The organism is Mycobacterium sp. NPDC049093 (genome assembly GCF_040704635.1).
GTDB lineage: Bacteria > Actinomycetota > Actinomycetes > Mycobacteriales > Mycobacteriaceae > Mycobacterium.
In genome coordinates this window covers 1-57671 of the sequence record NZ_JBEZJS010000006.1, presented here as the reverse complement: position 1 = coordinate 57671, position 57671 = coordinate 1, and the positions used below count along the sequence as shown (strand labels likewise).

Annotated in this window: 52 protein-coding genes, 1 tRNA gene and 1 pseudogene (1 of these 54 running past the window's edge); 35 read left to right on the top strand and 19 right to left on the bottom strand. The window is 67.5% G+C overall.

What is annotated here, in order from left to right; all coding sequences use genetic code 11:
• From AB0876_RS23470 to AB0876_RS23455, 4 genes are all read left to right on the top strand, one after another.
• Window positions 1–1163, top strand: the 3' portion of a protein-coding gene (locus AB0876_RS23470) for an MFS transporter (RefSeq protein WP_526043075.1). It extends 241 nt beyond the left edge of the window; the window shows 1163 of its 1404 coding nt (coding positions 242–1404); the start codon falls outside the window, past its left edge; its stop codon occupies window positions 1161–1163.
• 100 nt (window positions 1164–1263) lie between these two features.
• Window positions 1264–2028: a DUF899 domain-containing protein gene (locus tag AB0876_RS23465; RefSeq protein ID WP_526043074.1), complete on the top strand. Its 765-nt coding sequence runs from the start codon at window positions 1264–1266 to the stop codon at window positions 2026–2028.
• Between the two features lie 65 nt (window positions 2029–2093).
• A tRNA-Cys gene (locus tag AB0876_RS23460) sits at window positions 2094–2164 on the top strand.
• A gap of 60 nt (window positions 2165–2224) precedes the next feature.
• Window positions 2225–3070, top strand: a complete 846-nt coding sequence (locus tag AB0876_RS23455) for an acyl-CoA thioesterase (RefSeq protein ID WP_491840772.1) — start codon at window positions 2225–2227, stop codon at window positions 3068–3070.
• Window position 3071: 1 nt separating this feature from the next.
• Here the strand turns inward: AB0876_RS23455 and AB0876_RS23450 are convergent, their stop codons facing one another.
• Entirely contained in the window at window positions 3072–4610 is a 1539-nt protein-coding gene (locus AB0876_RS23450; protein WP_526043073.1) for a glycosyltransferase family 39 protein, read from the bottom strand.
• Window positions 4611–4957: 347 nt separating this feature from the next.
• Here AB0876_RS23450 and AB0876_RS23445 point away from each other — a divergent pair, with 347 nt between their 5' ends.
• On the top strand, window positions 4958–5401 hold the full coding sequence (locus AB0876_RS23445) for a universal stress protein (RefSeq protein WP_055114775.1): 444 nt from the start codon (window positions 4958–4960) through the stop codon (window positions 5399–5401).
• A 13-nt stretch (window positions 5402–5414) separates the two neighbouring features.
• Here AB0876_RS23445 and AB0876_RS23440 read toward each other — a convergent pair whose 3' ends face one another.
• Window positions 5415–6098, bottom strand: a complete 684-nt coding sequence (locus AB0876_RS23440) for an MBL fold metallo-hydrolase (protein ID WP_064881002.1) — start codon at window positions 6096–6098, stop codon at window positions 5415–5417.
• Window positions 6099–6171: 73 nt separating this feature from the next.
• Between AB0876_RS23440 and uvrA the strand changes: the two genes are divergently transcribed.
• On the top strand, window positions 6172–9066 hold the full coding sequence (gene uvrA / locus AB0876_RS23435; RefSeq protein WP_491840718.1) for an excinuclease ABC subunit UvrA: 2895 nt from the start codon (window positions 6172–6174) through the stop codon (window positions 9064–9066).
• A 3-nt stretch (window positions 9067–9069) separates the two neighbouring features.
• Here the strand turns inward: uvrA and AB0876_RS23430 are convergent, their stop codons facing one another.
• From AB0876_RS23430 to AB0876_RS23420, 3 genes are read right to left on the bottom strand one after another with little or no spacing between them, the layout of a single operon-like run.
• Window positions 9070–9645: a hypothetical protein gene (locus AB0876_RS23430; protein WP_526043072.1), complete on the bottom strand. Its 576-nt coding sequence runs from the start codon at window positions 9643–9645 to the stop codon at window positions 9070–9072.
• Window positions 9642–10805: a DNA glycosylase AlkZ-like family protein gene (locus AB0876_RS23425; RefSeq protein WP_526043071.1), complete on the bottom strand. Its 1164-nt coding sequence runs from the start codon at window positions 10803–10805 to the stop codon at window positions 9642–9644. Before AB0876_RS23425 ends, AB0876_RS23430 begins: the two co-directional genes overlap by 4 nt.
• A 3-nt stretch (window positions 10806–10808) precedes the next feature.
• Window positions 10809–11180, bottom strand: coding sequence for a hypothetical protein (locus tag AB0876_RS23420; RefSeq protein WP_491840721.1), 372 nt, complete (start codon window positions 11178–11180; stop codon window positions 10809–10811).
• A 93-nt stretch (window positions 11181–11273) separates the two neighbouring features.
• On the opposite strand from AB0876_RS23420, the gene AB0876_RS23415 reads away from it, so the two are divergent.
• From AB0876_RS23415 to AB0876_RS23405, 3 genes are all read left to right on the top strand, one after another.
• Window positions 11274–11780 (top strand): lipoprotein LpqH, encoded by a 507-nt coding sequence (locus tag AB0876_RS23415; RefSeq protein ID WP_526043271.1) that lies wholly within the window; start codon window positions 11274–11276, stop codon window positions 11778–11780.
• Between the two features lie 71 nt (window positions 11781–11851).
• Window positions 11852–13597 (top strand): tetratricopeptide repeat protein, encoded by a 1746-nt coding sequence (locus tag AB0876_RS23410; protein WP_526043070.1) that lies wholly within the window; start codon window positions 11852–11854, stop codon window positions 13595–13597.
• Window positions 13594–14790: a CHAT domain-containing protein gene (locus AB0876_RS23405; RefSeq protein WP_526043069.1), complete on the top strand. Its 1197-nt coding sequence runs from the start codon at window positions 13594–13596 to the stop codon at window positions 14788–14790. The genes AB0876_RS23410 and AB0876_RS23405 overlap by 4 nt, the downstream gene beginning before the upstream one ends.
• Window position 14791: 1 nt before the next feature.
• Here the strand turns inward: AB0876_RS23405 and AB0876_RS23400 are convergent, their stop codons facing one another.
• Window positions 14792–15235, bottom strand: coding sequence for a hypothetical protein (locus AB0876_RS23400; RefSeq protein ID WP_491840725.1), 444 nt, complete (start codon window positions 15233–15235; stop codon window positions 14792–14794).
• 63 nt (window positions 15236–15298) lie between these two features.
• Here AB0876_RS23400 and AB0876_RS23395 point away from each other — a divergent pair, with 63 nt between their 5' ends.
• Together AB0876_RS23395 and AB0876_RS23390 are read left to right on the top strand one after the other, a co-directional pair.
• Complete coding sequence (locus tag AB0876_RS23395) at window positions 15299–16639, top strand: hypothetical protein (protein WP_526043068.1); 1341 nt, start codon at window positions 15299–15301, stop codon at window positions 16637–16639.
• The gene (locus AB0876_RS23390; RefSeq protein WP_526043067.1) at window positions 16636–17727 is read left to right on the top strand and encodes a hypothetical protein; all 1092 of its coding nucleotides are present in this window, start codon (window positions 16636–16638) and stop codon (window positions 17725–17727) included. The genes AB0876_RS23395 and AB0876_RS23390 overlap by 4 nt, the downstream gene beginning before the upstream one ends.
• Window positions 17728–17730: 3 nt before the next feature.
• Here the strand turns inward: AB0876_RS23390 and AB0876_RS23385 are convergent, their stop codons facing one another.
• The 3 genes from AB0876_RS23385 to AB0876_RS23375 all read right to left on the bottom strand — a co-directional run bounded on the left by AB0876_RS23385 (window position 17731) and on the right by AB0876_RS23375 (window position 22896).
• A complete protein-coding gene (locus tag AB0876_RS23385) occupies window positions 17731–19092 on the bottom strand; it encodes an alpha/beta hydrolase (protein ID WP_526043066.1) in 1362 nt (453 codons plus the stop codon).
• Window positions 19093–19139: 47 nt separating this feature from the next.
• Window positions 19140–22469: a bifunctional lysylphosphatidylglycerol synthetase/lysine--tRNA ligase LysX gene (gene lysX / locus AB0876_RS23380; RefSeq protein WP_526043065.1), complete on the bottom strand. Its 3330-nt coding sequence runs from the start codon at window positions 22467–22469 to the stop codon at window positions 19140–19142.
• Between the two features lie 67 nt (window positions 22470–22536).
• Window positions 22537–22896 carry a DUF1844 domain-containing protein gene (locus AB0876_RS23375; RefSeq protein ID WP_491840730.1) on the bottom strand — a complete coding sequence of 120 codons (360 nt, stop codon included), beginning with the start codon at window positions 22894–22896 and terminating at the stop codon, window positions 22537–22539.
• 263 nt (window positions 22897–23159) lie between these two features.
• Between AB0876_RS23375 and infC the strand changes: the two genes are divergently transcribed.
• The 5 genes from infC (at window position 23160) to AB0876_RS23350 (ending at window position 25744) form a co-directional block, all read left to right on the top strand.
• Window positions 23160–23765: a translation initiation factor IF-3 gene (gene infC, locus AB0876_RS23370; protein WP_526043270.1), complete on the top strand. Its 606-nt coding sequence runs from the start codon at window positions 23160–23162 to the stop codon at window positions 23763–23765.
• A 23-nt stretch (window positions 23766–23788) separates the two neighbouring features.
• On the top strand, window positions 23789–23983 hold the full coding sequence (rpmI, locus tag AB0876_RS23365; RefSeq protein ID WP_036449598.1) for a 50S ribosomal protein L35: 195 nt from the start codon (window positions 23789–23791) through the stop codon (window positions 23981–23983).
• 40 nt (window positions 23984–24023) lie between these two features.
• A complete protein-coding gene (gene rplT / locus AB0876_RS23360) occupies window positions 24024–24413 on the top strand; it encodes a 50S ribosomal protein L20 (RefSeq protein ID WP_003885175.1) in 390 nt (129 codons plus the stop codon).
• A 23-nt stretch (window positions 24414–24436) separates the two neighbouring features.
• Window positions 24437–25180, top strand: coding sequence for a TrmH family RNA methyltransferase (locus tag AB0876_RS23355; protein ID WP_526043064.1), 744 nt, complete (start codon window positions 24437–24439; stop codon window positions 25178–25180).
• A gap of 123 nt (window positions 25181–25303) precedes the next feature.
• A complete protein-coding gene (locus AB0876_RS23350; protein WP_526043063.1) occupies window positions 25304–25744 on the top strand; it encodes a hemerythrin domain-containing protein in 441 nt (146 codons plus the stop codon).
• A 45-nt stretch (window positions 25745–25789) separates the two neighbouring features.
• On the opposite strand, the gene AB0876_RS23345 is transcribed toward AB0876_RS23350, so the two are convergent.
• Together AB0876_RS23345 and AB0876_RS23340 are read right to left on the bottom strand one after the other, a co-directional pair.
• On the bottom strand, window positions 25790–26419 hold the full coding sequence (locus AB0876_RS23345; RefSeq protein ID WP_526043062.1) for a bifunctional 4-hydroxy-2-oxoglutarate aldolase/2-dehydro-3-deoxy-phosphogluconate aldolase: 630 nt from the start codon (window positions 26417–26419) through the stop codon (window positions 25790–25792).
• A 98-nt stretch (window positions 26420–26517) separates the two neighbouring features.
• Window positions 26518–27823 (bottom strand): annotated as a pseudogene (locus AB0876_RS23340) (amino acid deaminase).
• A gap of 162 nt (window positions 27824–27985) precedes the next feature.
• On the opposite strand from AB0876_RS23340, the gene AB0876_RS23335 reads away from it, so the two are divergent.
• Genes AB0876_RS23335 through AB0876_RS23325 form a run of 3 tightly spaced genes read left to right on the top strand, consistent with a single transcriptional unit; the run spans window position 27986 to window position 30209 of the window.
• Window positions 27986–29017, top strand: a complete 1032-nt coding sequence (locus tag AB0876_RS23335; protein ID WP_526043061.1) for a sugar kinase — start codon at window positions 27986–27988, stop codon at window positions 29015–29017.
• Complete coding sequence (locus AB0876_RS23330) at window positions 29014–29763, top strand: IclR family transcriptional regulator (RefSeq protein WP_526043060.1); 750 nt, start codon at window positions 29014–29016, stop codon at window positions 29761–29763. Before AB0876_RS23335 ends, AB0876_RS23330 begins: the two co-directional genes overlap by 4 nt.
• 41 nt (window positions 29764–29804) lie before the next feature.
• Window positions 29805–30209, top strand: coding sequence for a RidA family protein (locus tag AB0876_RS23325; RefSeq protein WP_526043059.1), 405 nt, complete (start codon window positions 29805–29807; stop codon window positions 30207–30209).
• 9 nt (window positions 30210–30218) lie between these two features.
• Here the strand turns inward: AB0876_RS23325 and AB0876_RS23320 are convergent, their stop codons facing one another.
• Both AB0876_RS23320 and AB0876_RS23315 read right to left on the bottom strand, forming a co-directional pair.
• Window positions 30219–31457 (bottom strand): acyl-CoA dehydrogenase family protein, encoded by a 1239-nt coding sequence (locus tag AB0876_RS23320; RefSeq protein WP_064881034.1) that lies wholly within the window; start codon window positions 31455–31457, stop codon window positions 30219–30221.
• A gap of 27 nt (window positions 31458–31484) precedes the next feature.
• Entirely contained in the window at window positions 31485–32504 is a 1020-nt protein-coding gene (locus AB0876_RS23315) for an oxygenase MpaB family protein (protein WP_055114740.1), read from the bottom strand.
• A 227-nt stretch (window positions 32505–32731) separates the two neighbouring features.
• Here AB0876_RS23315 and AB0876_RS23310 point away from each other — a divergent pair, with 227 nt between their 5' ends.
• Window positions 32732–33619, top strand: a complete 888-nt coding sequence (locus tag AB0876_RS23310; protein WP_491840739.1) for an adenylate/guanylate cyclase domain-containing protein — start codon at window positions 32732–32734, stop codon at window positions 33617–33619.
• Window positions 33620–33631: 12 nt separating this feature from the next.
• On the opposite strand, the gene AB0876_RS23305 is transcribed toward AB0876_RS23310, so the two are convergent.
• Window positions 33632–35209, bottom strand: coding sequence for an FMN-binding glutamate synthase family protein (locus AB0876_RS23305; protein ID WP_491840773.1), 1578 nt, complete (start codon window positions 35207–35209; stop codon window positions 33632–33634).
• Between the two features lie 68 nt (window positions 35210–35277).
• Here AB0876_RS23305 and pheS point away from each other — a divergent pair, with 68 nt between their 5' ends.
• The 10 genes from pheS to argH all read left to right on the top strand — a co-directional run bounded on the left by pheS (window position 35278) and on the right by argH (window position 47353).
• A complete protein-coding gene (gene pheS / locus AB0876_RS23300; RefSeq protein WP_491840740.1) occupies window positions 35278–36321 on the top strand; it encodes a phenylalanine--tRNA ligase subunit alpha in 1044 nt (347 codons plus the stop codon).
• Window positions 36321–38813, top strand: a complete 2493-nt coding sequence (gene pheT / locus AB0876_RS23295) for a phenylalanine--tRNA ligase subunit beta (protein WP_491840741.1) — start codon at window positions 36321–36323, stop codon at window positions 38811–38813. The genes pheS and pheT overlap by 1 nt, the downstream gene beginning before the upstream one ends.
• 190 nt (window positions 38814–39003) lie before the next feature.
• Complete coding sequence (argC, locus tag AB0876_RS23290) at window positions 39004–40038, top strand: N-acetyl-gamma-glutamyl-phosphate reductase (protein WP_491840742.1); 1035 nt, start codon at window positions 39004–39006, stop codon at window positions 40036–40038.
• Complete coding sequence (gene argJ, locus AB0876_RS23285) at window positions 40035–41249, top strand: bifunctional glutamate N-acetyltransferase/amino-acid acetyltransferase ArgJ (protein WP_491840743.1); 1215 nt, start codon at window positions 40035–40037, stop codon at window positions 41247–41249. Before argC ends, argJ begins: the two co-directional genes overlap by 4 nt.
• On the top strand, window positions 41246–42124 hold the full coding sequence (gene argB / locus AB0876_RS23280) for an acetylglutamate kinase (protein WP_491840744.1): 879 nt from the start codon (window positions 41246–41248) through the stop codon (window positions 42122–42124). Before argJ ends, argB begins: the two co-directional genes overlap by 4 nt.
• Before the next feature lie 26 nt (window positions 42125–42150).
• Window positions 42151–43296 carry an acetylornithine transaminase gene (locus AB0876_RS23275; protein ID WP_526043269.1) on the top strand — a complete coding sequence of 382 codons (1146 nt, stop codon included), beginning with the start codon at window positions 42151–42153 and terminating at the stop codon, window positions 43294–43296.
• A complete protein-coding gene (gene argF, locus AB0876_RS23270) occupies window positions 43293–44219 on the top strand; it encodes an ornithine carbamoyltransferase (protein ID WP_055114710.1) in 927 nt (308 codons plus the stop codon). Before AB0876_RS23275 ends, argF begins: the two co-directional genes overlap by 4 nt.
• Window positions 44176–44697 carry an arginine repressor gene (locus AB0876_RS23265; protein WP_526043058.1) on the top strand — a complete coding sequence of 174 codons (522 nt, stop codon included), beginning with the start codon at window positions 44176–44178 and terminating at the stop codon, window positions 44695–44697. The genes argF and AB0876_RS23265 overlap by 44 nt, the downstream gene beginning before the upstream one ends.
• A 23-nt stretch (window positions 44698–44720) precedes the next feature.
• Entirely contained in the window at window positions 44721–45920 is a 1200-nt protein-coding gene (locus AB0876_RS23260) for an argininosuccinate synthase (protein ID WP_491840747.1), read from the top strand.
• Between the two features lie 5 nt (window positions 45921–45925).
• A complete protein-coding gene (gene argH / locus AB0876_RS23255) occupies window positions 45926–47353 on the top strand; it encodes an argininosuccinate lyase (RefSeq protein ID WP_491840748.1) in 1428 nt (475 codons plus the stop codon).
• On the opposite strand, the gene AB0876_RS23250 is transcribed toward argH, so the two are convergent.
• On the bottom strand, window positions 47350–49143 hold the full coding sequence (locus tag AB0876_RS23250; RefSeq protein ID WP_491840749.1) for an ABC-F family ATP-binding cassette domain-containing protein: 1794 nt from the start codon (window positions 49141–49143) through the stop codon (window positions 47350–47352). The genes argH and AB0876_RS23250 overlap by 4 nt on opposite strands.
• Before the next feature lie 153 nt (window positions 49144–49296).
• Between AB0876_RS23250 and AB0876_RS23245 the strand changes: the two genes are divergently transcribed.
• The 3 genes from AB0876_RS23245 (at window position 49297) to AB0876_RS23235 (ending at window position 53131) form a co-directional block, all read left to right on the top strand.
• Window positions 49297–52293 carry an acyl-CoA synthetase gene (locus AB0876_RS23245; protein WP_491840750.1) on the top strand — a complete coding sequence of 999 codons (2997 nt, stop codon included), beginning with the start codon at window positions 49297–49299 and terminating at the stop codon, window positions 52291–52293.
• 76 nt (window positions 52294–52369) lie between these two features.
• The gene (locus AB0876_RS23240; protein WP_491840751.1) at window positions 52370–52903 is read left to right on the top strand and encodes a hypothetical protein; all 534 of its coding nucleotides are present in this window, start codon (window positions 52370–52372) and stop codon (window positions 52901–52903) included.
• A gap of 9 nt (window positions 52904–52912) precedes the next feature.
• Complete coding sequence (locus tag AB0876_RS23235) at window positions 52913–53131, top strand: Trm112 family protein (protein WP_055120282.1); 219 nt, start codon at window positions 52913–52915, stop codon at window positions 53129–53131.
• Here the strand turns inward: AB0876_RS23235 and AB0876_RS23230 are convergent.
• Genes AB0876_RS23230 through AB0876_RS23220 form a run of 3 tightly spaced genes read right to left on the bottom strand, consistent with a single transcriptional unit; the run spans window position 53114 to window position 55284 of the window.
• Window positions 53114–53740 (bottom strand): TetR/AcrR family transcriptional regulator, encoded by a 627-nt coding sequence (locus AB0876_RS23230; RefSeq protein WP_055114699.1) that lies wholly within the window; start codon window positions 53738–53740, stop codon window positions 53114–53116. The two genes, AB0876_RS23235 and AB0876_RS23230, sit on opposite strands and share 18 nt — an antisense overlap.
• Window positions 53741–53746: 6 nt before the next feature.
• A complete protein-coding gene (locus AB0876_RS23225; protein WP_082939847.1) occupies window positions 53747–54574 on the bottom strand; it encodes an ABC transporter permease in 828 nt (275 codons plus the stop codon).
• Window positions 54499–55284: an ABC transporter ATP-binding protein gene (locus tag AB0876_RS23220; protein ID WP_491840752.1), complete on the bottom strand. Its 786-nt coding sequence runs from the start codon at window positions 55282–55284 to the stop codon at window positions 54499–54501. The genes AB0876_RS23225 and AB0876_RS23220 overlap by 76 nt, the downstream gene beginning before the upstream one ends.
• An 80-nt stretch (window positions 55285–55364) precedes the next feature.
• On the opposite strand from AB0876_RS23220, the gene AB0876_RS23215 reads away from it, so the two are divergent.
• Together AB0876_RS23215 and tyrS are read left to right on the top strand one after the other, a co-directional pair.
• A complete protein-coding gene (locus AB0876_RS23215) occupies window positions 55365–55976 on the top strand; it encodes a DNA-3-methyladenine glycosylase (protein ID WP_491840774.1) in 612 nt (203 codons plus the stop codon).
• Window positions 55977–56003: 27 nt separating this feature from the next.
• Window positions 56004–57290 carry a tyrosine--tRNA ligase gene (gene tyrS, locus AB0876_RS23210; protein WP_491840753.1) on the top strand — a complete coding sequence of 429 codons (1287 nt, stop codon included), beginning with the start codon at window positions 56004–56006 and terminating at the stop codon, window positions 57288–57290.
• Window positions 57291–57469: 179 nt separating this feature from the next.
• Here tyrS and AB0876_RS23205 read toward each other — a convergent pair.
• The coding region (locus AB0876_RS23205) for a hypothetical protein (RefSeq protein ID WP_526043057.1) at window positions 57470–57671 on the bottom strand (202 nt) is incomplete at its 5' end.

Here is a 57671-nt window from a genome sequence, read left to right as displayed (position 1 = left end):
TGCGGTTGGGCCCCCGACACGCATACCTGTTGGGGCTCACAGTGTTCGGTGCCGGAAGCCTGGGCTGTGCCCTGGCCCCCAGCATGGAGATCCTGCTTCTCGGTCGCACCGTGCAAGGCTTCGCCGGTGGACTGCTGGCCGGCCTGGGTTACGCGGTGATCAACACGGCGCTGCCGAATACGTTGTGGACCAAGGCATCCGCGTTGGTGTCGGCGATGTGGGGCGTCGGCACACTGATCGGTCCGGCGGCGGGCGGACTGTTCGCGCAGTTCGGGCACTGGCGGTGGGCGTTCGGTGTGCTGGTGATCCTGACGGTCGCGATGGCCGTCCTGGTGCCGGTCGCCCTGCCCGCCCGGGGGACGGCATCGGCTCCGGCGCCCGGTATCCCGGTGTGGTCGCTGGCCCTGTTGGGTGCCGCGGCGATGTCGGTCAGCATGGCGGGTATCCCGCACGACTGGAGGGGGACCGCAGCACTGCTCGGTGTCGGGCTAGCGCTGGTGGCCGGGTTCCTGTTCGTCGACCGCCGCGGCCGGGCATCGGTGTTGCCGCCCAGCACATTCCGGCCCGGTCCGCTCAAGTGGATCTACCTGAGCCTCGGGGTGCTGATGGCCGCCACCATGGTGGACATGTATGTGCCGCTGTTCGGTCAACGTCTGGGGCACCTGACTCCGGTGATGGCGGGATTCTTCGGCGCAGTGCTGTCGGTCGGCTGGACCACGGGGGAGATCGTCAGCGCGTCGCTGCAGAACCGGCGCGCGATCGGGCGGACGGTAGCGGTCGCGCCCCTGGTGATGGCGGCCGGTCTGGCCTTCGGTGCGCTGTTGATCCGGGACGGCATGACGCCGTGGTTGGTCGGGGCGTGGGCGGTGGCGTTGGTGGTCACCGGTGCCGGGATCGGTATCGCCTGGCCTCACCTGTCCGCCTGGGCCATGGGCAGCGTCGACGACCCCGCCGAGGGGCCGGCCGCGGCGGCGGCGATCAACACCGTGCAACTGATCTGCGGGGCGTTCGGCGCGGGTCTGGCTGGAGTCGTCGTCAACCTCAGCGCTACCGCGGACGCGGCCGCAGCGCGCTGGCTGTTCGCCGCATTTGCGGTGCTCGCCACCGTCGGTGCCCTCGCCTCGTTCCGTTCTGCACGGCGAGCGTGCGTGTCTGCTCCCTGACACGCCGCGAAACGTCGACACTTTGCGCGCCCTCGTGCGCGATGAGTTTCGGCGGCGCCGCGAGTCTCACTCGTATAGGACCAACACGAGGAGTGATTCGATGCCGCTGACACTCAATGCCTATCCAGATGCCGTCACCAGGGACGAGTGGCTCGAGGCGCGCAAGAAGCTGCTGGCCCGCGAACGTGAGTCGACGCACCTGCGCGACGCGGTCAACGCCGAACGCCGTCGGCTGCCCATGGTGAAGGTGGAGAAGGACTACACGTTCGAGGGCCCCGACGGGGAAGTGACGCTCCTTGGCATGTTCGAGGGCCGCAGCCAGCTCTACATCCACCACTTCATGTGGATCGACGCGATCGACGCCGGATGTCCCAGTTGCACGGCCGCTGCCGACCTCACCTTCACCGAAGAGGATCGAGAGCTGTTGCACTGCAAGGACGTCACCTTCGCCTGTGTGTCCCGCGCGCCGTACGCCAGCATCGCGGCCTACCGCGACAGCCACGGCTGGACGTTCCCCTGGTACTCGTCGCGCGACGGTGACTTCACGTACGACTACCACGTGACGCTCGACCCGGCCCGTGCCCCAATCGAATACAACTACAAGTCCGCCGACGAGTTGCGCGCCGACGGTTTCAGTGACGACGACCTGCGCGGTGATTGGCCCGGGGCCAGTGTCTTCCTGCGCCGCGGCGACGAGGTGTTCCATACCTACTCGGCGTTCGCCCGCGGCCTCGACCACAGCGCCGTGGGATACCCCTTCCTCGACCTCACCCCGTACGGACGGCAGGAAGCGTGGGAGGACTCGCCGGCCGGGTGGCCGCAAGGCGGACCAGCGGTCGGCAGGCCGGTGGGGGACTCCGACTAATTAGTGATCATTGAGATCGAAACTATGGGCCCGCGTTGAAGCGGCTGGCACAGTAGCCAGTCGATGCGGGTGTGTCTGAGTGGCTAGGAACCGGCCTGCAAAGCCGTTTACACGGGTTCGAATCCCGTCACTCGCTCGGATGAGAGCCCCCGCCCGCTAACGGGCGGGGGCTGCATCGAATAATGCTGCCGTGCCCATGTTGCCCCTTGCCGACGTCCTGTCCACGCTCGACCTCGTGGAGTCGGGTGATGGGATCTTCGTCGCCGAACAGCGGGACAACCCGAGCCATCACATCGTGGGTGGCCACATCTCCGCCCAGGCGCTGATGGCAGCCAGTCGGACCGTTCCCGGCCGATTGCCGCACAGCCTGCACGTCTACCTGCTGCGGGCCGGTGATGCCCGGTATCCGGTGCAGATGGAGGTGAGCACCCTGCGTGACGGCGGATCGCTGTCCACCCGCCGCGTCATCGGCCGCCAAGATGGCGAGGTGTTGCTGGAAGCTCTGGTCTCGTTCAGCGTCGACATGGATGCCGCCGACTACCAGCAACCCCGGCCCGAAGTACCCGATCCCGAGACCCTGCCCCCGGTGGAGGAGCAGTTGCAGGCGTTCGCCGATGAGGCCGGCGGGTACTGGGTGCGCCCGCAGTGGATCGAGCGGCGCTACATCGACCCGCCGCCGCGGCTGGCGATCGATCTGCCGGAACCTCCGGAGCGCACCCGGATGTGGTGGCGCCCGGCCGAACCCGTGACCGACGATCCGATCGTGAACAGCTGTCTGCTGACGTACTTTTCGGGCACGGCGGTGCTCGATACGACGGTGACGATGCGGCGCGCCACCCAGGTCAGTGTCTTCTCTGCGTTGATCGACCTGGCGATCTGGTTCCATCGCCCGGCCGATCTGACGGATTGGGTGTTGTCCGACCAGGTTTCGCCCAGCGGAATCAACGGCCGGGGCCTGGCCAGTGCCACTCTGTACAACCGCGCCGGGAACCTGGTGTGCTCGACGGCGCAGGAGATGTACTTCGGCCGTCGTCGCGACTGACTCACCGGGTGGACTTGACCACCTGGGCGAAGTTGAACTGCCAGCGTTCGACGATGTGGAAACCCATGCTTTCGGGCACCTGATAGGCCGGGGCCCGGTCCAGTCGGGGCCCGGGCTTCAAGGCGGCTCCGCTCTGTCGGCTCGGTACCGACGGGTCGCGTTCGGACACCGTCCACAAGACGGTGCAACGGCGCACCTCGTCGGCGACGCCCCAGATCCCGAGATGCGCATCCCACAACCGATTTCGTTTCCAGGCCGGGGCGCCGCGGCCGGGGTCGACAAGGTCGGCGTACGCGGCTGGCCGGGCGGCGGTTAGCGGGCGGATCGGGCCCGGCTTCCATGAGGTGGTGTTGTCGAAGATGAGGCAGTCGCCGGGGGAGGAGTGTGCCGAGATGACGTCGGCGACCTGGCTGAAGTCCATGCCCTCCTTGGCGTACGGGCCGCGCTGCACCATCAGATAGTTGGGTGTTGCCGCGACGGCGAACACCGCCAGTACGGCCGTGATCCACTCCCTGCTCCGAGCCACGGCTACCACGCACACGGCGAGCAGCAGCGCCATCGCCGGCGTGGTGAAACTGAGGTAGCGAGGGTAGTAAAGCGGTTGGGCAACAGCCGAATACACCAGTAACACCGTTGTCGGGGCGACAACCCACACCGTCGCCACGAGCACCAGCCGTCGGGTGCCGTCATCGGTGGGCCGCAGCCTCCTGACCACCAGCGGTGTGCCCAGCACGGCGGCTGCCAGTACCGCGAACGCCACACTGTGGTCGAAATATTGCCTGACCAGGACTTCGACGACGGTATGCAGACCCAAATGTGAGATCCACCCGACCTGGAAGCTCTGCGAGCGACACCACAGGACGAACGGAACCAGGACGAGGATGGCTGCGGTTGTCACCGAGGCCCACCTGATGCGGGTGCGACTTCGGCTACAGAGGATCGCGACGGCCACACCGTGTGGAATCACCATCAGTACCACGAAGATGTTCAGCACGGCCGAAACCACCAGCAGCGCACCGTATGACAGCCACAGCGCACGGCGGTCACGCCGGATGGCGCAGATGAGCAGAACGGTCAGCCACACCGCGGCCAGCGTCGACCACGAGTAGGAGCGGGCCTCGATACCTGCCCACGTGATCCTGGGCAGCATCGCGAAAAGAATTCCCGCACAGACCGATAGCGTGCGGGAGCCGAACTGTCGGCCGAGCACCACGACCCCGCCGGCGGCGCCGCCGATGGCCAGGCAGCTGGAGAACCTGGACCAGAACTCCGTCGCCGGAAAGATGCTGAACCAGCCGTGCATGCCGAGGTAATACAGCCCGTGCACCGCGTCGATGTGGCCGAGCAGGTCCCACAGCTGCGGCACCGATCGGGTAGCAGCCGAGATGGTGGCCGCCTCGTCGAACCACAGCGAAGGACGGGCGGCTCCCGCCGCGCACAGCACGACGGCAAATACCGCCACCGCCAGGGCGTCGAATCGGGTGTCTCGACCGACGCGCCGGTCCGCGCCGTCGGCGCGCTCATTCAGCGATAGATCCACGTCAGCGACGGTGTCACCCCCTCAAGTGATGGCAAACAATAACCTGAGGGGAGCCGACTCGCTTTATCCGACAGTGCTGTTGCCAGGCGGTCCCGACAGATGAGCTGGATCACTCCCGCGGTGAATCGTCCTGGCGACAACCTGGATTCGGCCGACGTCGACTACGTCACGGTCGGCACCGAATTTGCGCCTCTGCGAGTTAATATCAGGGCCGGTTCGCCGGACCGGGATGCCAATAGTGGGTCCAGTTGTCGGCTGTCCGTGCGGGTGTCGTGATTTGCGCCCCTGGTCAGCGGCGACGGGTTACTGTCTCGGGTGGCGTTGCAACTGACAGTGGGAGGGTATTGATGAGCGCGTATCGAACCGTGGTGGTCGGCACGGACGGATCTGATTCGTCGTTGCGTGCAGTCGACCGCGCCGGTCAGATTGCCGCAGGCTCGAATGCCAAACTGATCGTGGCAACCGCGTACTTCCCCCAGAGCGAAGATCAGCGTGCCGCCGATGTGCTCAAGGAAGAGGGATACAAGATGGCGGGTAACGCCCCCATCTACGCCATCCTCCGCGAGGCGACCGACCGCGCGAAGGCCGCCGGCGCCACGGAAATCGAGGAGCGGCCGGTTGTGGGCGCTCCGGTCGATGCGCTCGTCGAGCTGGCCGAGGACGTCCAGGCGGATCTGCTGGTGGTCGGTAACGTCGGCCTGAGCACGATTGCCGGCCGTCTGCTGGGTTCGGTGCCCGCGAACGTGGCACGCCGGTCCAAGACCGACGTGCTCATCGTCCACACCAGCTGAGCCGCTGCCTGACTTACCAACCGCGCTCGCGCCACTCCCCGAGATGGGGACGTTCGGCGCCGAGCGTGGTGTCGTCTCCATGGCCGGGGTACACGACTGTGCGGTCGTCGTAGACGTCGAACACCTTGGTGCTCACATCGCCCAGTAACCGCTCGAAGTCACCGGGCTGCCAGGTCTTGCCGACCCCGCCGGGAAACAGGCAGTCGCCGGTGAACAGGTGGGTCACGCCGTCGGGTGATTTCAGGGCCAGGGCGACCGAGCCCTCGGTGTGACCCTGGAGATGGATCACGTCGAACGTCAGGTCGCCGATCGTGATCGTGTCGCCGTCGGCCAGGATCCGGTCGGGCGTCACGGGCAGTGGTTCGGCGTCCAGGGAGTGGGCGGCCGTCGGCGCCCCGGTGACCTCTGCCACAGCTTCCAGCGCCTGCCAGTGGTCGAAGTGCTGATGGCTGGTGACGATCAGCGACAGCTTCGGCGTCTGCTGCTTGATCACGTCCAGCAACACCTCGGCGTCGTTGGCGGCGTCGATGAGCAGCGTTTCTCCGGTGGAATTGCAGGTCACCAGGTAGGCGTTGTTGTCCATGGGGCCCACCGACACCTTGATGATCGAGGCGTTCGGCAGGGTGCGCCTGGCCGCGGTCTGCGGCTCCTGGTGGCCGGTGTAGGTGTCGTCAACCGCGATGTGGGGGCTGGTCATAGCGCCACCGTATCCGGCTTGTCGGTGGGCGCACATAGCATGGGCGTGAAGTCTGTCGTGGGAAAGGAAACGCGTGGCTGACCGCCTGATCGTGAAGGGTGCGCGCGAGCACAATCTGCGGGGAGTCGACCTCGATCTACCGCGTGATGCGCTGATCGTGTTCACCGGCCTGTCCGGGTCCGGCAAGTCCTCGCTGGCCTTCGACACCATCTTCGCCGAGGGCCAGCGCCGCTATGTCGAGTCGCTGTCGGCCTACGCCCGGCAGTTCCTCGGCCAGATGGACAAGCCCGATGTCGACTTCATCGAGGGCCTCTCGCCTGCGGTATCCATCGATCAGAAGTCGACCAACCGCAACCCCCGGTCGACCGTGGGCACCATCACCGAGGTCTACGACTACCTGCGTCTGCTGTACGCCCGCGCGGGCACCCCGCACTGCCCGGTGTGTGGTGAGCGCATCGCCCGCCAGACCCCGCAGCAGATCGTGGACCAGGTCCTCGCCATGGATGAGGGCCTGCGCTTCCAGGTGCTGGCTCCGGTGGTCCGCACCCGTAAGGGTGAGTTCGTCGATCTGTTCGAGAAGCTCAACAGCCAGGGCTACAGCCGCGTGCGGGTAGACGGCGTGGTGCACCCGCTGACCGATCCGCCGAAGCTCAAGAAGCAGGAAAAGCACGACATCGAGGTGGTCGTCGACCGTCTGACGGTCAAGGCCAGCTCCAAGCAGCGGCTCACCGATTCGGTGGAGACGGCGCTGAATCTGGCCGACGGCATCGTGGTGCTGGAGTTCGTGGACCGCGAGGATGACCATCCGCACCGGGAGCAGCGTTTCTCCGAGAAGCTGGCCTGCCCCAACGGCCACCCGTTGGCCGTGGATGATCTTGAACCCCGGTCGTTCTCGTTCAACTCGCCGTACGGCGCCTGCCCGGAGTGCACGGGTCTGGGCATCCGCAAGGAGGTCGACCCCGAACTGGTGGTGCCGGACCCTGAGCTGACCCTGGCCGGCGGCGCGATCGCGCCGTGGGCGGTGGGCCAGAGTGCCGAGTACTTCACCCGGATGCTGTCCGGGTTGGGTGATCAGCTCGGTTTCGACATCGACACCCCGTGGAAGAAGCTGCCCGCCAAGGCACGTAAGGCGATTCTGGAGGGCTCGGATCACCAGGTCCACGTCCGGTACAAGAACCGCTACGGCCGCACGCGGTCCTACTACGCCGATTTCGAAGGCGTGATGGCGTTCCTGCAGCGCCGCATGGAGCAGACCGACTCGGAGCAGATGAAGGAACGCTACGAGGGCTTCATGCGCGACATCCCGTGCCCGGAGTGCAACGGCACGCGGCTCAAGCCCGAGATTCTCGCGGTGACGATGACCGCCGGCGATCACGGCGCGAAGTCCATCGCCGAAGTAGCCGAGCTGTCGATCGCAGACTGTGCTGATTTCCTGAACGATCTGACGCTGGGCACACGTGAGCAGGCCATCGCCGGGCAGGTGCTCAAGGAGATCCAGTCGCGGCTCGGGTTCCTGCTCGACGTCGGGCTGGACTACCTGTCGCTGTCGCGGGCTGCCGCGACGCTGTCCGGCGGTGAGGCGCAGCGCATCCGGTTGGCCACGCAGATCGGCTCCGGTCTGGTCGGCGTGCTCTACGTGCTCGACGAGCCATCCATCGGCCTGCACCAGCGGGACAACCGAAGGCTGATCGACACCCTGGTCCGCTTGCGGGATCTGGGCAACACCCTGATCGTCGTCGAACACGACCTGGACACCATCGCCCACGCGGACTGGGTCGTCGACATCGGCCCGGCGGCCGGTGAGCACGGCGGCCGGATCGTGCACAGCGGCACCTATCAGGATCTGCTGACCAATCCCGAATCCATCACGGGCGCTTACCTTTCCGGCAAGGAGAGCATCGAGGTCCCGGCGATCCGCCGGCCCACCGACAAGCGTCGTCAGGTCACCGTCGTCGGGGCTCGGGAGAACAACCTCAAGGAGATCGACGTCGCGTTCCCGCTCGGCGTGCTCACCTCGGTCACCGGGGTGTCCGGCTCGGGCAAGTCGACGCTGGTCAACGACATCCTGGCCTCGGTGATGGCCAACAAACTCAACGGTGCGCGGCAGGTGCCCGGCCGGCACACCCGGGTGAACGGGCTCGATCAGCTCGACAAGCTGGTCCGGGTCGACCAGTCACCGATCGGCCGCACGCCGCGGTCCAACCCGGCCACCTACACCGGGGTGTTCGACAAGATCCGGTCCCTGTTCGCCGCCACCACCGAGGCGAAGGTCCGCGGTTACCAGCCGGGCCGGTTCTCGTTCAACGTCAAGGGCGGCCGGTGTGAGGCCTGCTCGGGTGACGGCACCATCAAGATCGAGATGAACTTCCTGCCCGACGTCTATGTGCCGTGCGAGGTGTGCCAGGGCGCCCGGTACAACCGGGAAACCCTTGAGGTGCACTACAAGGGCAAGACCATCGCCGAGGTGCTGGACATGTCGATCGAGGAGGCCGCCGAGTTCTTCGAGCCGATCAGCTCGATCCACCGTTACCTCAAGACCCTCGTCGACGTCGGTCTGGGCTACGTGCGGTTGGGCCAGCCCGCCCCGACCCTGTCCGGCGGTGAGGCGCAACGCGTCAAGCTCGCCGCCGAATTGCAGAAGCGGTCCACTGGGCGCACGGTCTACATCCTCGACGAGCCGACCACCGGCCTGCACTTCGAGGACATCCGCAAGCTGCTCAAGGTGATCAACGGTCTTGTCGACAAGGGCAATACGGTGATCGTCATCGAGCACAACCTCGACGTGATCAAGACTTCGGACTGGATAGTCGACATGGGTCCCGAGGGCGGGGCCGGGGGCGGCACGGTCGTGGCGCAGGGCACGCCCGAGGACGTGGCGGCCAACCCGGACAGCTACACCGGTCAGTTCCTCGCCGAGCTCATCGATGTGCCGGCACCGAAACCCAAGCGGCGCAAGGTCAGCGCCTGACGCTCAGTTCATGGTGTGGTAGCTCTGGAACGCGAACCAGTGCGGACCAAGGCGTTTCGTCCACCCTATGACGTAGTCGCCCGATGACTTGTGTTCGGTCTGAGGTGGGCCGCCGTCCGCGCTGAAGGCGAAGCCGTTCCACTCGTTCTGGTCGTCGCGGTAGGTGAAGTCGACGAAGTTGTCGGCTCGGCGCGCGACGTACTCGATGGGGTAGCCGGAGATGTGGCCGGAGTGTTTGCCGAAGGTGGCATTCCGATCGAACGCCTGCAGAGCCCGCTCGAACGCCGGTTGTGCTGTGTACCAACGAATCTGAATCGGCACACCGGCGTGGATCAGCAGAAAGGCCACGAGGGTCAGGATGGGCGGCATCACCGCGGCAATCCACTGTCGCGGTCGTCTGCCGGAGCTACTCAGCAGACGGACCACGGCCACCAGCCAGCCGAACGCCAGCGCGAAAAGCAGCAGTGCCGAGATGTAGAAGAGGATCAACGGTTCACCCGGGGCGGAGGCCCCGATCATCATGCCGATCAACACGAAGCCGACCACGATCGGCAGCCCCCAACCGGCGTACCGCGTCATGAGCGCTTTGACAGTGGCGACGGGAAGCGGGGATTGGCACGAGCCCCGGCCAGCCAGTCCGTGAGCGCATCGGCGCGCTGCCGCAGCGCGCGGGTGCCGTCGCGGCCGATCTCCTCCAGCAGGTGCAGTTGGACGCGGCCGTCGGCGTCCTGGCCCCAGCCGCCCACGATCCGGCCGTTCCACCAGGCGGTCGGCCCGCCGTTGCCGTTGGTGTCGAACACCTCTGGGCGATGGTCGCCGAGGTACCAGTCGCGGTCGAACCACCCCATGGTGGTGACGTCCAGGCCAGGGAGCAGAGCCGCCCACGGCTCAGCCTCGGGTTCGACGTCGAGGTCGTCGGGCAGCACGTAGCCCGTGGTGCCGTCCAGATCGACCTCGACCGCGCCGATATCACGCAGGGCGTGGCGGGCCCAGGTCAGGGTGTTGCCGAACCACCACTTGATGTCGGTGACCGTGGCGGGGCCGAACGTACGCAACCAGGTGCGCACCAACTCGGCGCGGGCATGGTCGGGCTCGGCTGTCGGCACCGTCGTCCCGAGCCAGTCGGAGGTGACCGCCCATCGTGGCCGTGAGTTTGTCCAGCCGCTGTCGTTGGGGCCACGGACGATCTCGCCGCGCACCCCGAGCACCGTCAAAACTCTTGGGGAAAGCGGAGTCTCACCGCCCCAGCGCTTTCCCGGTGCCGGGTCGAAACTTCCGGCGAGTTCGGGTAGTGCGATGCGCAGCTGGGATGCGGGGGTCGGCCCGTGCTCACGTAGATGGGCCAGGACCGCCTGGCCCGCGGTGTGCAGCCATTGGGTGCCGTCGGCGGCCACCCCGGCCTTCTCCACATCGCCGACGAGCTTGCGCTGCTCGTTGCCGGCTACCCGGTCACTGGCCCCGGCCTGCACCAGCGGTAGGTCCTCGGTGCGCACGATCCACAGCGTGCGGCGCATCGCGAGGTGTTTGAGCAGCGTGCGCTGCTGGTACAGCTCGCCGTCGAGATCGTCGACGGCGAAGCCGGGCAGCCGCGCAAACAGGGACAGGTAAGGGGTCGAGGGATCAGTCGCGTGGAGGCCGACGAAAGCGCGCGCAGTGTCGTCGACGGAGGACGCTGGTTGGCTCAGGAAATGGCGCCGGGCCAGCCGGGCCCGCCGCTCGGCAAGGGTGAATGTGCGCACGGATCAGGTGTCGTCCTTGTGCATGGACTCACGGATCTGCTGCAGGCGCTCGGCCGCCGCCTGCTGGCGCTTCTCGTACTGCTCCTCGACGGAGCGGCCCTCCGGAGTCTCGGCCGCCAGCTCCGCCGACCCGATCGCGGTGCCGTACCGGGTCTCGATCTTCTCCCGGACCGCGTCGAACGTCGGCACCCCGGCGGCGGTGTAGCCGGTGTCGGGCACCTCGACCGGTGCGGCCGGACCCGTGGCCGGGGCTGGCTCCGGGGCCGCGGGAACGATCTCACCCTCCACCGCGGCGGGCTCCTCGGCTTCTTCGGGCTGATCCGGCTGCTCTGGGTCCTTCGTCACGAAACCCACGTTACCTGCGGCAACCGACATTTCTTGGGATCGGTAGCACTTGGGCCCGCCTTCACTTGAGCACAGGACGGAGCCATCGGGGCAACGTGAGACGAAGGGGAAGACGGAATGAGCATGAATCGAGTTATCGCAGGCGCCATGGGACTGCTCGCGACCGGTGCGGTGCTGGTGGGCTGCTCGGACGACAAGCCCGCCGACAAGCCCGCGGACAAGCCTGCCGCCTCGGCGACTCAGCCGGCCGGTGAAGCCAAGGTCAGCACCGGGGGCAACACCCAGGTCAAGGTCGACGGTGCGGACCTGGCCGGTCTCGATCTCAACTCGGTCAGCTGTGTGAAGCAGGGCGGCAAGATCAACATCGGCAGCGCCGCGATCGGCGGCCAGCAGGGCCTGGGCGTGGTGATGACCGACGAGGCCACCCCGAAGGTCGAGTCGCTCGGCCTGGTCTTCGACGGAAGCGCACTCGCGGTGAGTGAGGCGATGGGTGTCAAGGTTGGCTCTGCCGAGGTCAAGGTCGACGGGGACACCTACACCATCACCGGTGAGGCGTCGGGCGCCGACATGAAGAACCCGATGGCCGGGATGATCAGCAAGCCGTTCACCATCACGGTGTCCTGCAGCTGATCTCCCGACATTGCGGGCGTGCCCGGCGGACCACCTGCCGGGCGCGCCCGCACCTTTTATATGGTGCAGAGGTGACCATCGTCGGCGATCTCGACCGCGCACGTCACCTGGCGCTGGCCGCCGACGAGGGTGCTGCCCACGACCTCCTGCTGTCGCTGCTACCCCGGATCGAGCAGGCCGATCGCGACGACTATGCCTTCGAGGTGTTCGCCCAGCTCGGCGAGATCTTCCTGGTACGGACCGCCTATGACGGTGTGGTGGAGAGCATTTCCCGGATCCGCGACACTCTGGCGATCTACCTCTCGATCCGGTCGGGGCAACGGCCCGATCTTGCCGCACAGACAACCATGTCCGACGCCGAGATCGATCACATGACCTGCCGCTACGCCCGCCGGCTGGAGTTCCTCGAAGCCGGGCTGGCTGCCGCCCGCGGCGATCATGACGGTGCCGCAGCGCATCTGGAGACCCTGATCGAAACCGTCGGAGACTTCGACGATTTGCGACACGAGCATCGTAACCTGATCTGCCACACCAGGATTCTGATCGCGAGCAGTCTGTGCGACGACGATCTGTATGCCGCATCGGTGCCGGTGTGGGCCGAGGTGCTCGAGGTACTGCAGAATCCGGGGCCCACCCCCGACGACGCCGAGGCCGATCACCTGTTCGTCACCGGAGCGCTCGGCTACGGTCGGTTCTGCATCGAGTCCGGTCGCCTGGACGAGGCCGAGCCATGGTTGCGCCGGGCCGGTGCCCGTGCGCAGGCCCGGGGCTGGAGACTCGCCACCGCCCGCGCCCAGCTCGAACGGGGAGCCGCCGCCTGGACAGCTGGTCAGTACGCCGAGACCCAGGATCTGGTGACCGAGGCCTACCCGGTGATCGCCGAGCACGCCCGCGCCCATGATGTATCGCGGAGTTGGCTGTACTTCGGCCTGATCCGGGTGGGACTGGGCAGGTTGCGGGAGGCCGACGAATGCTGGGACCATGCCGAGCGGCACTGGCGCGAGATCGAGCGGCCCCTGCACATCCACCGAATTCTGCTGCAGCGCAGTTGGATCGCCTTGTTCCGCGGCGCCTTCGACGAGGCGATCGCGATGGTGGAGGAAGCCAGGGCGCTGCTCGACGCTTCGCCGCGGCACAGCTGGTTGCAGTACGCCCGGCTCGATGCGCACCTGGGCAACATCTGGCGGGCCGACGCGCTGGCCGAGATGGGCTTCGACGGTTTGGGCAAACCGGGGCAGAGCTGGGAACAGGTCGAGGCTCGGCATGCCGCGGGGACCGGCACGTTCAACTGCCGCCCGGGTAGCCGCAAGTACCGTCGGGGGATGGTCAAGCTGGGCCGGGCCGCCGACCTGAAGGTGCCTGCGGCCCTGGCGGTTGATTCGGTGCGGTACACGATCACCGACGCCGGGGCCAGGGCCCGGTGGGCCGGCAGTGTCTCGGCGCCCTTGCTGGCGGGGGCATTCGCGGTGGCCTGGGAATCGGACAATACCGAGCTCACCTGTGAGCTGATCGAATATCACAGTGCACGAGGAACTTTCACGGCAGACGGCCCGGTCGACACGGAGCAGTCCGCTGAATGGGCGGAGACGGCGACGGCCGTGGTTCCGGTCGAGGCCGAACTCGCCCCGCAACTCGCCGTCGCGGCCGCAGCGGCACCGGTCGACGTCGAAGGCTCGTTGACGCGGCTCGGACCGTTGCCGCCACTGCGGATCGACCCGAGTTCGGGTCCGATCCTGAGTCACTACCGGGAGCTGGCGCTGCAGCGGTATGGGCGCGACGTCACCGCACCTGGCGCGGATTGGACGACCTGGCCATGACCGACACGCTGGTGATGCGTTTCGCCGACGTCGGCATCGCGACCTACGTCAGCCTGCGCGTGGTGGGAGAGCCGCAACGCTCGGTGACCTGGGTGATCGAGGAACCGCACATGGAGGCGGTGGAGGCGTTGTTCAACCCCGCGCTGCCGGATCCGATCGGTACCGAAACGCCCGCCGAAGCAGTGGAACGGGCCGTGGTCGCCGGCGCGTTCGCGACCCCCGAGAGCGAATTCGAACTGGCCCGCATGCTCGGTTCGAATCTGATCGGCATCGACGCCTGGCAACTGCTCGCCGACCGCGTCGCCGACATCCGTCCGGTGCTTTTCGTGACGCCGAGCCCGCGGTTGGGCCGGGTGCCCTGGGGCCAGTTGGCGATGCCCGGTCCCCACGGCTTCCGGCTGATGGAGCTGGTGGACGTGCTGATGGCGGTGCCGCCCAACATCGTTCATGCGCCCCGAAGCCCGGCCCGTTGGGCTGAACGCCAGGACCGTCCACCGGTGCTGGTTCTGGATCCCCGGATTCCCGGGCAGCGACCGGATTCGGCGCTGGGCTCGGTGCTGGGCCGCCCATCGCCGCAGACGCCACTGTCGGAGCATTTCGATGAGCTGGTGAGCGACACGGTCCTGCCGAACGTCGACGCGGCCGTCGAGCTGTTCCGGCGCACCGATACCGACCGGGGCTGGTTGGCCGAAGCCTGCGCACAGGACCCGAGCCGGCTGCTCTACGTCGGGCATGCCAGCGCGGCAGACGGTGTCGCCGGGCACGCCGATCGTGCGGCCCTGCACCTGGCCGAGGCACGGCCACTGACCGCGGGGGAGATGATCGCGAGACAGCTGCCGATTCCGCCCCGAGTGGCGTTGCTGGCGTGCGCATCCGGCGGTGACTACCGGTTCGACGAGGCCGCCGGATTGGTGGCCGCGATGATCCTGGGTGGTGCGCAACTGGTGACCGCGACCTTGTGGTCGCTGCCGACCACGGCCGGGTTCCGCCAGTTCAGTCCGGAAGGCCCCGCGGCCGACCCGATGACGGACACCATCGTCGGGGTGGATCTGGCTCATCGCGAGCACGACGCGGGCCTGGCGGTGAACCGCTGGCAGCGGGCGATGATGCGCCGGTGGCGTGACGGCGACCGGACCGCCAGCCCGTTGCACTGGGCCGCTCTGGCCACCTTCACCGTCGACGGCGCCCGCTGAGTCAGGTGGGGGTGACGCAGACGGCCACCGTGTTCTCATCGCCCGGCCGGTAGTACGCATCGATCACGTTGCCCGGTGACACCTTCGCCAGCGCGGACGCCGGGATCAGCGTGCGCTGACGCACCGGGAACTGACCGCCGTCGCGCCGGCTGACCATCAGGTCGAGTTCGATCTCGCGGTAGTCCTCGCGGATGGTCCCGGTTGCCCGCATTCCGGTGATGATTCCGCGTGACCGGGTGCCGGTGCGGATCAACTCGATCTGCACCTGGGTCATGAGTCCCTTGCGGATCAGCATGTGGTCGAACTCGGCCACCAGCTCCCCGAGGGTGACCAGACGCTCGTCGACCTCGTCGTTGTGGCAGACACGCCGCACCCGGCGGGTGGCGCTCAGCGCGGCGCCGGCGCAGAACAGGCACAGGACGGCGAGCAGCACGGTGTCGGTCATGTCCCCAAGGATCCGGCCGAGCGGCCGCTACCGAACCCAACTTCGGCCTCTATCCTGGTGCCGGTGAGCATCGGGTCCGAAACGTCTGGGGCGCAGGCCGGCCCCGTTTCGGGTGTGGATGCTGCCCAACCGCGCCGGGCGGTGATCGATCGTGCCTGGCGCGCTCTGGGACCGGGGGTCGAGGTGTTCAGCGGCGACGACGGCGGGCCGCTACGCCGGACGGTCAAACGGATCATCGACCCGCTGGTGCTCAGGCTGCGCAGCAACACCCACTATTCGGCGCCGGTGCTGGCTCCCGAGGTGGCGGCCGAACTGCACGCGCAGATGCTCCGCAACGCGCCGCAACTTCGGGCCGCCGCAGCCTGGTTCACCGAGCTCAAACAGCAGCGCCGACGACTGCGCATCACCACCGGCAACGCCCAGGAGCTCTATTTCCCGGTGTGTTTCGAACTCGCGGTGACCCGAGGTGCCCCGGCCTCGGACCGGGCAGACGTCGCCGCAGAGGTACTGGCCGATCTCCACCAGGGCCGTGACCGCACCGCCACCGAGGCTCTCAACCAGCACGTGGCCGATCCGCACGTCGTCGACCGGTTGCGTCGTCAACTCGACCGCAGCTGGCATGACGTCGTGGCTTCCGACGCCATCACCGGTCCGTTCTTCGCCGGCCTGGCGACCGTGCTCGGCCCGGCCGACAGCCACCGTGCCGAGGCGGCGCGGCGGCGGGTGTGGTCGGCGCTGGTGGCCGACGCCACGCCGCACAACCTGGGCGCCGGGACACGCGACGCGGGCGCCGAGCTGCCGTGGTCGATCGTCGACATCGGGCTGAGTTCAACTCAGCCGCAACAGCACCCGACGATCGACGGCCCTGCCGAAGGAGACCGCCCGCTGGACCGCACCGTGGTGGACCGGGTGCGGGCGACATTGCGCCGGGCATTGGACCGCGACGAACTACCCGACATCCCGTTGCTGTGCGCCGAGGAGGTGGACCGGGCCTGCGCCCCGTGGGGGCTGCTGGCCGAGGACAAACAGGCCGGGCTGCTCGCGGGCATCGAGGTGGCCACCGACCTGCATCCGCTCGACGCGTCGGCCGCGGGCCGCTACCAGCTGTCGGCGCGTATCCAGGCCCGGCTGGCCAAGGAGGCCTACGTGCTGCACGCCCGCCGCTATCTGGCGGACGGTGCCGCGGTGCACCCGCGTCAACGGCAGGTCGTCGATGATCTTGCCGCCTTCTGCCGTCCCTATCTGAGCCGGCTCTGGGCGCGGTTGCACGGCCGCGATGTCTGGCAGGAGTCCTGCGCGGATGTCGACGACCTGCGGTCCCTGCTGGAAGGTGTGGCCAGATCGGTCAGCCTCGACCACCGCCAGCGGATCAAGGCGATGCTGGAAGTACAGGTGGCAGAGTGAGATTGGCTGCTGAAGGCGGGCTGTGGAGCACCGGTCCGCACACCGGCGACGTGCCTGTGGTCGCGGTTCTCGAGGTCAGCGGCGCCGTTTTGTCCTGGGTGGTGGACGAGGGCGTCGGTGAACCACCTTCCATCACCTTCACCAACCCCGAGCGCGCGGACTGGCTGTGGCGGGTGGCCGGCGAGTCCGGTCATGTTGCGCTCCTGGACGCACTACGTCACCGGGAGTCCGGGGAGCCCGTGGACCTGGCCGGGGTCGAGATGCTGCCGGGTACGACGGACACCTTGCGGCGCTTGGCAATCGGGCACTGGCTGCGGCGGTGGTGGCCGGCGAGTGACCGGGACGGCATCGCGGCACTGGAGCGCCCGGTGCTCGACGCGGAACTGGCACTGCTCACGGTGAGCGCCGAAGATTTCTTCACCGACGACACCCTGGATTCCGACGTTGCAGGCCTGTTGGCGCCACATCTCGGCGTGTTGAGTTCTTTTGCCGACCAGGGTGATCCGAGGATGGCGGCGCTGGTCGAGGAATGCCGGGAGCTGGCCGGTGAGATCGGGCTCGACTGGCCGGACTCCGTCGCGGCGGCACCGCAGCGCGACGACTACGCCCTGGCGGCGGGCGCCGGCGAGGGTCCGGTTGCGGCCGGACTGATCGCCCGCGGCACCGGCACCGTCGCATGGTCGGCGGTGCCGCCCGGTGTGTTCGACGCTGCCGAGGGCACCATCGAGTGGTCGGTGACGGCGGCCGGTGCGGAGGTTGCCGCGGAGGTGCAGGTGGCGCTTTCGGGGCTGGATTCGCCGCTGGGTATCGAGGTGGAGATACGCGGTAACGGTTGCGCCGCTTCCGGTTTCCTCGATGTCTCGGGTCGTGCGGTACTGGAGTTGCACGATCCGGAGGGACAGCCGCTCACCGAAACCCAGGCCTGGAACCTGGACTGGTCTCACACCTCGGTGCGGGTCGGGGCCGCCGGCGTCGGCGAGTCCTCCTCCGACCGCGACCGGGTGCGGGCATTCGCGCGGGCCCGGCTGACCGTGCCCGGTACCGACGCCTTTCTGGCTGAGATCCGCGCGGCTGAATCCGACTACTGACCGCTATTTGGCGGCCGTCTGGATGAACGCTGCCGAGGGTGACGACTGCGGCAGTCCGACTGCGGGCGCCAGCGGGGTACCGATCGCGCCGGCCAGCCAGGGCAGGGCCGCGGTGAACGCGTGGCTGGCGAACGGCCAGTCATGGGTGCCCTGGTGGGTCACCACCGCGCACTCGATGCCGTGCTTCGACCCGAGCGCACACAGGGCGTTGGCGGCCTTGGCCTGGTCGTTGGCGTGGGCTGCGGGCTTGCCCGGCGTGGACGTGTCGTTGACGTCGAACCAGCCGGCCATCTGGTCGTATGGCCCGTGTCGGTTGATCACGGTGCTCGGGTCGAATGCGTCCCAGGCGGCGGCGCTGCCGCCGAACAGCCGATCGATGGTCTGTGCCTTGGTTCCCGAATTCGGGCCGAGGTCACCCGCGATGTCGACGAACGCGCTGAACAACTCGGGGTGCATGACCGCGAGGTCCACGGCGCAGGTGCCACCCATGGACCAGCCGACGATACCCCACCCGGCGGCCGCCGGATTGACGCCGTAGTGGCTGTTCATATAGGGGACAACGTCTTTGGTGAGATGGTCGGCGGAGTTTCCGCGCTTGCCGTTGACGCATTCGGTGTCATTGTTGAAGGTGCCACCCGGGTCGACGAACGCGAGCACGGGCGCGTAACCGTGGTGGGCGGCGGCGAAATCGTCCATCGCCTTGATCACGTTGCCGGCCCGCATCCAGTCGGCCGGGGTGTTGAACTCGCCGCCGATCATCATCACGGTGGGCAACTTCGGCGCGGGATTGGAGGCGAACCACGCCGGCGGCAGGTACACGTACTCGCCGCGATGCCGGAAACCCGAAGCCGTGTTGGGAATTTCGACGGGGACCACACTGCCCTTGGCGGGGATGGTGCCCTGGCGCTGCATCGCGGTCACCGTGACCTGATCGGTCTGGTCGGGCAGTGGCCCGGCGGTCAACTGGTTCCACGCGGTCTGCACCCACGGGAAGTAACCGACCCACAGGTTCAGCGCAAGGGCCGTGCACAGCAGCGTCAGCGGGATTGCCATGACGGCGGAACCGCGCCGCCACCACTTGCTGCCGCGCCAGCCGGCAGCCAGAACCACGACCGCCACACCGGTCAGCGCGATCCACACCCACAGGGACCGCGGCGCCGGGTTTCCCGCCAACCCCTCGGACTCGATGTACCAGTTGGTGCCCGCGACCAGGATGCCGCCGACCGCGGCGGCGAACGGCAGCCAGATGAGCGCCCAGCGGCGGGTACGCCAACCGATTGCGGCGATCAACACCACGGCGGTGATGACTTGGATGCTGGTCGGAACCCAGCCGTGCATCAAGGACAGGTGGTGAGTGAAGGTCACAGCAATATCGTCGCCGCCCAATCTTGGGACTGGCTGTGAGGAGCCTGCTAACGAGGTTTGGCCAGCGGAAACGGCAGCGTTTCGCGGATGCTACGGCCAGTTATCAACATGACCACACGGTCCACGCCCATCCCGAGACCGCCGGTCGGCGGCATCGCGTACTCCATGGCCTGCAGGAAGTCCTCGTCGAGCTCCATCGCCTCGGGATCGCCACCGGCGGCCAGCAACGATTGCTCCTGCAGCCGGCGGCGCTGTTCGACGGGGTCGGTGAGCTCGCTGTAGGCGGTGCCCAGTTCCACACCCCAGGCGACCAGATCCCAACGTTCGGCAACTCCAGGGATGCTGCGGTGCGGGCGGGTCAACGGCGACACCGAGGTGGGGAAGTCCTTGTAGAACGTCGGCTCTTCGGTGCGGTCCTCGACGAGGTGCTCGTACATCTCCAACACCACCGCGCCGGCGTCCCAGTGGGTCAGATAGGGGATGTGCGCCGCATCGCAGAGCCTGCGCAGGGTGGCCAGGTCGGTCTCGACGGTGACGTGCTCGCCGAGGCCTTCCGACACCGCGTCGTGCACGGTCTTGACTGCCCACCGGCCCGAGATGTCGACCGGCTCGAGGACTCCGTCGGCGCGCGGCCGTTGAAAGACCTGGGCGCCGTTGGCGGCCTGAGCGGCATTCTGGATCAGCTCGCGGCAGCCGTCGATCCAGACGTTGTAGTCGGCGTGCGCCTGGTAGGCCTCCAGCAGGGTGAACTCCGGGTTGTGGCTGAAGTCCACGCCCTCGTTGCGGAATGCGCGGCCCAGTTCGAAGACCCGCTCGACGCCGCCGACGCACAGCCGCTTGAGATAGAGCTCGGGTGCGATCCGCAGATACAGGTCCAGGTCGTAGGCGTTGATGTGGGTCAGGAACGGCCGGGCGTTGGCTCCGCCGTGGATCTGTTGCAGGATCGGTGTTTCGACTTCGAGGAAACCCTTGGCGTACAACGTTTCCCGGATGGCATGCAGGGCGCCGCTGCGGGCCCGGATCAAGTCCCGTGCCTCGGTGTTGACGGCCAGGTCCACGTAGCGGGCTCGCACCCGCGCCTCTTGGTCGGTGAGCCCCTTCCACTTGTCCGGCAGCGGGCGCAGGCATTTGCCGGTCAAACGCCAGCTGTCGACCAGCAGTGAGGGGGTGCCGTTGCGGCTGTGGCCCATCGAACCGCTCACCTCGATCAGATCGCCCAGGTCGATGGTTGCAGTGAAGTCGGCGGTCGTGGCCTCGGTCAGGCGGGCGTTGTCGAGCAGCAACTGGACTTCGCCCGACCAGTCGCGCAACTGGGCGAACAGCACACCGCCGTAATCCCGGATCCGCAGGATCCGACCGGCGACGGTGAGCGTGTTCCCGTCGACCGATTCCAGTGCGGCGGCAATGGTGTGGCTGGGGGCCTGGCCCACCGGATAGGCGTCCACGCCTGCGGCCTGCAACTGCCGCAGCTTCGCCATCCGGACCCGTACCTGCTCGGGCAGCCGCTGCTGCTCGTCGCCGTCGGCCGGGTCGATCGGCAGCCCCGACATGTCAGGTGCGCTGCCGTCGTGATGCAACCGGCCCGAACCCACCAGATCCGCCGGGGCCGCGACGTGCTCGCCGGTGTGCTGCTTGTTGCGCCGCGAGAACGGCAACACCAGGAATCCCTCGGCGATCACCGAGGCCACCCCGACCCGCGGGATCAGCCGGGCATCCTCGTAGCAGGCGTACCGGGGCACCCACTCGGGCTGGTATTTCATGTTGGAGCGGTACAGCGTCTCCAGCTGCCACCACCGGGAGAAGAACACGAGCAGCGCCCGCCACAGCCGGGCCACCGGACCGGCGCCCAGCTGCGCACCCTGCTGGAAGGCTGACCGGAACATTGCGAAGTTCAGTGAGATCCGGCTGACGCCAATGCTTTCGGACTGCATGCACAGTTCGCTCACCATCAGTTCGATGGTGCCGTTGGGGGACTGCGGGGAGCGGCGCATCACGTCGAGCGAGACGCCGTTGGTGCCCCACGGCACCAGCGACAGCAGCGCGACCACCTCGGGCTCGGGGTTGCCGTCGCGCTGCTGGACCGCCTCGACGAGCAGGCAGTCACCGTCGGCCGGGTCGCCCAACCGGCCCAGCGCCATCGAGAAGCCGCGTTCGGTCTCGGTGTCGCGCCACGCGTCGGCGCGCCGGATCACCTCGGCCATCTCGGCCTCATCGAGCTCGCGGTGGCGCCGCATGCGCACCGTGGTGCCGGCGCGCCGGGCCCGGGTGACTGCCTGGCGCACCGCACGCATGTCGGGCCCGGACAGCCGGAAGTTGTCCGGATGCAGGATGGCTTCGTCGCCGAGTTGCAGGGCGTTCAGGCCGGCCGCCCGAAACGCCTCGGCCGCCGCCGAACTGGCGCCCATCACGCCCGGGGCCCAGCCGTAGGTCTGGCACAACTGCAGCCAGGCCGCGATCGCCTGTGGCCACGATTTGGGATCACCGACCGGATCGCCGCCGGCCAGGCACACGCCCACCTCGACCCGGTAGGCGATGGCGGCCCGGCCGTTGGGCGCGAACACCACCGACTTGTCGCGGCGGGTGGCGAAGTATCCCAGCGAATCGTTCTTGCCGTAGACCTCCAACAGGCCGCGGATCGCCGATTCGTCCTCACCCGTCAACGCATTGGAGGCACGTTGTGACTGGAACAGCACGATCGCCGCGGCCATCAACGCCAACGCGCCGAACAAGCCGAAGATCGCGTTGAGGAAGGGATGCGAATAGCCCTCGAACACGTCCGTGGGGACGGTCGCGAAACCGCTCACCCGGTTGACCGCGTACAGCAACCGCCATTCCGGGGGCAGGGTGCCCGGGAACAGCTCCAGCAGTGCCCAGGCGGCCAGGATCCCGATCGCCATGCCCGCGACCAGCACCACGGCGGATTTGAGCAGGGCGCCGCGGCGCACCTTGGCCCAGAACTGATTACGCGCCAACACCAGCGCGACGATGGCCACCACGTGGAACACCACGCCGATGACCTCGCCGACGTCGTCGGCGACGGGGTCGCCGCCGGTCGCGAGATCGCCGAGGTTCCAGCCGATCGCGCCCACCATGTAGAGCACGAGAATCCACCAGGCGATCCGCTTGCGGGCGGCCAGCGCGGCTGCCAGCAGCGCCAGTACGAACGCCCACGCGAAGCTGGTGTCGGGGAAGTTGAAGATGTAGTCGTTGACGAACTCTCGCGGCACCTGGATCAACCAACGCACCGCCGGAGACACACTGGCGATCAGCGAAAGAGTGGCGATCACCCCGACGATCCAGCCGGCTGCTGCGGGAACCCAGGAGAACCTCGACGCGGGCTGGACCCCGGTGCGGCTGCCGCGACTGATAACGGTCATACGCCCGGAGAATAGGCGGTCAAACCGTCAATTGGGTCCATCGCGCGCACAGACACCGCCCAGGTGTTTACCAGACGGGGCCGGTGTACTTCTCGCCTGGGCCTTTGCCGGGCTCGTCGGGATGCGCACTGGCTTCGCGGAACGCCAGCTGCAGGCTCTTGAGGCCGTCGCGCACCGGGCCCGCATGCGGTCCCAGATATTCGGCCGATGCCGTCACGAGCCCGGCCAGTGCGGTGATGACCCGGCGGGCCTCGTCGAGATCACGGTGCGGGCTATCCTCGGGGTCCTCGGCAGAGAGTCCGATCTTCTCGGCCGCGGCGCTCATCAACATGAGGGCCGCCCGGGTGATGACTTCCACTGCGGGGATGTCGGCAAGTTCCCGCACCTGCGGCGTCGCCTCGTCGGGCATTTCGGTCGGATCCGTCATGCCTGCTAGACTGTCATGCGCGACCGTCCCGGCTCATGTCAGGGACAGCAAGTGGAGTCCCACTCCCACCGTTGGCCACAAGGTACAACGGTCCGGTCGCCGGTGTCCTCGGGCACCGGTTCTGTGCTCCGGCATCGGAGCTGCAGGCGGCGCAAGCCGTGATCGGTCGGCATTGGGCCCTGCTTTGAGCAGGGCTTTTCTGTTCTTCGGGGCAGAGATGCGGATGGGTGGGTCTCCTCAGCAGACCCAACATAGGAGGCCCCATCAGCACTGAGACCCGCATCAACGAGCGCATCCGCGTACCTGAAGTCCGCCTGATCGGACCGAACGGCGAGCAGGTAGGCATTGTCCGCATCGAAGATGCTCTCCGCGTCGCCGCGGATGCCGATCTCGACCTCGTCGAAGTTGCACCAGCCGCAAAACCCCCGGTCTGCAAGATCATGGATTACGGCAAGTTCAAGTACGAGACGGCACTCAAGGAGCGCGAGTCTCGCAAGAACCAGCAGCAGACCGTCGTCAAGGAACAGAAGCTGCGTCCCAAGATCGACGATCACGACTACGAGACGAAGAAGGGCCACGTGGTCCGCTTCCTCGAAGCCGGGTCCAAGGTCAAGGTGACCATCATGTTCCGTGGACGTGAGCAGTCCCGGCCCGAACTCGGATACCGGTTGCTGCAGCGGCTGGGCGCCGATGTCGCCGAGTACGGCTTCGTCGAGACGTCAGCCAAGCAGGACGGCCGCAACATGACGATGGTGCTGGCACCGCACCGCGGCGCGAAGACTCGCGCCAAGGCGGCCGAGCAGGCCGAGCGCCCAGGCGGGCAGCAGGCAGCAGCCGCACCAGAAGAACCAGACGTTACGCAGAACTAGTTTCAACACAGAACTGAGGATTCATGCCCAAGGCGAAGACCCACAGCGGAGCATCGAAGCGCTTCCGCAAGACCGGGACCGGCAAGATCGTGCGCCAGAAGGCCGGCCGCCGCCACCTGCTGGAGCACAAGGCCACCAAGCGCACCCGCCGGCTTGACGGCCGCACCGTGGTTGCAGCCAACGACACCAAGCGTGTCAACAAGTTGCTCAACGGCTAGACCTGCCGCTCCCCGTACCGAACGAGAATAGGAACATCCCATGGCACGCGTGAAGCGCGCACTCAACGCCCAGAAGAAGCGGCGTACCGTACTCAAGGCCTCGAAGGGCTACCGGGGCCAGCGGTCCCGTCTGTACCGCAAGGCCAAGGAACAGCAGCTGCACTCGCTGACCTACGCCTACCGTGACCGTCGCGCCCGCAAGGGTGAGTTCCGCAAGCTGTGGATCTCGCGTATCAACGCTGCGGCCCGCGCCAACGACATCACCTACAACCGCCTGATCCAGGGCCTCAAGGCCGCCGGTGTCGAGGTGGACCGCAAGAACCTGGCCGAGATCGCCGTCAGCGATGCCGCCGCGTTCACCGCGCTGGTCGAGGTCGCCAAGGCCGCTCTTCCCGAAGATGTCAATGCGCCCTCCGGAGAGGCCGCCTGACGCTCACCGAGCGTTCTGCCCGGGTGGCTGCTGCGGTCAAACTGCAGCGCCACGTCGGGCGCCGCCGCGCCGCACGCTTCCTTGCCGAGGGACCCAACCTCGTCGAGGCCGCGTTGCGGCGCGGACTTGTTTCCGAGGTGTTCGCGACCGAGGCCGCCATGGACCGCTTCGGCGACCTGCTGGCCGCTGTGCCGGTGCAGCTGGTCACCGAGCGTGCCGCGAAAGCGTTGTCGGACACCGTGACACCGGTCGGCCTGGTGGCGGTGTGCCGGCTGCCGGAAGTATCCCTCGATGACGTTCTGGCCGCTGAGCCCCGGCTGATCGCGGTACCCGTGCAGATCTCGGAGCCGGGCAACGCCGGCACGTTGATCCGAGCCGCCGACGCGATGGGTGCCGACGCGGTGGTGTTGGCCGGCAACAGCGTCGATCCCTACAACAGCAAGTGCCTGCGGGCGTCGGCTGGCAGCATCTTCTCCCTGCCGGTGATCGGCGAGCCTGACGAGGCGGCAACCGTCGCGCAGCTGCAGGCCGCCGGGATGCAAGTGCTCGCCACCACGATCGACGGCGAGGTCAGCCTCGATGATGTGGACCTGACCGGGCCCACGGCCTGGCTGTTCGGGCCCGAGGCCCACGGCCTGCCAACCGAACTGGCGGTGGCGGCCGATCACCGGGTGCACATTCCGATGCCCGGACATTCCGAAAGTCTCAACATCGCCTCGGCGGCATCGATCTGCCTGTATCAGAGCGCTCGCGCCCACCGCGGATAGCGCGCCGAATGGCCACTTATCACACGGTTTTTCGCGATTCGAGTATCACAAGTGGCCACTCGGGTGATGTGACACGATGCTGTGGGGAGGTGCATCGTGTGCCAATACTGCGGATGCCGGGACATGCCACTGCTGCGGGATTACATCGCCGAGCACGAGCGCGCGGTCGACCACGGCCGTGAAGCGGTGCGCGCCATGGACCGCGGTGAGCTGGACGTGGCCGGTCAGCTGGTGGCGGCGATGTTCGAGGAGCTGCGATCCCATTGGCAGGGTGAGGAGAACGGGCTGTTCGCAGTGATGCACGACGACGAGCTCTACGCCGAGCACATCGATCCGTTGGTGGCCGAACACCGTGAGCTGGCAGCCTTTCTCGAGGTGGTCGACCTGTCCGATCCTGACCATCGGAAGCGGATCCGTGCAGAGATCGAAGAGCTCTACGTCCACATCGCCAAAGAAGAGGACGGCCTCTTCCCAGCTGCGCTCACCGCGCTCGACGGCCCCGACTGGGACGCCGCGATGGCCGGGTGGCAGCAGGCACACCCGGGCCGGCACATGATTTCCTGACGCTCGCGTGGCGTGGACCAGGAATGGTTGAAGTGGTGAACAAACTCAGCGGGACAGGGCGGCGACGAAACTCCGTGCCCGGCTGGTGATTTCCTCCCAGTTTCCGGCCGCGACATGCGCCGGTGAAACGACGCCGGTACCCGCGCACACTGCGAGCGCGCCCGCATCGAGGTAGGCCCTGGCGTTTGCGTCGTCGATTCCCCCGGACGGCAGCAGCTCGACGTCCGGGTATGGCCCGTGCAGGTCGGACAGGTATTTCGGACCCATGCTGCCGGCCGGGAAGATCTTCACCGCAGCGGATCCGAGATCGATCGCCTGTGCCACCTCGGTCGGGGTGAGCGCACCCAGGAACACCGGAACCGAGCCGGCCGTCGCGACCTCGGCGACCGCGGGTCGCAGGCCGGGGGTGACCAGGAAACGCGCACCCGCGTCGATGGCGCCGCGGGCCTGATCGGCAGTCATCACAGTGCCGACGCCGAGCGTGATCCCGGCCCTGGACACCGATTCGGCGCACGAGCGCAGGTGCTCGAGAACGCCGGGGGTGGTGAATGTCAGCTCGACCGTGCGGATGCCGCCCGCCGCGAGCGCGTGGCACAGATCGGCCGCGTCCGGAATCGTCTCGGCCCGAACGACGCTGAGCACACGATCCGCCCGAAGGACGTCGAGTTCTGTCATTGCACACCTCCACCTGCACCGCGCCGCAGCGACCCTCCGGCTGTCGCGCCGGTGATGACGGCGGCCGAGCGGATCAGGGGGCGCATCACAGCTCCGGATCAGAAGTAGGTGCGGATCAGGTCGATGACGACAGGATCCGCCTCGTCCGGCGCCACGACGGGTATCCATCGCCACTTGTCGAAGGCCGTGCACGGGTGGGAAAGCCCCAGTCTCACAACGTCACCCACGTGAATGTCGGAGCCGGGCGGGATGGTCAGGAACGCGTGCTGATCGTTGACGGCGACGATCTCCCCGCCCGTGAGCGGACGTGCGGGTGCGCCGAGCTGCGAGGCGACCAGTTGCGGCGTCGGGAGACCCTCGTCGAACGGCACGTCGCGCTTGCCTGCATCCAGCAGGGCCAGCCCCGGTTCCGGGCGCGACACCACCCGCGCCCAGGTGTGCATCGCCGAGCGCAGCCGGTAGGGCTCGTCACTGCGGCGGAACGGTGTGATCCCGGTGTAGAAGCCGTCGTCGTGGATGATGTAGGCCCCGGCGCGGACCACGACGTGTGTCTGACCGCCGGCCAGTGGGGCCAGCACATCCGCCACGGCATCGAAATAGGCGCTGCCGCCGGCGGTCACGTATCGGTCGGATTCGGCGGGGTAGAGGTCCGCGGCGTCGATGCGCCGGTGCAGCCGGGCCATGTCCTCCAGGTAGTGCCGGACCCGCGCCAATGACGTGTCCGACGCGTCGTGCGCCAGCGATCCCTCGTAGCCCGACCCCGGCCAGGCGCAGGACGGCACTCGCCGCGAGGTGCTCGGCCACCGCCGCGGCCTCGTCCACCGAACGCGCGCCGGTGCGCCCGCCGGCCGCCCCGAGTTCGACGAGCACCGGAATCGGCCGCGCCACCTCGGTTTCGGCGAGTGCCGCGTTCATCGCGTCGACGGTGGCCGTCGAGTCTGCCCAGGTGATCACCTCGAGGTCGGAACGGGCAGACATCTCCCCGGCCAGCCAGCGCAGCGCGGCCGGGTCGACAAGGGCATTGGCGAGCTGGATCCGGCGCACCCCGAAACTCACCGCGACCCGCACCTGGCTGGGCGTGGCAAGCGTGATACCCCTTGCGCCGCTGCGTATCTGTCGGTCCCACAACACCGGCGACATGGTGGTCTTCCCATGAGGTGCCAGTTCGACCCCGTGCGCACTGCACCAGGCGGACATGGCGGCCACGTTGTCCTCGATCGCCGAATTGTCCAGTGTCATCACCGGTGTGGTGAATGCCGAGAGGCGGGGGCGAGTGGCGAGGAATTCCTCGGCGGTGAGCCCGTCAGCCGCGGCGGGGAGGGCCTTGTCCAATACGGACAGGCGTTCGGAGCGGCGGTCGTCCAATGCCCGACTGTCCAGCAGTGGCTCGCCTCGCGTCGTCATTCCGATTCATTGTCCTCCGTGGTGATTTCCTTCGCGGCAGTTGCGTGGCAACCAGCGTGAGCTGCTCTGTTGCATCTGATGCAATCAGAGTTGCAAATTTATGTGTGATCTGTCTAACATGATTGACGACACCGCGTCAATCGTCTGACCCCAAGGACCGCAGTGCCCGAATTGCCCGCACCCACTGCCGGCGTCGCCTGCCTCGGTGAACCGCTGGTGCTGGCCGGTGCTCAAGCCGAACTGCACCTGGCCGGTGCTCAAGCTGAACTGCACCTGGCCGGTGCGGAAGCCAACGTGGCGGCCGGACTCGTCGCCTGGGGCATCCCCGCCTCGTTCATCGGCCGGCTCGGCGACGACGCCTACGGCGCACTGATCACATCCGAGTTGACCGCGCGCGGCGTGGACATCTCCGCGGTCGAGATCGATCCTGCGCGGCCCACCGGGCACTACTCGAAGGTGGCCGCGCCGGACACGAACGGGGCGCCGCGCAGCGTCAGCCGGTACAGCCGGACGGGGTCGGCGGCGTCGGCGATGTCACCCGAATTCCTCGACGCACCGGCGGTTGTGGCCGCGTTCGCGCATGCATCAGTGGTGCACTGCAGCGGCATCACGCCTGCCCTGTCGCCGACGTGTCGGGCCATGATGCGCCGGTTGCTCAGCGACCGACCCGGCATTGACGGGCCGGTGTGCTTCGACGTGAACTGGCGTGAACAGCTGTGGCCCGACGGCGACACCGCCGAGGTGATTGCGCTGGCCAACCTGGCGGACGTGGTGTTGGTGGGCGCCGACGAGGCCATCCGTGTCGCGGGAACCGACGACCCAATTGCGTTGCGCCGCATCTTGCCGGACCCTGCGACGCTGGTCATCAAGGACGGTGCTGATCAGGCGCTGGCTGTCGACCGGACCGGCACCGTGATCGCCGTTCCGGCCCTTCGCGTCGAGGTCGTGGAGCCTGTCGGTGCGGGTGATGCCTTTGCGGCCGGTTTTCTCAGCGGCGTCGTGCTCGGTGAGGATCCGGAATCATGTCTGCGGCGCGGCCACATCGGAGCCGCCGTCACCCTTACCGTCGTGGCTGATTCGGCGCCGCCGCCGCCTGACGCAGCGGTCGAGCATCTGCTCGACTGCACGGACGGGGAGTGGGCTGCGACGACGGTGAGCGAGGCCGGATTCATGGTGTGCGGGAGCCGGCGGTGAGCCAAAGTGTCGGACGGGCACTGCAACTGTTGATTCAGCTGGGCAAGGGCCCGGCCAGTCTGGACGAGCTCGCAGCCGCCACAGAAGTGCACAAGACCACCGTGATGAGGCTGCTGCGCACGCTGTCCGACGAGCGGTTCACGTTCCGCGACAACAACAACCGCTATCACCTCGGATCACGGATCTTCGAGCTCGCCGCACACGGCACCGATCAGCGGGAAATCCGGCAGATCGCCTCGCGCCACCTCGTCGAGTTCAACCGCGAATACGGCCGCACCACGCACCTCGCGGCGATGGAAGGCGGCGACATCGTCTACATCGACAAGCTCGAATCCCACGATCAGATCCGGATGTACTCACGAATCGGCCTGACGGCCAACCTGAATTCGACCGCTGTCGCCAAGGTGATTCTCGCCGACCTGTCCGATGCCGAACTGCGCCGGATGGTCGCCACGATGGACTTCACCCGGCGCGCCGCCAACACCATCACGACGGCTGAGGCGTACCTGCGGGAAATCGAGACCGTGCGCGCGCAAGGCTGGGCCCAAGATCGCGAAGAGAACGAGCCGTCGATCAATTGCGTGGGGGTACCGATCCGCGGTGCGAACGGTCGTGTCGTTGCGGCAGTATCGGTCTCGGTGCCCGATGTGGTGCTGCCCTTCGACCAGGTCCTCGAACTGCTGTCGCCGCTGCAGGCGGTGGGTGAACGCATCTCGGAAGAGTGCGGTTACCGTCCGCCGTCCTGATCCGCCACATCGAAAGTATCGAAACCAGAGGAGATTCCACCGTGTCTGATTCGCAGGTCATCCGTACCGACGAGGCCCCGGCTCCCGCTCACACCTTCAGCCAGGGCATCCGCAAGGGCGGATTGCTGCAGGTGTCGGGACAGGGACCGATGGACCCCGCGACCAACACATACATCGGCGAAGGCGACGTCAAAGCGCAGACCCGCCGGACGCTGGAAAACGTCAAGGCGATCCTGGCGGCCGGTGGTGCAGGCGTCGACGACGTCCTGATGTTCCGGGTCTATCTCACCAAGCGCGAGGATTTCACGGCCATGAACGAGGTGTACGGTGAGTTCGTCGCCGAGAACGTGAAGTCCGACCAGCTTCCCTGCCGGACAACCGTATTCGTCGGCCTCCCGCACGAGGTCATGCTGGTGGAGATCGACGCTCTCGCCGTCGTGGGGTGACCGAGCCCGCTAGCTGAGCAAACCCCGTGCCACATGGGTGATCTGCACCTCGTTGCTGCCGGCGTAGATCATCAGCGACTTCGCGTCACGGGCCAACTGCTCCACCCGGTACTCGGTCATGTAGCCGTTGCCGCCGAACAGCTGCACCGCTTCCATCGCGACATCGGTGGCGGCCTGCGAGCAGTACCACTTGATCGCGGAGGCCTCGGCGAGGGAGATCGACACGCCCTTCTCGGCGGATTCGATGACGCGGAACAGCATGTTGCGCACGTTCATCCGGGCCACTTCCATGTTGGCCAGCTTGAGTTGGATCAGCTGGAACTGGCTGATCTCCTGGCCCCACAGGGTGCGGGTCTTGGCGTAGTCGACGCTCAACCGCAGGCATTCCTCGATCACGCCCAGCGCCATCGCGGCCACCCCGATGCGTTCGGCCGAGAAGTTCGACCGGGCGCTGGCCCGCCCTTCGTCGGCCCCTTCGTCGGACCCTTCGGTCTCGCCGAGCAGCCGGTCGCGGCCCAGCCGGACGTTGTTGAAGAACAGCTCGCCGGTGCGCGATGAGTGAATACCCATCTTGCGGAACGGCTTCGACTGCACGAAGCCTTCCATGCCGCGGTCCAGGACGAAGGTCAATACCTTCCGATTGCGCTTGTCCGCGCCGTCACCCTCGTCCAACTTCGCGTAGACGACCACCACATCGGCGTCCGGGCCGTTGGTGATGAAGGTCTTCTGGCCGTTGAGGATGTAGTCGTCGCCGTCACGCGTGACGTAGGACTTCATGCCGCCGAAGGCATCCGAGCCCGAATCGGGTTCGGTGATCGCCCATGCGCCGATCTTCTCGTAGGTCACCAGGCCGGGCAGCCAGCGTTCCTGCTGGGCCAGGGTGCCGCGACTCTGGATCGTCGACACCGTCAGGCCCAAGCTGACCCCGAGGCCGGTGACCAGGCCCATCGACACCCGGCACAGTTCGCTGATCAGGACGAACCCCATACCCGGCGAACCGCTGCCGCCGAACATTCCACCGCGGGCGCCCGACGGCTTGCTGTCACCGCTGCGCAGCTTCTCCAGCCGCTTGTCCAGCGATTCCTTGGAGAGGGCATCAATACCGAACGTGGCGAAAAGCTTTCGCACGATCGGGTACGGCTCCATGTCGCCGCTTTCCAGCTCATCGAGGTGGGGCCGGATCTCCTTGTCCACGAACTCGCGTACTGCGTCCCGGACAGCAATGTCGACGTCAGACCAATCAAGCATCTCGACAGCTTAGACAGGTGTCAAAAGTCAGGCCGCACTGCGCCTGGCGGGCCGTCGCAGCGCCGGCAGTGAGAACGTGGTGTGCACCAACGCGCCGGCCCGGTCCAGCAGGGTCTTGTGGCGTGGCAGGTAGTGCATCGGCATTCCGCGGCGGTCGCGGGGCGGAGCCATGAAGCCAGGCGCTTCGACCAGGGGGCCGTCGACCGGTAGTTTCCCGGCGGCGCGGCGGTAGGCCGACAGGGCGCGCGGGTGCAGCCTGATCTCGTCGGGCACCGCGACGAATGCCAACTCGACCATCTTGCCGAAGATTCGCAGCAGGACCTCGTCGCCGGGTGTCCAGCGCATCCCGGCCTTCTCCCGCACCGCCGGGTCGAACAGGCCGGCCGCGATCCAGCGCTGCGCGCCGACAAGGGGTTTGAACAGTTGGTCCCACACCGGCGTCGGCATCAATACGAACCACGGTTTGGGGATCCGGATGGTGAAGATGTCGAGGGTGGCCCGGTTGATCTCGAGCTCGTCGCGGCACTTGGCGTCCCAATACTCCTGAAACTCGTCCCAGGTCTTCGGAACGGGCCGCATGCTCATGCCGTACATGCGGTACCACTGCACATGCTCGTCGAAGAGCTGGCATTTCTCGGCCTCGGTCAGCCCGCCGCAGAAATACTCCGCGGTCTTGATGATGAGCATGAAGAACGTGGCGTGCGCCCAATAGAACGTCTCAGGGTTCAGTGCGTGATAGCGCCGGCCCTGGCCGTCGACGCCCTTGATGGTGTGGTGAAAACCCTTGATCTGCGCGCCGGTGTCGGCCGCCCGGTCGCCGTCATAGACGACGCCCATGATCGGGTAGACCGAGCGGGCCACCCGCTGTAGGGGTTCGCGCAGCAGTATCGAATGCTCCTCGACCCCGGCGCCGAGTTCGGGATACATGTTCTGGATCGCTCCGATCCAGACGCCCAGCATCCCCGTGCGCAGGTCGCCGAAGTACTTCCAGGTCAGCGAATCCGGGCCGAGTGGATCGTGCTCGCTGGTGGTGGCTCGTGTGGTCATTGCGTCCTCGTTGACTCGTCATGACGTGAATCACAGCTGAGCTCACGATAGTAGTGACAACGTGTGTTGTCTACGAAGCCACGGCGCGTCGCTGCGCACTGTTATTCGGCGGCTACCGGGGCGCCACAGGGCCGTGACCAGGCCGGTTTGCCGACGCCGGGGGAGTGTGGGCTAACCCGCTCGTGGCGCGATTGCCGCTCGGTCTGCGCGCCACTTACTCTTGCGCTGTGGATGGCGAGCCGTTCGATGACCCGTCCGGCGAGGTCGGGGATATCGAGCAGGCGCCACAGCAGCGCCCTGCGAAGGCACCCGGGTTGCCGGGTCCGTTGGGCTGGCTGCAACGCACCAATCGCAGCCCGGCCGTCGTCGATCTGGTCCGGCGGGCGCGGCGGGCGTTGCCGGGGGATCCTGATTTCGGTGACCGGCTCTCGGCTGCCGGAGAGGGCGGACCCAGGGCGGCCGCGCGCGTGGCCGACCGGCTCCTGGACCGTGATGCCGCCTCACGGGAGGTGAGCTTGGGTGCGCTACAGGTCTGGCAGGCGCTGACCGAACGGGTCTCGGGAACCCCGGCGAATCCCGAGGTGACGCTGGCGTTCACCGACCTGGTCGGTTTCTCGTCGTGGTCGCTGCGCGCCGGCGATGACGCCACGTTGCGGCTGCTGCGACGGGTGGCCCAGGTGATCGAACCTCCGGTACTCGAGGCCGGCGGTCACATCGTCAAGCGCATGGGCGACGGCATGATGGCGGTGTTCTCCGATCCGGAAACCGCCCTGCGGGCGATGCTCGTGGCGCGCGAGGGTGTCAAGAACATCGACGTGGACGGTTACGCACCGCGGATGCGGGTCGGGATCCACACCGGGCGTCCGCAGCGCATCGGGTCGGACTGGCTCGGCATCGACGTCAACATCACCGCTCGCGTGATGGAACGGGCTGCCAAGGGTGGCTTGATGATCTCGCACACCACGTTGGAGGGCATCTCGGAAGGCGAGCTCACCACTCTCGGGGTGACGGTCAAACGTGAACGGCGGCAGATCTTTTCGGTGAAGCCGGAGGGTGTGCCCGAGGATCTGGTGATGTACCGGGTGAAAACCTCCGGGCAGTCGCCGGCCGGCTGAGCCGCGGGGCGATCAGGCGAATTCGGCGGCCGACGATTCCACCCAGTCCGACCGCCAGGATTCCGGTGGGTCTTCGAGCAGTTCGCCGGGCATGAGCCACTCGTAGATTTCGGCGTAGGTGCGGCTGCCCAGGCCGTCGATCCGGCGGTTCAGCATGGCAGGGGACAGGTCGCCGAAGCCGGACAACCCCATCGAGGCCACGATCTGCGCGGCGCTGGCCACGGTTTCGCGCTGGAAATTGAATACCCGCGCCGATTTGTCCCCGACGTCGAGGGCCCGGGCGCGGGCACGGTCCTGGGTGGCGACGCCGGTGGGGCAGTGGTTGGTGTGGCATTTGAGCGCCTGGATGCAGCCCACCGCGAACATCATGGCCCTGGCGGACATGGTGAAATCGGCACCCTGGCAGATGCGGCTGACTATATCCACGCCGCTGGCCACCTTGCCCGACGCGCCGATCTTGATGCGATCGCGCAACCCGGTGCCGACGAGGCAGTTGTGCACCATCATCAGGCCCTCGGTGAGCGGCATGCCGACGTGGTCCTCGAACTCGAGCGGTGCCGCGCCGGTCCCGCCCTCGGAGCCGTCGACGATGACGAAGTCCGGCGCGATGCCGGTCTGCAGGACTGCTTTGCAGATGGACAGAAATTCGCTGCGGGCCCCGACACACAGCTTGAACCCGACGGGCTTGCCGCCCGACAGGCGGCGCAGTGTGTCGATGAAGCCGACGAATTCGGTGGGCGTGCTGAACGCGCTGTGGGCTGGGGGTGAGATCACGGTGCGCCCCACCGGTACGCCCCGGGTGGCCGCGATCTCGGGGCTGACCTTGGCGCCGGGCAACACACCGCCCAGACCGGGTTTGGCACCTTGGGACAGTTTGATCGAGATGACCTTGACCTCGGGCAACGTGGCCTTGGCGGCGAACGCCTCGGGGTCGAACTGCCCGTCGGCGTCTCGGCAGCCGAAGTATCCCGAGCCGATCTCCCAGACCAGATCGCCACCGTTGCGGTGGTAGGGGCTGATGCCGCCCTCGCCGGTGTCGTGGATGAACCCGCCGCGGGCCGCGCCCCGGTTCAGCGCCTCGATCGCGTTGGCCGACAGGGCCCCGAAACTCATCGCCGAGACATTGAGCAGGGCGATGTCGTAGGGCTGTACGCACTCGGGGCCGCCGAGTCGCACTCGGGGCGCCAGGTCTTCCGCCGAGCGGGCCCGGATCGAGTGCCGCAGGAATTCGTATCCGGGTGCATTGACGTCGCGCTCGGTGCCGAACGGTTCATCACCCTTGGTGGCTTTGGCCCGTTCGTAGACCAGATCCCGGGTCTCGCGGTCGAACGGCGCAGCCTCGGTGTTGGACTCGATGAAGTACTGGCGGATCTCGGGCCGGATGAGCTCCATCAGGAATCGCACGTGGCCGAGGATCGGGTAGGACCGCAGGATGGTGTGCCGGGTCTGCAGCAGGTCCCAGGTGCCCAGCGCCGCCAGCGCTGTCAGTGCGACGGTGGCGACCGCCCAGCCACTGCTGAAGAACACCGCTGCGGCCAGGGTGAGCGCCGCAATAGCCCAGACGCCCATGACGATGAGGGGACGGATCAGCACGGCCTGAAGGCTAACCGGTGGAAACGGATTCGAAGCCTGATCAGGCCATCGCCTATGATCGCCGGGTGGCTGAGCAGCCCAGTGATCTCTCAGAAGAAGCCCTGACCAAAGCCGTCAGCGCGGCCCGGCATGCCTTTGAGCTGGCCGGTGACCTCGACGCGCTCGCGCGCGCCAAGACCGAGCACCTCGGCGATCGTGCCCCGATCGCCCTGGCTCGGCAGGCGCTGGCGACGCTGCCGAAGGCCGACCGCGCCGACGCCGGCAAGCGGGTCAACGTCGCCCGCGGCGAGGCCCAGCGCGCGTACGACGAGCGGCTGGCCGCGCTGCGGGCCGAGCGCGACGCCGCGGTGCTGGTCGCCGAACGCATCGATGTGACGCTGCCCTCGACGCGGCAGCCGGTGGGCGCCCGGCACCCGATCACGATCCTGGCGGAGAACGTCGCAGACACCTTCGTGGCGATGGGCTGGGAACTGGCCGAGGGCCCTGAGGTCGAGACCGAGCAGTTCAACTTCGACGCGCTCAACTTCCCGCCGGACCATCCGGCGCGGAGTGAGCAGGACACCTTCCAGGTCGCCCCGGACGGGTCGCGGCAGGTGCTGCGTACCCACACCTCGCCCGTCCAGATCCGCGCATTGCTCGAACGCGATCTGCCCGTCTACGTCGTGTCGATCGGGCGGACCTTCCGTACCGACGAACTCGATTCCACCCACACGCCCGTCTTCCACCAGGTGGAGGGGTTGGCTGTGGACAAGGGTCTGACCATGGCGAATCTGCGCGGCACGCTGGACGCATTCGCACGGTCCCAGTTCGGACCGGAGGGGCGCACCCGGTTCCGTCCGCACTTCTTCCCGTTCACCGAACCGTCGGCCGAGGTGGACATCTGGTTCCCCGGCAAGAAGGGCGGCCCCGGCTGGGTCGAGTGGGGCGGCTGCGGCATGGTCAACCCGAATGTGTTGCGCGCCTGCGGTATCGACCCCGACGTCTACTCCGGCTTTGCCTTCGGTATGGGATTGGAGCGAACCCTGCAGTTCCGCAACGGAATTCCTGACATGCGTGACATGGTCGAGGGTGACGTCCGCTTCTCGCTGCCGTTCGGGGTCGGTGCCTGATGCGGATTCCCTTCAGCTGGCTGCGTGAGGCCGTCCGCGCCGGTGCCCCGGATTGGGATGCGTCCGTCGAGGAGCTCGAAGAGACGTTCATCCGGATCGGTCATGAGGTCGAGGAGATCATCCCGATCGGTCCGGTGAGTGGTCCGCTGACCGTCGGCCGGGTCGCCGCGATCGAGGAACTGACCGAGTTCAAGAAGCCGATCCGGGCCTGCAAGGTCGACGTCGGCGTCCGGAATGTCGACGGTGAATTCCGCGATATCGTTTGTGGTGCAACGAATTTCGCTGTCGGTGATCTGGTCGTGGTGGCGCTCCCCGACACCGTGCTGCCTGGTGACTTCACAATCGCCACGCGCAAGACCTACGGCCGGGTTTCCGACGGAATGATCTGCTCGGCGTCGGAGATGAACCTGGGTGTCGAGGGCGCAGGCATCCTGGTCCTGCCCGAGGGCACGGCTGAGCCGGGCACCCCGGCCGCCGACGTCCTCGGCCTCGACGATGTGGTGTTCCATCTGGCGATCACGCCGGACCGCGGCTACTGCCTGTCGGTCCGTGGACTGGCCCGCGAGATCGCCTGCGCCAACAACCTGGATTTCGTCGATCTGGCCGACGTGACACCACTGCCTGCCGAGGGTGAGGCCTGGCCGCTGACCGTCCAGCCTGGCACCGGGGTACAACGTTTCGGGCTGCGCCCGGTCACGGGCATCGACCCGGCGGCGGTGTCGCCGTGGTGGATGCAGCGTCGGTTGATGCTCAGCGGTATCCGCGCCATCTCCCCGGCGGTCGACGTGACGAACTACGTCATGCTCGAACTCGGTCACCCGATGCACGCGCATGACAGCAGCTTGATCACCGGCGGCTTCGATGTGCGGTTCGCCCGCGACGGCGAGAAGGTGGTCACCCTCGACGATGTCGAGCGCACCTTGAACTCGGCTGACGTGTTGATCGTCGACGACGTCGCGACCGCCGCAATCGGCGGCGTCATGGGCGCGGGCACCACCGAGGTGCGCGATTCCACCACCGACGTGCTGCTGGAAGCCGCGGTGTGGGATCCGGCCGCGGTGTCGCGCACCCAGCGTCGACTGCACCTGGCCAGTGAGGCCGGCCGCCGCTACGAGCGTTCGGTTGACCCGGCCATTTCGGTTGCCGCACTTGATCGTTGCGCAACCCTGCTGGCCGAGATCGCCGGCGGAACCGTCGAACCGAAGCTCACCGACTGGCGGGTGGACGGGCGCACCGACTGGTCCCAACCGGCCGTCGAGATCCCCGCTGACCTGCCCGACCGGACCGCCGGCGTCGACTACGCCGCAGGCACCACGGCGCGGCGGCTCATCCAGATCGGTGCCGAAGTCACCGGTTCCGACGTGCTCACCGTCACGCCGCCGAGTTGGCGGCCCGATATGCGTCAGCGTGCCGACCTTGTCGAGGAGGTGCTGCGACTGGAGGGTTTGGAGTCCATCCCGTCGGTGCTGCCGACCGCGCCGGCCGGTCGTGGCCTGACCCCCGTCCAGAAGCGTCGCCGTGCCATCGGCAAGTCGCTCGCCCTGGCCGGGTTCGTCGAGGTCCTGCCCACACCGTTCCTGCCCGCCGGCGTGTTCGACGCCTGGGGTCTGGCCGCCGACGATGTCCGCCGCAACGCCGCCAGGGTGCTCAACCCATTGGAGGCCGATCGGCCGCAGCTGGCCACCACGTTGCTGCCCGGATTGCTTGAAGCGTTGGGCCGCAACGTCTCCCGTGGTGCCGCCGATGTGGCGCTGTTCGGGATTCAGCAGGTGGTGCACCCGACCGAGCAGACCCGATCCGTCGAGCGCATCCCGAATGACCGTCGGCCCACCGACGAGGAGATCGCCGGGCTCGACGCGTCGCTGCCGCATCAGCCGCAGCATGTCGCGGCGGTACTGACCGGACTGCGGGAGCCCGCGGGGCCCTGGGGTCCGGGACGTCCGGTCGAGGCCGCCGACGCGTTCGAGGCGGTACGGGTGATCGGCCGCGCCGCCGGGGTGGAATTCACCCTCCGCGCGGCCCAGGAACTGCCATGGCATCCCGGCCGCTGTGCCGAGGTGCTCGTGGGCGACACGATCGTCGGCTACGCCGGTCAATTGCATCCTGCGGTCGTCGAGCGGACGGGGCTGCCGAAGGGCACGTGTGCCGTCGAACTCGACCTCGATGCCGTACCGATCGTCGAGGCGCTGCCTGCGCCGAAGGTGTCGCCGTTCCCGGCCGTGTTCCAGGACATCAGCGTGATCGTGGCCGACGATGTGGCCGCGGCTGCCGTCGTCGATGCGGTCCGTGACGGGGCCGGCGAGCTGCTGGAGGACGTCCGGTTGTTCGACGTCTACACCGGCCCGCAGATCGGGGAGGGGCGTAAGTCGCTGACTCTGGCGCTGCGGTTCCGGGCTTCCGACCGGACGCTGACCGAGGACGAGGCCAGCGCCGCCCGCGATGCCGCGGTCGTGGTGGCCGGTGAGCGCGTCGGCGCCGTCCTGCGGGGCTGATTCAGCACCGCGAGCGTGCGCGTCTGCTGGCGAAACACCGTCGAACTTGCCTACTCCGCGCACGCTCGAATCATCGTGAACGTGCGCATGAGGTCGGTGGGTAACGGCGTGTTGAGGTGCAGACGCGCAGGCTCGCACGGGATGAATTAATGAGTTTGCATCTGCATGCATAACAATGCAGAATTGCTGCATGACTTCGATAGCGGTCGCCGGCGCCAGCGGCTACGCCGGCGGAGAGATCCTGCGATTGCTGCTCGGGCACCCGGCCTACGCTGACGGCCGGTTGACCATCGGGGCGCTGACCGCGGCCTCCAGCGCCGGAACCACGCTGGCCGAGCATCACCCGCACTTGTTGCCGTTGGCCTCGCGGGTTCTGGAACCCACCGACGCCGAGGTGCTGACCGGTCATGACGTGGTGTTCCTGGGCCTGCCGCATGGTCATTCCGCGGCGTTGGCCGAACAGCTCGGCCCCGACACGCTGATCATCGACTGCGGCGCCGACTTCCGGCTGACCGACGCCGGCGACTGGGAGAAGTTCTACGGCTCGGCACACGCGGGCAGCTGGCCCTACGGTCTGCCGGAACTGCCCGGGGCCCGGGACCGGCTGAAGGGCGCCAAGCGCATCGCGGTGCCGGGCTGCTATCCGACGGCGGCGCTGCTGGCGCTGCTGCCCGCCGTCGCCGCCGACCTCGTCGAACCGGCCGTCACGGTCGTCGCCGTGAGCGGCACCTCGGGCGCGGGAAAGTCCGCCAAGGTCGACCTGCTGGGCGCCGAGGTGATCGGCTCGGCACGTGCCTACAACATCGCCGGTAAGCACCGGCACACCCCCGAGATTGCCCAGGGCCTGCGTTCGGTGACCGACAAAGACGTCACCGTCTCCTTCACCCCGGTGCTGATCCCTACTTCCCGCGGCATCCTGGCGACCTGCACCGCCCGCACCGAGGCTTCGGAGGCCGAGATCCGGGCAGCCTACGAAAAGGCTTACGACGCAGAGCCGTTCATTCACCTGCTGCCCGAGGGGCAGCTGCCCAAGACCAGTTCGGTGATCGGTAGCAACGCCGCGCAGATCGCGGTCGCGGTCGACGAACAGGCGAAGGCACTGGTGGCCATCGCCGCCATCGACAACCTGACCAAGGGCACCGGCGGCGCCGCGGTGCAGTCGATGAACCTGGCGCTGGGCTGGCCCGAAACCGAAGGACTGTCGATCGTGGGAGTAGCGCCGTGACCGAAACCAAGCTGGTCCGCTCCCAGGGTGTCACCGCTCCCGCGGGCTTCCGGGCGGCCGGAATCGCCGCCGGTATCAAGGCATCCGGCGCACCGGACCTGGCGCTGGTCTTCAACGAGGGGCCGGATTACGCCGCGGCCGGCGTGTTCACCCGCAACAAGATCAAGGCTGCACCGGTGCAGTGGTCGCAGCAGGTGCTGACCAGCGGCCGGCTACGTGCCGTGATCCTGAACTCGGGCGGTGCCAACGCCTGTACCGGCCCACTGGGTTTCCAGGACACCCACGCCACCGCCGAGGCCGTGGCCACCGCGCTGAGTGACTGGGGCACCGAGACCGGTGCCATCGAGGTTGCCGTGTGCTCGACGGGCCTGATCGGTGACCGGTTGCCGATGGACAAGGTGCTGGCCGGCGTGACCGAGATCGTGCACGAGATCGCCGGAGGACTGACCGGCGGCGACGACGCAGCCCGGGCCATCATGACCACAGACACCGTGCCGAAACAGGTTGCGCTGCACCATTCGGTGGAGTCGGGGGACAACTGGACCCTGGGCGGGATGGCGAAGGGCGCCGGCATGCTCGCGCCGTCGCTGGCCACCATGCTGGTGGTGCTGACCACCGATGCCGTCGCTGAAAGCGCGGCACTCGACACCGCGCTGAGGCGGGCGACAGCGCTGACCTTCGACCGGCTCGACGTCGACGGCAGCTGCTCGACCAACGACACCGTGCTGCTGCTCGCGTCCGGCGCCAGCGAGATCGCGCCGAGCCAGGACGATCTCAACGAGGCCGTGCTGCGGGTCTGTGACGACCTGTGCGCACAGCTGCAGGCCGACGCCGAAGGCGTCACCAAGCGCGTCGTCATCACCGTGACCGGCGCCGAAACCGAGGACGATGCACTGGTCGCCGCCCGTGTCATCGCCCGCGACAGCCTGGTCAAGACCGCGCTGTTCGGTTCCGATCCCAACTGGGGCCGGGTGCTCGCCGCTGTCGGCATCGCGCCGGTGAAGCTGGACCCGGAACGGATCAGCGTGTCGTTCAACGGTTCTCCGGTGTGCGTCGACGGTTCGGGCGCGCCAGGTGCCCGCGACGTCGACCTGTCCGGCGAAGACATCGCCGTGGTGGTGAACCTGGGTGTGGGCTCGCACGAAGCTTCCATCAGGACCACCGACCTCTCGCACGCCTACGTCGAAGAGAACTCGGCCTACAGCTCATGAGCCAGGCCATCGAGCGCGGCGTCAAGGCCCAGGTGCTCGCCTCGGCGCTGCCGTGGCTCAAGCAACTGCACGGCAAGATCGTCGTCGTCAAGTACGGCGGCAACGCCATGACCGACGACACCCTCAAGGCGGCGTTCGCCGCCGACATGGTGTTCCTGCGCAACTGCGGCATCCACCCGGTGGTGGTGCACGGCGGCGGGCCCCAGATCAGCGCGATGCTCAAGAAGCTGGGCATTGCAGGTGATTTCAAGGGCGGCTTCCGGGTGACCACGCCCGAGGTGCTCGACGTGGCGCGCATGGTGCTGTTCGGTCAGGTGGGCCGGGAACTGGTCAACCTGATCAATGCCCACGGTCCCTACGCGGTGGGCCTGACCGGTGAGGACGCGCATCTGTTCACCGCGGTGCGACGCAGCGTCACCGTGGACGGTGTGGCCACCGACATCGGGCTGGTCGGCGACGTCGAGCACGTCAACGCCGGGTCGCTGCTGGATCTCATTGCGGCAGGACGGATTCCGGTCGTCTCGACCATCGGGCCGGATGTCGACGGCGTGGTGCACAACATCAACGCCGACACCGCGGCCGCGGCACTGGCCGAGGCGCTGGGTGCCGAGAAGCTGGTCATGCTGACCGACGTGGAGGGGCTCTACACCGACTGGCCCGACCGTTCCTCGCTGGTCAGCGAGATCGACACCGAGGCCCTGACCCAGCTGCTGCCCACGCTCGAATCGGGCATGGTGCCCAAGATCGAAGCCTGTCTACGCGCGGTGGCCGGCGGGGTGCCGAGTGCGCACGTGATCGACGGACGCGTCGAACACTGTGTGCTGGTCGAACTTTTCACCGATGAAGGAACCGGAACCAAGGTGGTGGCGAAGTGACCCTCCAGGACCGCTGGGAAGCGGTGATGATGAACAACTACGGCACCCCGCCGTTGGCGCTGGCCAGCGGTGACGGAGCGGTGGTCACCGACACCGACGGCAAGTCCTACCTGGACCTGCTCGGCGGTATCGCCGTCAACCTGCTCGGGCACCGCCACCCGGGCGTCATCGAGGCCGTCACCACACAGCTCAACACGCTGGGCCACACCTCCAACCTGTACGCCACCGAGCCGGGCATCGCGCTGGCCGAGGCATTGGTCGGGCACCTCGGAACCCAGGCGCGGGCGTTCTTCTGCAACTCGGGCACCGAGGCCAACGAGGTCGCCTTCAAGATCACCCGGCTCACCGGCAAGACGAACATCGTTGCCGCCCAGGGAGCCTTCCACGGCCGCACGATGGGGTCGCTGGCGCTCACCGGCCAGCCCGCCAAGCAGGCCCCGTTCGAGCCGCTGCCGGGCAACGTCACCCATGTGCCCTATGGGGATTCCGAAGCCCTTGCCGCCGCAGTCGATTCGGACACCGCCGCGGTGTTCCTGGAGCCGATCATGGGGGAGGGCGGCGTCGTCGTCCCGCCGGCCGGTTACCTCGCGAAAGCCCGGGAGATCACCGCAAAACACGGCGCACTCCTGGTTCTCGACGAGGTACAGACCGGCGTCGGGCGCACCGGTGCGTTCTACGCGCACCAGCACGACGGCATCACCCCCGACATCGTCACGCTGGCCAAGGGCCTGGGTGGCGGGCTTCCGATCGGCGCCTGCCTGGCCATCGGCGCGGCCGGTGATCTGCTCACCCCGGGACTGCACGGCAGCACGTTCGGAGGCAACCCGGTGTGCACCGCCGCCGCGCTGGCGGTGCTCAAGGCGCTCGCCGACGGTGACCTGGTCGCGCGCGCCGGGGTGCTCGGCAAGACCCTGAGCCACGGCATCGAGGAGTTGGGCCACCCGCTCGTCGACCACGTGCGCGGCAAGGGCCTGCTCCAGGGCGTGGTGCTGACCGCACCGAGCGCCAAGGCCGTCGAGGCCGCCGCGCGCGACGCCGGATTCCTGGTCAATGCCGCTGCAGCGGACGTCATCCGGCTGGCGCCGCCCCTGATCATCACCGAACCGCAGATCGAGACGTTCCTGTCCGCTCTGCCCGCCGTTCTCGACACCGCTGTGGAGGCTGCTTCATGACCATCCGGCATTTCCTGCGCGACGACGACCTGTCACCCGATGAGCAGGCCGAGGTGCTCGCCCTGGCCGCCGAACTCAAGAAGGCACCGTTCTCGCGGCGCCCGCTCGAGGGCCCGCGCGGCGTCGCGGTGATCTTCGAGAAGAACTCGACCCGCACCCGGTTCTCGTTCGAGATGGGCATCGCCCAGCTCGGCGGCCACGCCGTGGTGGTCGACGGCCGCAGCACCCAGCTGGGCCGCGAGGAGACCCTCGAGGACACCGGCGCAGTGCTGTCCCGCTACGTCGACGCCATCGTGTGGCGCACCTTCGCCCAGGAGCGGCTGACGGCCATGGCCTCGGGATCGACGGTTCCGATCGTGAACGCGCTGTCTGACGAATTCCACCCGTGCCAGGTGCTGGCCGACCTGCAGACGCTGGCCGAGCGCCGGGGCGAGCTCAAGGGCCTGAGGATGACGTACCTGGGCGACGGGGCCAACAACATGGCGCACTCGCTGATGCTGGGCGGGGTCACCGCGGGCATCCACGTCACCATCGCCGCGCCGGCCGGATTCGAACCGGACCCGCACTTCGTCGAGGCCGCCAAGCGCCGCGCCAGTGAAACTGGAGCAACCGTGTCCGTCACCGATGACGCACAGGCCGGGGTCGACGGGGTCGACGTGCTCGTCACCGACACCTGGACGTCGATGGGCCAGGAGAACGACGGGCTCGACCGGGTGCGGCCGTTCCGTCCGTTCCAGGTCAACGCCGACCTGCTCAAGCGTGCCGACCCGGAAGCCATTGTGCTGCACTGCCTTCCGGCGCACCGCGGTCACGAGATCACCGACGAGGTGATCGACGGGCCGCAGAGCGCGGTGTTCGACGAGGCCGAGAACCGGCTGCATGCGCAGAAGGCCATGCTGGTGTGGTTGCTGGAGCGAGCCTGACGTGAGCGCACCGACCCGCGCCGGCCGTCAGGCCCGCATCATCGCCCTCCTGTCGGCCAGGCAGGTGAGCAGCCAAACCGAACTGGCCGCCCTGCTGGGCCAGGAGGGCATCGAGGTCACCCAGGCCACGCTGTCGCGGGACCTGGAGGAGCTCGGCGCGGTGAAACTGCGTGGCGCCGACGGCGGCGTCGGTGTGTATGTGGTGCCCGAGGACGGCAGCCCGGTGCGGGGTGTGTCCGGTGGCACCGAACGGTTGACCCGCTTGCTGGGGGACTTGCTGGTATCGACCGACGCCAGCGCTAACCTTGCCGTGCTGCGCACCCCGCCCGGGGCGGCGCATTACCTGGCCAGCGCGATCGACCGCGCCGCCCTGCCGTATGTGGTCGGCACCATCGCCGGTGACGACACCATCCTGATGGTGGCGCGCGACCCGATGACCGGGGCCGAACTTGCCAAAACCATCGAGAACTTGAAATAGAGCCCAAAACAAGGAGATTGCTCATGTCCGAACGCGTCATCCTGGCGTACTCCGGAGGTCTGGACACCTCGGTCGCGATCAGCTGGATCGGCAAGGAGACCGGCAAAGAGGTCGTCGCCGTCGCCATAGATCTCGGCCAGGGCGGCGAGGACATGGATGTCGTCCGGCAGCGTGCCCTGGACTGCGGTGCGGTCGAGGCTGTCGTGGTCGACGCCCGTGACGAGTTCGCCGACGAATACTGCCTGCCGACCATCAAGGCGAACGCGCTCTACATGGATCGCTACCCGCTGGTGTCGGCCATCAGCCGCCCGCTGATCGTCAAGCATCTGGTCGACGCTGCCCGCAGCCACGGCGGCACCGTCGTCGCGCACGGCTGCACCGGCAAGGGCAACGATCAGGTGCGCTTCGAGGTCGGCTTCGCTTCCCTCGCACCCGAACTCGACGTCATCGCCCCGGTCCGCGACTACGCCTGGACCCGCGAGAAGGCCATCGCGTTCGCCGAGGAGAACGCGATCCCGATCAACGTCACCAAGCGTTCGCCGTTCTCGATCGACCAGAACGTGTGGGGCCGCGCGGTGGAGACCGGGTTCCTCGAGGACCTGTGGAACGCCCCGACCAAGGACGTCTACGACTACACCCAGGACCCGACGGTCAACTTCAACGCCCCCGACGAGCTGATCATCAGCTTCGACAAGGGCCGCCCGATGGCGATCGACGGTCGTCCGCTGTCCGTGCTGGAGATCATCCAGGAGCTCAACACCCGGGCCGGCGCCCAGGGCGTGGGCCGGCTCGACGTGGTCGAGGACCGGCTGGTCGGCATCAAGAGCCGCGAGATCTACGAGGCCCCGGGGGCGATGGTGCTGATCACCGCGCACACCGAGCTCGAGCACGTGACGCTTGAGCGCGAGCTGGGCCGGTACAAGCGAGGCGTCGACCAGAAGTGGGGCGAGCTCACCTACGACGGCCTGTGGTTCAGCCCGCTGAAGCGGTCGCTGGAGGTGTTCGTCGAGCACACGCAGGAGCACGTCTCCGGCGACATCCGGCTCGTTCTGCATGCCGGGAGCGTCATCGTCAACGGTCGCCGGTCCGGTGAGTCGCTGTACGACTTCAACCTCGCCACCTACGACGAGGGCGACAGCTTCGACCAGAGCGCGGCCAAGGGCTTCGTGCAGCTGCACGGTCTGAGCTCCAAGATCTCGGCCAAGCGCGACCTGGGCCTGTAAGTGACATGAGCACCAACGACGGAACCACCAACGAAGGATCGCTGTGGGGCGGCCGGTTCGCCGACGGTCCTTCGGCAGCCCTTGCCGCACTGAGCAAGTCGACCCATTTCGACTGGGTGCTGGCGCCGTACGACGTCACCGCGTCGAAGGCCCACGCCCGAGTTCTGCACCGGGCCGGCCTGCTCACCGATGAGCAGCGGGACGGGCTGCTCGCGGGCCTGGACAGCCTGGGTTCCGACGTCGCCGACGGCAGTTTCGGGCCGCTGGTCACCGACGAGGATGTGCACGGTGCTCTGGAGCGCGGCCTGATCGACCGGGTCGGGCCGGATCTCGGCGGCCGGCTACGGGCCGGACGTTCGCGTAACGACCAGGTGGCCACGCTGTTCCGGATGTGGCTGCGCGACGCCGTCCGCCGGGTGGCCGACGGCGTGCTCGAGGTGGTCAACGCGTTGGCGGTGCAGGCCGCCGCGCATCCGACGGCCATCATGCCGGGCAAGACCCACCTGCAGGCCGCGCAGCCGATCCTGCTCGCGCACCATCTGCTGGCGCACGCTCATCCGCTGCTGCGCAATGTCGACCGGCTCGCCGATTTCGACGACCGCACCGCCGTCTCGCCCTACGGTTCCGGGGCACTGGCCGGTTCCTCGCTGGGCCTGGATCCCGATGCGATTGCCGCGGATCTCGGATTCGCCTCGGCGGCAGACAATTCCGTCGACGCCACCGCGGCCCGCGATTTCGCGGCCGAGGCGGCTTTCGTCTTCGCTCAGATCGGGGTGGATCTGTCCCGGCTCGCCGAGGACATCATCCTGTGGAGCACCACCGAATTCGGTTACGTGACCTTGCACGACGCCTGGTCGACCGGCAGTTCGATCATGCCGCAGAAGAAGAACCCGGACATCGCCGAGTTGGCCCGCGGCAAGTCAGGACGCCTGATCGGCAACCTCACGGGCCTGCTGGCCACGCTCAAGGCGCAGCCCCTGGCCTACAACCGGGATCTGCAGGAGGACAAGGAGCCGGTCTTCGACTCGGTGGCCCAGTTGGAGCTGTTGCTGCCCGCGATGGCCGGCCTGGTGGGCACGCTGACCTTCGACGAAGAACGGATGGCCGCGCTGGCACCTGCCGGTTACACGCTGGCCACCGATATCGCCGAATGGCTGGTCCGCCAAGGGGTTCCGTTCCGGGTTGCCCATGAGGCCGCGGGGGAGGCCGTGCGCGTCGCCGAGGGGCGCGGGGTCGGGCTAGACGAACTCACCGACGACGAGTTCGGCGCGATCAACCCCGCGCTCACCGCGCAGGTGCGCGAGGTGCTGACCGTGGAGGGGTCGGTCAACGCGCGCAGTGCGCGTGGCGGTACGTCACCGGTTCAGGTCGCCAAGCAGCTCGGCGTGGTCCGAAAGACCGCTGAGGAATTGCGGATCCGGCTGCGCCGCTAGCCGATCTGCTCGCCGAGTTCGAACCAGCGTTCCTCGACCTCGGCGACTTCGTCCTCGAGCGCGCGGATGGCGGCCACCTTGACCGCGAGTCCCTCGAAATCGGACTGGTCATGGTCCGCCATCGCCGTCCGGGACCGGTTGATCTGTTCCTGCAGTTTCTCCAGCCGGCGTTCCAGGGCGGACACCTCCTTCTGCGCGGCCCGCAACTCGGCGCCGGACAGCCCGTCCGGTGCAGTGCCGGCAGCAGTTGCCTGTGCTGCGCCGGTCTCCGACCCATGGGCAGCCCGCAACCGCAGGTACTCGTCCACCCCGCCCGGCAGATGCCGCAGATGCCCGCCGAGGATCCCGTACTGCTGATCGGTGACCCGCTCCAGAAAATAGCGATCGTGGCTCACCACGATCAGCGTGCCGGGCCACGAATCGAGCAGATCCTCCATGGCGGAGAGCATGTCGGTGTCCAGGTCATTGGTGGGTTCGTCGAGGATCAGCACATTGGGTTGTGCCAGCAGGATCAACAGCAGTTGCAGGCGACGTTGCTGTCCGCCGGAGAGGTCCTTGACCGGTGTCGACAACTGGGCGCTTGAGAACCCGAGGCGCTCGAGCAACTGCCCGGGCGTGAGTTCCTGGGCCTTCGACCCGCTGCCGAACACATATGTCGTGCGCAGGTTGGCCAGTACTGTCCGCACCGGATCGCCGAGGTGTGGCTCAAGCTCGTCGACGGTCTGGGTGAGGGTCGCCACCTGCAGCGTCTTACCGTGTTTGACCCGTCCGGAGGTCGGTTGCACCGAGCCGTCGATCAGGCCGAGCAGCGTCGATTTTCCGGCGCCGTTGACGCCGAGGATCCCGGTGCGCTCACCCGGGGCGATCCTCCACTCGACCTGGTGCAGCACCTCGCGGTCGCCGTAGCTCACCGACACGTCCAACAGGTCGACGACCTGCTTCCCGAGCCGGGACACTGCCAGGGACTGCAGTGCGACCTTGTCCCGGATCTCGGGCACGTCGGCGATCAGTGCGTTGGCCGCGTCGATACGGAACTTCGGCTTCGAGGTACGGGCCGGAGCGCCGCGACGCAGCCAGGCCAGTTCCTTGCGGGCCAGGTTCTGCCTGCGCGCCTCGATCGTGGCCGCCTGACGGTCGCGTTCCACCCGCTGCAGGATGTAGGCGGCGTAGCCGCCGTCGAACGGTTCGACGATGCGGTCGTGCACTTCCCATGTGGTCGTACAGACCTCGTCGAGAAACCAGCGGTCGTGCGTCACCACCAGCAGTCCGCCGGACGACGCGGACCAGCGCTTCTTGAGGTGCGCGGCGAGCCAGGTGATCGCCTCCACGTCGAGGTGGTTGGTCGGCTCGTCGAGCGCCAGCACGTCGTGATCGCCGGCGAGCAGCCTGGCCAGAGCCACCCGGCGCCGCTGACCGCCCGACAGCGTGCCGAGTCGGGCGTCCCACGGCAGGTCTGCGAGCAGTCCCGCGATGACATCGCGCCCACGGGGGTCGCCGGCCCACTCGTGTTCGGGCACGTCGCCGACCACGGCGTGGCCGACCGTGTCGGTGTCGTCGAGGGTGTCGGCCTGATCGAGTACGCCGATCCGCACGCCACCGCGCACGGTGACCCGTCCGGAATCGGGTTCGAGTCTGCCGGCCAGCATGGCCAGCAGGCTGGATTTGCCGTCGCCGTTGCGGCCGACGATGCCGATCCGGTCGCCTTCGCTGACGCCGACGGTGACCGCGTCGAACACCACCCCGGCGGGGTACTCCAGATGCAGGGTTTCGCCCCCGAGCAGGTGTGCCATCGCCGCCGACCCTATCGTCCGGCGCCCGCGAAACCGGCATCGCAGGGGGCCACTGTCGGCATCGCGGTGATCACATCGGCGATTGGTTGCTGTTATGCCATGATGACGACGTCAATCGGGGGTCGGGTGAGTTGTCAGGTGGGGAGCAAACTGGTGGATTTCTCGGCAGTGACCAAACCGGTCGAGCGGTTGCTGGCAACCGCGCAGAACGGTCTGGAGGTACTGCGCTACGGAGGCCTGGAGACCGGTGCGGTCCCGTCACCGTTCCAGATCATCCAGAGTGTGCCGATGTACCGGCTGCGGCGGTACTTCCCGCCTGACGCCCGCCCCGGTGCCCAGGATCCACGTCCCCCGGTGCTGATGGTGCATCCGATGATGATGTCGGCCGACATGTGGGACGTGACGCGCGACGACGGTGCGGTCGGCATCCTGCACGCCGCGGGTGTCGACCCGTGGGTCATCGACTTCGGCTCGCCCGACAAGGTCGAGGGCGGTATGCAGCGCAACCTCGCCGACCATGTGGTGGCGTTGTCGGAGGCCATCGACATCGTCAAGGAGGTCACCGGTCGCGACGTGCACCTGGCCGGCTACTCGCAGGGCGGGATGTTCGCCTACCAGGTCGCTGCTTACCGGCGGTCCAAGGATCTGGCGAGCATCATCGCATTCGGATCCCCGGTCGACACCCTGGCCGCGTTGCCGATGAACCTTCCGGCCGGGGTCGCCGCGGGTGCGGCGGACTTCATGGCCGATCACGTGTTCAGTCGCATCGATATCCCGGGCTGGTTGGCGCGCACCGGCTTCCAGATGCTCGACCCGATCAAGACCGCGCAGTCGCGGCTGGAGTTCCTGCGTCAGTTGCACGACCGCGAAGCCCTGCTGCCGCGTGAGCAGCAGCGCCGCTTCCTGTCGTCGGACGGCTGGATCGCCTGGTCCGGGCCGGCGATCGCCGAACTGCTCAAGCAGTTCATCGCGCACAACCGGATGATGACCGGCGGCTTCTCCGTCCACGGCGACCTGGTCACGCTCTCCGACATCGACTGCCCGATCCTGGCGGTGATCGGTGAGGTCGACGACATCGGCCAACCGGCCGCGGTGCGCGGCATCAAACGGGCCGCACCGGACGCGGACGTCTACGAATACCTGATCAGGGCAGGACATTTCGGCCTGGTCGTGGGGTCCAAGGCCTCGACCCAGACCTGGCCGACAGTGGCGCAGTGGGTGAAATGGCTCGGCGGAGAACAGAAGCCCGACGGCGTGGTGCCGATGGGGTCGCAGCCGGCGGATCATCCCGAGGGCGGAGTGTCGTTCTCCACCCGCGTCACCCACGGCGCGACCGCGGCCACCGAGATGGCGTTCGGCGTGGCCCGCTCGGCCGCCGAGGCGCTGGTGACGGCGAACAAGAACGCCCGGACCCTGGTCATCGAGACGGCTCGCACGCTGCCCCGGTTGGCCCGGTTGGGTCAGGTCAACGATCACACCCGGATCTCGCTCGGCCGGATCATGAGCGAGCAGGCCCGCAGCGCCCCCAACGGCGAGGCGCTGCTGTTCGACGGCCGCGTGCATACCTACGAGGCCGTGGATCGCCGGATCAACAATGTGGTGCACGGACTGATCGACGTCGGTGTGCGCCAGGGCGCCCGGGTCGGCGTCCTGATGGACACCCGGCCCAGTGCCCTGGTCGCCATCGCGGCGCTGTCCCGGCTGGGAGCGGTGGCCGTGCTGCTGCCGGAGGCGGACCTGGCCGAGGCGGCCCGTCTCGGTGGCGTGGCCGAGATCATCGCCGACCCCAGCCATCTCGATGTGGCCCGCAAGCTGGACATGCGCGTGCTGGTCCTCGGCGGCGGTGAGAGCCGCGACCTCGATCTGCCAGAGGAAACGGACGACGTCGCCGCGGTCGTCGATATGGAGAAGATCGACCCCGACGTCGTCGAACTGCCCGGCTGGTACCGGCCCAACCCGGGCCTCGCACGCGACCTGGCTTTCGTCGCCTTCAGCGAGGTCGGCGGGGAGCTCGTGGCCCGCCAGATCACCAACTTCCGATGGGCCCTGTCCGCGTTCGGCACCGCGTCGGCGGCGAATCTGGGCCGTGGCGACACGGTCTACTGCCTGACCCCGCTGCATCATCAGTCCGGTCTGCTGGTCAGCCTGGGCGGTGCCGTGGTCGGTGGTTCACGCATCGCGCTGTCGCGCGGACTGCAGCCCGACCGGTTCCTGCAGGAGATCCGGCAGTACGGCGTCACCGTCGTGTCCTACACCTGGGCGATGCTGCGCGAGGTCATCGACGATCCGTCGTTCTCGCTCACCGGAAATCACCCGGTTCGGTTGTTCATCGGATCCGGCATGCCGGCCGGGTTGTGGAAGCGCGTGGTCGACGTGTTCGAGCCGGCGCAGGTCGTGGAGTTCTTCGCCACCACAGACGGACAGGCCGTGCTGGCCAATGTGTCCGGGGCCAAGATCGGCAGCAAGGGCCGGCCGTTGCCCGGCGGCGGCACCGTCGAACTCGCCGCCTACGACGCCGACGACGACCTGATCCTGGAAGACGAGCAGGGGTTCGTGCGCAAGGCCGAGGCCAACGAGGTGGGTGTGCTGCTGGCTCACCCGCGTGGCCCGGTCGATCCGACGGCCGTGGTCAAGCGCGGTGTCTTCGCGCCGGCCGACACCTGGGTGTCCACCGAGTTCCTGTTCCGTCGCGACGAGGACGGTGACTACTGGCTGGTCGACAACCGTGGTGCGGTGATCCGGACCGAGCGAGGCCCGGTGTTCGCGACAAGCGTCAACGACGCGGTCGGCCGGCTCGACGCGGTCGACATGTCGGTGACCTACGGCATCGAGGAGTCGGGCCGGCAGTTGGCGGTGACAGCCCTGGCGCTGCGCCCCGGCGGCAGCGTCCCTACCGCCGATCTGTCGCTCGCCCTGGAGGATCTGGCCGCCGGCAACCCGCCCGACGTGGTGCACGTGGTGGCCGACATGGAACTCGGTGCGTCGTACCGTCCGCTCGTCGCGCCGTTGCGGGCCGCGGGCATCCCGAAATCCGGCCGGCGTAACTGCTGGTACCTCGACGCCGATACAGGGACGTACAAGAAATTGACCGCGGCCAGCCGGGCCGAACTGGTCGCCGGCGGCGCCGACGACGAGGCCGACGCCGACTAACAGCGACGCCGGACGGGATGCCGGGGCCAGAACGCGCTGTTACGCTCCGGCGGACGGCAGAACGACTGGAGGATCGATGACATCGGGATCGGGTGCGAACAGCTGGCGTCGGGTCATGACCGGCGGTGCGCTGGTCCTGGGCCTGCTGGTGGGCGCGGGTGCGCCGACGGCTGCCGCCGACCCCGCTCAGCCGACCCCGGCCGCGGATGCACCCGGGTCGGCCGCTCCGGCGGCCCCGCAGATGACCGCCGACGAGGCGTTGTCCATCATCGCCAAGGATTACGACACCGGCGAGGGCGGCGGCCAGATCTCGACACTGATCCACGACATCCTGAAGCTGCGTCAGCAGGGCTACAAGCCGTCGAACGCCAACCGTGAGGCGATCACCAAGGCCCTCGACAAGCGCCCCAACCAGGTCCCGCTGATCAACGCCCTCAAGAGCACGCTGTCCTACCAACGCAAGTTGCAGGCACAGTCCCAGGCACAGATTCCGCAGCAGAGTGGACTCAACCCGGGGGTGGGCCAGTTCCCGGGCGGTATCGCTCCGATTCCGGGCGGGGGCGGGGGACAGCCCGGCCCGAGTGGCGGCATCCAGATCCCGCTGGGCTAACTTCACGTGGTGGTCGACGACAAGCTTCTGAGCATCCTGGTCTGCCCGCAGGACCGCGGGCCACTGCTGCTGGCCGGAACGGACTGGCTCTACAACCCCCGGTTGCGGCGCGCCTACCGGATCGAGGACGGCATCCCGGTCCTTCTGGTCGACGAGGCCGTGGCCATCGAGGATGACGCCGAGCACCGGCGGTTGATGGAGCTGGCCGGGTCAGGGGAGTCCGGGTAGGTCACCGGTCAGATAGCGCTGCAGGGTGGGTGCGATCGTCTCGGCGATCTGATCCGCCGGCAGCGTGGCGAAGGGCTCGAGCTCCAGGATGTAACGCGCCATCGCGACCCCGACCAGTTGTGAGGCGACGAACTGGATGCGGATCCGGGAACTGCCGGGCGGGTTGTCCACCCGTGGCCCGATTTCGCCGATGATGATGTCCTGGAGAAACGACCGGACCAGCGATACGTCGTTGCCGGCCAGGATGGAGCGCAGCGTCGCGACAAAGCCCTTGCCGATCTCGGAATCCCACAGCGGCAACAGGATTGACGGCAGCGTGTGTCCGATCTGGTCGACCGGCACCTCTTTGAGCCGGCTGATCACGGTCATCGGATCGATGGGAATGTGGATCGCCGCGGCGAATAGTTGGGTCTTGGTGCCGAAGTAGTGGTGCACCAGTGCCGCGTCCACTCCGGCATCGGAGGCGATGGAGCGGATCGATGTCTTGTCGATTCCGTTGCGGGCGAACAATTCTCGCGCACTGGTCAGAATGCGCTCGCGTTTGTCCGATGGTCCGGCCGGGCGGCCGGGCCGTTTGCGTTCTCTGCTGGAGTCGACGTCGGTGCTCACGGGTTCCTAGGGGGTTCGACGGCGCAGGGTGGCCGCGGCCAGACACAGTGCCAGCGCCGCAAAGCCGAGCACGATCGCGATGTCGCGTGCCGCGATGGCGGTCAGCTCAGCATGGGCGCCGACCTGCTGCAGGGCTTCGAGTGCATAGCTGGCCGGTAGCACGTTACTGATCCACTGCAGCCAGTCCGGCAGCGCGGCCCGCGGCACGATGATGCCGCACAACAGCAGCTGGGGCGCGATCACCACCGGCATGAACTGCACGGCCTGGAACTCGGTGCGGGCGAACGCGCTGCACAACAGCCCCAGACCGACGCCGAGTACGGCGTTGATGATCGCGATCAGGAACACCAGAATGGGGCTGCCCTCGGTGTGGAGTCCGAGGAACCAGAACGAGACGACGCAGGCGAGGGTGGCCTGCGCCGCGGCGGCGATCGAGAACGCGGTGCCGTAGGCGGCGAGCAGATCGAACCGCCGCAGTGGGGTGGTCAGAATGCGCTCGAGAGTTCCCGAGACACGTTCGCGCTGCATGGTGATCGAGGTGATCAGAAACATCACGATGAGCGGGAAGACGCCGAGCATGATCAGGCAGGCATTGTTGAACGGTGTCGGTTGCCCGGGCGCGTGCGGTGCGTTCTGGAACATGAAGTACATCAGCGTGATGATCAGGCTGGGGACCAACAGGATCATCGCCACGCTGCGATGGTCGGCGGCGAGCTGTCGCAGGATCCGTCCGGTGGTGGCCAGGTAGGCGGCCGGGCTCAATCGGCTCGGCTGTGCTCGGCTGTGGCGCTGCGCCGGATGACGGTGAGAAACGCTTCCTCCAGGGACGTGCATTCCGTGTCCTTCCGTAGCTGGTCAGGGGTGGTGTGGGCAAGCAATCGGCCTTCGCGCATGAGCAGCAGGTCGCCGCAGTGGTCGGCCTCGTCCATGACGTGACTGGAAACCAGCAGGGTTGTTCCGCGCCGTGACAGTTCGTTGAACTGTTCCCACAGGTCGACGCGCAGGACCGGGTCGAGGCCGACGGTCGGCTCGTCGAGCACCAGGAGTTCGGGTTCGGCCACCAGGGCGCAGGCGAGCGACACCCGGGTCCGTTGCCCTCCGGAGAGGTTGCCGCAGTACGCGGTGCGGTGATCGTCGAGTCCGACCGCCCGAATGGCGCCGGCCGCCGAGTCCGCCGACGTGCCGTACAGCGCGGAGAAGTAGCGGACGTTGTCGATGACCCGCAGGTCGTTGTAGATCGTCGGATCCTGCGTGACGTATCCGACGCGGTGGCGCAGCGGTGCCGTACCGGCGGGGTGTCCGAGCACCGTGACGGTGCCCGCCTCGATGATCTGGGTCCCGACGATGCTGCGGATCAGGGTGGTTTTGCCGCAGCCTGACGGGCCGAGCAGGCCGGTGATGGCACCACGGGAGATCCGCACCGAGAGGTCTCGAATCGCGGGACGTCCACCACGGCTGACCTGCAGTCCGGTGATGTCGACGGCGGGGGCGGCGGCGTTGGACGGGAAACCGGTCGAGAATTCATCGATCGATGAAGTCATCATGTGATGAATAATGCGCCCACGTATGGCCGGTGTCAACGGTGGATGTTGCGGAGTGCAAAATCGCTCGGGTGGGCTTGCAGATAGGCACCGAGCTGTTGGCTGGTGACCCCTTGTTCGCAGCCCGTCGGCTGTTGGGGGCCGAGCTGACCGGACGCGGTGTTCGCGCCGTCATCGTCGAGGTCGAGGCGTACGGCGGCCCGCCAGACGGCCCCTGGCCCGACGCTGCCTCGCATTCGTTTCGCGGTGCAGGCGGGCGGAATCTCGTGATGTTCGGCCCGCCCGGACACCTGTACACCTACCGCAGCCATGGCATTCATGTCTGCGCAAATGTGGTCTGCGGATACGACGGTGTGGCGGGCGCGGTCCTGCTGCGTGCTGCGGTGGTGAGTGCCGGCACCGAGGTGGCCGCGCGGCGCCGGGGGCCTGCGGTGCTCCCCGTTGCGTTGGCGAGAGGGCCGGGAAATCTGTGCTCTGCCTTGGGAATCGCTATGGAGGACAACGGGATTGACCTCTTCGATGTCGACAGCCCGGTGCGGTTGACGCTGGGCGATGCGGTCCCGGGGGTCGATGGCCCACGGGTGGGCGTGAGTAAGGCCGCCGACCGGCGGTGGCGGTTCTGGATTGCCGGCCGGGGAGAGGTCTCCGCGTATCGGCGCAGCCCGCGTGCGCCTGCGCCCGGCACCAGTGATTGACCTGCGCAATGCGGCATGATCGTCGTCATGAGCATGGGAATCCTGGATGAGCTGGACTGGCGTGGGCTGATCGCCCAGTCGACCGACCGCGATGCGTTGGCGAACGACCTGGCCAAAGGCCCCATGACCGTCTATTCGGGCTTCGACCCGACCGCGCCCAGCCTGCACGCAGGCCACCTGGTTCCGTTGCTCACGTTGCGGCGGTTCCAACGTGCCGGGCACCGGCCGATCGTGCTCGCCGGTGGGGCGACCGGGATGATCGGTGACCCTCGCGACACGGGGGAGCGCACTCTGAACACCGCCGACACGGTGTCGGACTGGGCCGGACGCATTCGCGGTCAGTTGGAGCGGTTCGTCGAATTCGACGACAGCCCGACCGGTGCGATCGTCGAGAACAACCTCAATTGGACAGGCCAGCTCTCGGCCATCGAATTCCTACGCGACCTGGGAAAATACTTCTCGGTGAACGTGATGCTGGATCGGGAGACGGTCCGCCGCCGGCTCGAAGGCGACGGTATTTCCTACACCGAGTTCAGCTACATGCTGCTGCAGGCCAACGACTTCGTGGAGCTACACCAGCGGCATGGTTGCGCATTGCAGATCGGTGGCTCCGATCAGTGGGGCAACATCGTCGCCGGCGCCCGATTGGTGCGCCAGAAGCTGGGCGCCACCGTGCATGCGATGACGACACCGCTGGTCACCGACTCCGAAGGTAAGAAGTTCGGCAAGTCGACCGGCGGCGGCAACGTGTGGCTCGATCCCGAGATGACCAGCCCGTACGCCTGGTACCAGTACTTCGTGAATGCCGCCGATGCCGACGTCATCGGTTACCTGCGGTGGTTCACCTTTCTGTCGCCGGAGGAGATCAGCGAGCTCGAGGACGCCACAAAGAACCGTGCGCATGAACGCGCCGCGCAGAAGCGGTTGGCGCGTGAACTCACCACGTTGGTGCATGGGGAAGGGGCGACGAAGGCGGTCGAGCTGGCCAGCCAGGCGTTGTTCGGTCGTGGTGAGTTGGCGGACCTCGACGGATCGACGCTCGGCGCCGCGCTGCGCGAAGCCAGTAGTGGGCAGGTAGCCGAGCTGAAGCCGGGCGGCCCGGATTCGATCGTGGATTTGTTGGTGAGCACCGGGTTGGCGGCAAGTAAGGGGGCCGCGCGCCGCAATGTCGCCGAGGGCGGGGTGTACGTGAACAACATTCGCATTGAAAGCGACGAGTGGTTACCACAGCATTCCGATTTTCTGCATGAGCGTTGGCTCGTGTTGCGACGTGGCAAGCGGCACATTGCCGGCGTCGAGCGCACCGGCGGCTAGCGCATCCGGAAGTCGCGCTCTGACCTGGGAAAACGTCGCAGCGACCTGGCGATTTGACTCGCTGTTAGCGCTCACGTAACTTATTCCAGGTCAGAGCGACACGGACAAGCGCCGGGGAGCGAAGACGAAATCCGAGAGAGACACCCATTACGGTGGGTATTCTCACTGCCCGCAGAAACTCAGCGGCTTTTAGCCGCGGGATTTCTGCGCGACAAACTCGGGCGTGTTGTTTGAGAACTCAATAGTGTGTTTGGTGGTTTTTGTTTGTTGTTTTTGGCCACGCTCTTTTTCCCGTTTAGGGTGTGGCTTTGTTTTTTTGATGCCAGTTTGTTGGTGTCTTTTGTTTGGTCGAATTTTTCTGATTCGAATTCTTTCGGGTTT

Coding starts and splice junctions, on each gene's coding strand:
- AB0876_RS23345 (WP_526043062.1), bottom strand. CDS start 26,419: ATGACAGAACTCGACGTCCTTCGGGCGGATCGTGTGCTCAGCGTCGTT.
- AB0876_RS23415 (WP_526043271.1), top strand. CDS start 11,274: ATGAATCGAGTTATCGCAGGCGCCATGGGACTGCTCGCGACCGGTGCG.
- tyrS (WP_491840753.1), top strand. CDS start 56,004: ATGAGCATGGGAATCCTGGATGAGCTGGACTGGCGTGGGCTGATCGCC.
- AB0876_RS23265 (WP_526043058.1), top strand. CDS start 44,176: ATGCGCAGAAGGCCATGCTGGTGTGGTTGCTGGAGCGAGCCTGACGTG.
- AB0876_RS23320 (WP_064881034.1), bottom strand. CDS start 31,457: ATGCTTGATTGGTCTGACGTCGACATTGCTGTCCGGGACGCAGTACGC.
- lysX (WP_526043065.1), bottom strand. CDS start 22,469: ATGACCGTTATCAGTCGCGGCAGCCGCACCGGGGTCCAGCCCGCGTCG.
- AB0876_RS23405 (WP_526043069.1), top strand. CDS start 13,594: ATGACCGACACGCTGGTGATGCGTTTCGCCGACGTCGGCATCGCGACC.
- argH (WP_491840748.1), top strand. CDS start 45,926: ATGAGCACCAACGACGGAACCACCAACGAAGGATCGCTGTGGGGCGGC.
- AB0876_RS23445 (WP_055114775.1), top strand. CDS start 4,958: ATGAGCGCGTATCGAACCGTGGTGGTCGGCACGGACGGATCTGATTCG.
- AB0876_RS23455 (WP_491840772.1), top strand. CDS start 2,225: ATGTTGCCCCTTGCCGACGTCCTGTCCACGCTCGACCTCGTGGAGTCG.
- AB0876_RS23220 (WP_491840752.1), bottom strand. CDS start 55,284: ATGATGACTTCATCGATCGATGAATTCTCGACCGGTTTCCCGTCCAAC.
- AB0876_RS23225 (WP_082939847.1), bottom strand. CDS start 54,574: ATGCACGTCCCTGGAGGAAGCGTTTCTCACCGTCATCCGGCGCAGCGC.
- AB0876_RS23375 (WP_491840730.1), bottom strand. CDS start 22,896: ATGACGGATCCGACCGAAATGCCCGACGAGGCGACGCCGCAGGTGCGG.
- pheT (WP_491840741.1), top strand. CDS start 36,321: ATGCGGATTCCCTTCAGCTGGCTGCGTGAGGCCGTCCGCGCCGGTGCC.
- AB0876_RS23240 (WP_491840751.1), top strand. CDS start 52,370: ATGACATCGGGATCGGGTGCGAACAGCTGGCGTCGGGTCATGACCGGC.
- AB0876_RS23275 (WP_526043269.1), top strand. CDS start 42,151: ATGATGAACAACTACGGCACCCCGCCGTTGGCGCTGGCCAGCGGTGAC.
- AB0876_RS23420 (WP_491840721.1), bottom strand. CDS start 11,180: ATGTCGGTTGCCGCAGGTAACGTGGGTTTCGTGACGAAGGACCCAGAG.
- AB0876_RS23440 (WP_064881002.1), bottom strand. CDS start 6,098: ATGACCAGCCCCCACATCGCGGTTGACGACACCTACACCGGCCACCAG.
- argB (WP_491840744.1), top strand. CDS start 41,246: ATGAGCCAGGCCATCGAGCGCGGCGTCAAGGCCCAGGTGCTCGCCTCG.
- AB0876_RS23260 (WP_491840747.1), top strand. CDS start 44,721: ATGTCCGAACGCGTCATCCTGGCGTACTCCGGAGGTCTGGACACCTCG.
- AB0876_RS23315 (WP_055114740.1), bottom strand. CDS start 32,504: ATGACCACACGAGCCACCACCAGCGAGCACGATCCACTCGGCCCGGAT.
- AB0876_RS23350 (WP_526043063.1), top strand. CDS start 25,304: ATGCCACTGCTGCGGGATTACATCGCCGAGCACGAGCGCGCGGTCGAC.
- AB0876_RS23465 (WP_526043074.1), top strand. CDS start 1,264: ATGCCGCTGACACTCAATGCCTATCCAGATGCCGTCACCAGGGACGAG.
- AB0876_RS23430 (WP_526043072.1), bottom strand. CDS start 9,645: ATGACGCGGTACGCCGGTTGGGGGCTGCCGATCGTGGTCGGCTTCGTG.
- argF (WP_055114710.1), top strand. CDS start 43,293: ATGACCATCCGGCATTTCCTGCGCGACGACGACCTGTCACCCGATGAG.
- argC (WP_491840742.1), top strand. CDS start 39,004: ATGACTTCGATAGCGGTCGCCGGCGCCAGCGGCTACGCCGGCGGAGAG.
- rplT (WP_003885175.1), top strand. CDS start 24,024: ATGGCACGCGTGAAGCGCGCACTCAACGCCCAGAAGAAGCGGCGTACC.
- rpmI (WP_036449598.1), top strand. CDS start 23,789: ATGCCCAAGGCGAAGACCCACAGCGGAGCATCGAAGCGCTTCCGCAAG.
- AB0876_RS23400 (WP_491840725.1), bottom strand. CDS start 15,235: ATGACCGACACCGTGCTGCTCGCCGTCCTGTGCCTGTTCTGCGCCGGC.
- AB0876_RS23250 (WP_491840749.1), bottom strand. CDS start 49,143: ATGGCACACCTGCTCGGGGGCGAAACCCTGCATCTGGAGTACCCCGCC.